Raw genomic sequence first — 57,671 nt, 5'->3', positions numbered from 1 at the left:
GGAAACCGGCAGCCTCGAGCCGATGGACTGGCAGATCTACGAACACGTCTGCCGCGACATCGGTCGGCTCGGCCACCAGCAGGTCTACACCACGCTGAACGTTTCGCCGCGGCACCTGCGCGCGGCCGACTTCGACCAGCGCCTGCTCGAGCTGATGAGCCGCCACCACGTGAAACCCGCGTGCATCCGCCTCGAGGTCACCGAGGGCGCGCTGCTCGAACATCCGGAGCAGGTGCGCGAATGCCTGGTGCGCCTGCGCGAGGCCGGCGTGCTGACCCTGCTCGACGACTTCGGCACCGGCTATTCCTCGCTGAGCTACCTGCACCGCTTCCCGCTGTACGGGCTGAAGATCGACCGCAGCTTCGTCGCCGAACTGCGCAGCGGCGAAAGCGGCGGCAGCACCGCGATCGTGCGGGCGATCCGCCTGCTCGCCGATTCGTTGGGCATGGAAGTGATCGCCGAGGGCATCGAGAACGAGGACCAGCGCTACCAGCTGCGCCTGCTCGGCCTGGCCCTCGGTCAGGGCTATCTGTTCTCGCCGCCGCGGTCCGCGGCCGAGCTGCTGGCCGCCAAGCTCCCCGCCTGAGCCCCCCACCCTGTAGGAGCGCCTTCAGGCGCGATCCGCTACCGCCTGCCGACCGGCCCGCGGTTTGCGCAGGATCGCGCCTGAAGGCGCTTCCACGTGCGGCGATCCTGTTTTGGCCGCGTTAGGGTTTCGCTAACGTTTCTGCTGGTAGGCTCAGCAATACGTTCCAAGTGGTTGGCGAAAATGAATATTTCCGCACTCCTCCCGGATGCCTCCAGCCCCCTGTCGACCCTCTCGTGGCTGACCGGCCTGCGCCGGGTGGCCGACAACACCGCGGTCAGCGTGCGCCGCCTCGGCCGCTTCCACCGGGCCCTGGGCCCGGGCTGGCACTGGACCCTGCCCGCCGTCGAACAGGTCGGCGCGCCGGTCGCGCTGACCGGGCACCGGCTCCACATCGGTGCCGCCGACGCCCGCGCCGAGCTGTACTACCAGATCCTCGACCCGGCCCAGGTCGGCCCCGACCTCGACGTCGTCGACGATTTCGTCGCCGCCGAGGCCGCCGCCGCCCTCGCCAATCTGCCCGCCCACCGGCGCACCGACGAGCTGCTGAAGGAAGCGGTGAACCTGCGGCTCGCCGGGCACGGCGTGCGCGCGATCCGCTGCCGGCTGACCGCCTAGCGCCCCGCGGCGCCTCGCGGCCTCGCGGGGACGTACCCCGTAGGAAGGGGACGTACCCCGTAGGACCTAGAATCGCCGGATGGACCCCATCGCCAGCCAACGCGCCCCGCTCGAGCGCGGCCTCGCCCTGCTCGACCCGGCCGGCGCCCTGCCGGCCGACCTCGCCGACCGCCTGCTCGCCTACCTGGCGCTGCTGCACCGCTGGAACGGCACCTACAACCTGAGCGCGATCCGCGACCCGGCGGCGATGGTGCCGCGGCACCTGCTCGATTCGCTGTCGATGCTGCCGTTCGTGCAGCCCGGCCCGCTCGCCGACCTCGGCACCGGCCCCGGCCTGCCCGGCATCCCGCTCGCGCTCGCCCGCCCGGACCTGCAGGTCACCCTGGTCGAGAGCATCGGCAAGAAGACCCGCTTCCTGCGGGAGGCGGTCCGCCAGCTCGGCCTGGGCAACGTGCGCGTGCTCGAAGCGCGCGCCGAGAACGTCGCCGAAGCCGGCGCCTACGATCAGATCACCGCCCGTGCGATGGACACCCTCGCCGGCATCCTCGCGGTCGGCGGCCACCTGCTGTCGCCGCGCGGTCGCCTGCTGGCGATGAAGGGCCAGCGGCCCGACGAGGAGATCGCCGCGCTGCCCGCCGGCTGGGTCGTCGCGTCCATCACGCCGCTGCGGGTTCCGAGCCTCGATGGCGACCGGCACATGGTGGTCGTAACCCGCGACCCGTCGCAGCCGGCATAATCCCCGGTCCGGATCGACCGGCCGAAGGAGCCTGCATGGGCCGCATCATCGCCATCGCCAACCAGAAGGGCGGCGTCGGCAAGACAACCACGGCGGTGAACCTGGCGGCGGGCCTCGCGCAGACGCCGCGGCGCGTGCTGCTCGTGGACATGGATCCGCAGGGCAACGCGACGATGGCGTCGGGCGTCGACAAGCGCGAGCTGGAGAACTCCAGCTGCGAGGTCCTGCTCGGCGAATGCCCGGCCGACGCGGCGATCGTCACTTCGCCCGAAGGCTACGACCTGCTGCCCGGCAACATCGACCTGACCGCGGCCGAGATCCGGCTGATGGACGAGGCGGCGCGCGAGCAGCGGCTGAAGAATGCGCTGGCGCCGATCCGCGACCGCTACGACTACATCCTGCTGGACTGCCCGCCCTCGCTGTCGCTGCTGACGCTGAACGCGCTCGCGGCCGCCGACGGCGTGATCGTGCCGATGCAGTGCGAGTACTTCGCGCTCGAGGGGCTGAGCGCCCTGATCGACACCATCGAGGCGCTGAAGGGCCGGCTGAACCCGGCGCTGCAGATCGACGGCATCGTCCGCACGATGTTCGACGTCCGCAACAACCTGGCGAACGCGGTGTCGGCGGAACTCACGCGCCACTTCGGCGACAAGGTGTTCCGTTCGATCATCCCGCGCAACGTGCGCCTGGCCGAGGCACCCAGCCACGGCCAGAGCATCGTCGGCTACGACCGCGCCTCGCGCGGCGGCATCGCCTACCTGGGCCTGGCCGGCGAGCTGGTGCGGCGGGAGAAGAAGAAGCTCGAGGAGACGGCATGAGCAGCAAGAAGCGCGGTCTCGGCCGCGGCCTGGAGGCCCTGCTGGGCACCGGCAACAAGGGTGCCGCCGCGGAGGCCGAACCGGCTGCCGCCGCCAGCGAGGGCCTGCGCACGCTGCCGATCGGCGACCTGCAGCCGGGCAAATACCAGCCGCGCACCGGCATGGACGCCGACAAGCTCGCCGAGCTCGCCGAGTCGATCAAGGCCCAGGGCCTGATCCAGCCCATCGTCGTGCGCGAGATCGGCAGGCGCGACGGCCAGCCGCAGTACGAAATCATCGCCGGCGAACGGCGCTGGCGCGCCGCGACCCAGGCCGGCCTGGCCGAGGTGCCGGTGGTGCTTCGCGAGGTAGACGACCGCGCCGTCATCGCGATGGCGCTGATCGAGAACATCCAGCGCGAGGACCTGAATCCGCTCGAGGAAGCCCAGGCCCTGGCCCGCCTGATCGACGAGTTCAGCCTGACCCACCAGCAGGCCGCCGAGGCCGTCGGCCGCTCGCGCGCCGCGGTGTCGAACCTGCTGCGCCTGCTCGAACTGCCCGACGGCATCCGCGAGATGCTCGAGAGCAAGCAGCTCGAGATGGGCCACGCCCGCGCCCTGCTGACCCTGGCCCCGGCCGCGGCGCTGCAGCTGGCGAAGGAAGCGGTGGCCGAGGGCTGGTCGGTGCGCGAGGTCGAACGCCGCGCCCAGCAGCTCGCCCGCGGCCAGCTGCCGACGAAGAAGCCGCTGAAGCCGGTGAAGAAGGCCGACGCCGACATCGCCGCGCTGGAGCGCGAGCTGTCCGAGAAGCTCAGCGCCCGGGTCGCCGTGCAGCACGGCCGCGGCGGCCGCGGCAAGCTGGTGATCGCCTACCACGGCCTCGAGGCCCTCGACGGCATCCTCGAGCGCCTTCGACGCTAAGTCTTTGTCCTTCCAGAGAAACGATGGAAGAAAGAAATGATGTGGGGAAAGAAATGATGGATGAAGGGTGACGGCCGGCCGGTGGGCGCGCCCCTCATTTTTCATTTCTTTCTTCCGATTATTTCTTCTCCGTCGGCCCGCCATTTGTAAGTGCCGGCTCGCAAAGGCATAATGCGCGGCTCGCTCCGCCGTCCACCGGCCCCGGGCGCCGGGAATGCGATCCCGGTGGCCCCTGCCGAGCGTCCGCTGTCTCCCGAATCGCATGCGCCTCCGGTCTCCGCCGGGCCGCGCGGGGCCGCCGCCGTCCGGGCTATGGACGGCCCAACGACCCAGGAGCCACACCATGAGCCGAGTTTGCCAAGTCACCGGCAAGCGCGTGCAGACGGGCAACAACGTCTCGCATGCGAACAACAAGACCCGCCGCCGTTTCCTTCCCAACCTGCACGAGCGCCGCTTCTGGGTCGCCTCGGAGAACCGCTGGGTGAAGCTGCGCCTTTCGATGGCTGCCCTGCGCACGATCGACAAGAACGGCATCGACGCCGTCCTCGCCGAAATGCGCGCCCGCGGCGAAAAGATCTGAGGAGGACTGACCCATGGCTTCCAAGCGCGACAAGATCCGCCTGACCTCGTCGGCCGGCACCGGTCACTTCTACACGACCGACAAGAACAAGAAGACCACCCCGGGCAAGATGGAGATCAAGAAGTACGATCCCGTCGTCCGCAAGCACGTGATCTACAAGGAAGGCAAGATCAAGTAAGCCTCACGGCTCACCTGTAGGAGCGGCTTCAGCCGCGATGCCTCCCCGAAAAACCCGCCCCCGTGGCGGGTTTTTCTTTGCCTCATCCCCGAACCTCCTCCCACCCGGTCGGCCGCCGTCGCAGCAGCCGCTCCAGCGCCGCCTGTGCCTCCGCCGTTGGCGGCGCCTCCAGGGCGGCATGGAAGGCCCGCCAATGGTCCTCGTCAAGTTCGAAGCGAGTGCGATCCGCGAGAATCTGCCGGGCCCGCTGAAGCGAGGCGGTGAGCATGAAAGCCGAGCGAGACTGACCCGCCATGCGTGCGGCGGTGTCGATCAGGTCCATGTCCGAATCAGGAGCGCGCACGCTGATGAGTCTCCTTCTTGGTTCCGGCTCGGCCGAAATCTGGGGGAGCAGATTGTCGCCGGTGCCCGCTGGTACACGCGGGCAAGTGGCGTCTTCCTGTCTACGCAATGCTACGCCATCATGCCCGGCGCCCATGCGATGCCGGCGTCAACTCCCGAGGCCACACTCAAGGAAGAACCATGCCCCTCACCTTGCAGCAGCTTGAACGTCATCTGTTCAAAGCCGCCGACATCCTGCGCGGCAAGATGGACGCCTCCGAGTTCAAGGAATACATCTTCGGGATGCTGTTCCTCAAGCGCTGCTCCGACGTGTTCGACCAGCGGCGCGAGGAGGTGATCCGCCTGGAAACGGAAAGCGGCAGGACCGAGGCCGAGGCGCAGCAGTCCGCCGAGAACCCGCGCTGGTACAAGAAGGAGAATTCATTCTGGGTGCCGCCGCAGTCGCGTTACGCGTTCCTTCTCAATGAGGCTCATCAGAACGTCGGCGACTACCTCAACAAGGCGCTGGCAGGTATCGAGAGTGTCAACGTCAGCCTGGACGGGGTGCTGGAGCATATTGACTTCACCCGCAAGGTCGGCCAGAGCAAGATCCCCGACATCAAGCTGCGCCAGTTGATCTCGCACTTTGGCACCTACCGGCTGCGCAACGAGGACTTCGAGTTCCCCGACCTGCTGGGCGCCGCCTACGAATACCTGATCGGTGAGTTCGCCGACTCGGCCGGCAAGAAGGGTGGCGAGTTCTACACGCCACGTTCGGTGGTGCGGATGATGGTTCAGCTCATCAAGCCGAAGCAACATCACGATATCTATGACCCATGTGTTGGGTCCGGCGGCATGTTGATCCTGTCCAAGGATTACATCGATGAGCACGGAGGTGATGGCCGCAAGGCCAACCTGTTCGGCCAGGAGTTCAACGGCACGGTGTGGTCCATCGCCAAGATGAACATGCTGCTGCACGGCATCAGCACCGCCGACCTGCAGAACGAGGACACCCTCGCCGATCCCAGACATATCGAGAATGGAGAGCTGCGGCGCTTCGACCGCGTGCTCACCAATCCGCCGTTCTCGATCAACTGGGGCAACACCGAGAAGAACGCCGACGGCACGCCCGCCTGGGCGCCGAAGTTCCCCGAGCGCTTCCGCTTCGGCCAGGTGCCGCTGGGTGCCAAGAAGGCCGACCTGATGTTCCTGCAGCACATGATCGCCGTCACCCGCGACGGCGGCATGATCGCCACCGTCATGCCGCACGGCGTGCTGTTCCGCAGCGGCGAGGAAAAGACCATCCGCGCCGGCATCATCAACGAAGACCTGCTCGAAGCGGTGATCGGCCTCGCGCCCAACCTGTTCTACGGCACCGGCATCCCGGCCTGCATTCTGGTGCTGCGCCAGCAGGTACAGAACGGCGCGCAGCGTGTCAGCGGCAAACCCAAGGAACGCCAGGGCAAGGTGCTGTTCATCAACGCCGACCGCGAATACTTCGAAGGCAGGGCGCAGAACTTCCTGCTGCCCGAGCACATCGAGAAGATCGTCACCACCTTCGACGAATTCAAGGAAGTGCCCGGCTTTTCGGCCATCGTCGACAACGCCACGCTCAAGGCCAACGACTACAACCTCAATATCCGCCGCTACGCCGACAACGCCCCGCCGCCCGAGCCGCACGACGTGCGCGCGCATCTGGTCGGTGGCGTGCCCAAGGCCGAAGTGGCCGACAAGGCCGCGCTGTTCCAGGCCCACGGGCTGGACCCGCTGGATCTGTTCGTCGAGCGCGATGCGAAGTACTTCGACTTCAAGCCCGAGCTGACCAGGCGCCAGGACCTCAAGCCCGCCATCGAAGGCAACGCCGGCATCAATGCCAAGGAAGCCGCCATCCGTGAAGCCTTCGAGCAATGGTGGCAGGCGCACAGCGGCCGCATCACGGCACTGGCCGGTCAGATGGACAACCCCGCCAGTCTCGTCGCCCTGCGCAATGACCTGCTGGCCAGCTTCAGCCAGAGCCTGGAGGCCATCGGCCTGCTCGACCCGTTCCAGGTGCGCGGCATCGTCGCCGGCTTCTGGGTCCAGACCAAGTACGACTTCCTCACGCTGATGGCGCGCGGTGCCAAGGGCGTGGCCGACGCCTGGCGCACCAGCATCGTCACCGCGCTGGAAGACAAGGCCAGCAAGGAAAGCCCGCTGGAGCACAAGCTGGTCAAGTTCCTGATGGGCGACTTCGTGGAGGCCATCAACGAACTGGAGGCCAGGAAGGCCGAGCTGGACAGCCAGATCAAGGCGGCCGATCCCAAGTCCGCCAAGGATGCCGACGGCGAGGATGGCGAAGCTGCCGAAGCGGAGGATGAGGCCGACGGAGAGAACGCGGTGGACGAAGTCCAGCTGAAGGCCTGGAAGAAGGAGCTCGCCGCCGTGAAGAAAGCCTTGAAGGCCAAGAAGGACAGCTTTGCGGCGCACATCAACACCGCCGTCGATGGCCTGTCACCCGAGCAGGCCGCCGAGCTGCTGCTGACCATCCTGCACGACAACATGCGCGCCATCGTCGAACGCTACATCGCCGCCCAGCGCAAGACCATCATCGCCGCGTTCGAGAACTGGTGGGACAAGTACCGGGTGACGCTGACCGAGATCGAGGGCAAGCGCGATGCGGCGGCGAAGGCGCTGCAGGGGTTCTTGAAGGGGTTGGGGTATGTCTGAGTTCGTGACCTTCGGCGACCACATCACCGTGCTGAAGGGTAAGGCCCCTCTCGAGACCGGTTTCGTTGGACCGGGAGCAGAGCCTTATCTGAACCCGGAATACCTTCGAGGGCGTGCGGATGTCGATCTAGTCAAAGCCGGGCCGGACGCAGTACGGACCGTCGAGGGCGACACCATTCTTCTATGGGACGGATCAAACGCCGGCGAGTTCTTCAGGGCAAGGCCTGGGCTGCTCGCATCGACGATGGCGAAGATTTCGCCAAGCAAGGCATTCCTGCCGGGGTACTTTTCTCATGTTGCTAAACATGCCGAAAGCTACCTGAAAAGCCAGACAAACGGTACGGGCATCCCGCATGTGGACCGGGAGCTGCTTGAAGCCGTTAGAGTTTTCTGTCCAAGTTCCTCACAGCAGCAGCTAATTACTGCAATCCTCGACACCCTCAACACCGCCATCCACGAAACCGAGGCGATCATCGCCAAGCTCAAGGCTGTCAAGCAGGGCCTGCTACATGACCTGCTGACGCGCGGCATCGATGCCAACGGCGAACTGCGCCCGCCCCAGACCGAGGCACCGCATCTCTACAAGCAATCGCCGCTGGGCTTGGTTCCAAAAGCGTGGGAGGTGAAGGCAGTCTCAGAGGTCGCTGACATCAGATCAGGGGCGACCCCGTCCCGCGAGCAGGCAAATCGCTACTTCGCTGCTCGCGGCATTCCATGGGTCAAGACGCTGGACTTAAACGAAGACTTCATTATTGATACCCACGAATGCATCACCACGACAGCTCTTCGCGAGACGTCATGCAGTCTCTCGCCGGAGGGCACTGTCCTGGTGGCGATGTACGGCGGATGGGAACAGATTGGACGAACGGCACTGTTGGCCGTACCTGCGGCGACAAACCAGGCAATCAGCGCACTTCTCTTCAGGTCCAGTAGCGTCGTGCCAGAGTTCATTCTGCGCGCACTGCAGCATGGTCGGCCCCGCTGGCACCGAGTGGCAGCCAGCACCCGCAAAGATCCCAATATCACCAAGGCGGATGTCCTCGCCTTTGAGATTCCCCTGCCGGCACCTGACGAACAAGCCGAGATCGTTCGCAGGTTAAGGACGTGCGGTGATCGCTTGGAGTCTGAGGGGAGCATGCTGGCCAAACTTCGACACCAAAAGGCTGGCCTCATGGACGACCTCCTCACCGGCCGCGTCCGCGTCACCCCTCTGTTACAGGAGGCGCAGCACGCATGACACCCAGCCTGCCACCTGCTGAATCCCTGACGGTCGAATTCAAGAGCGACCGCAAGCGCCTGTCGGACAACGAGCTGGTCGAGGCCATCGTCTGCCTTGCCAATGCAGAGGGCGGCGAGCTGTGGCTGGGTGTTGAAGACGACGGCACGCCTACGGGACTGCATGCGGAGCACCAAATGCTCGATGGTCTGCCCGGCCTGGTGGCAGCACGGACCTCCCCTTCGGTCAACGTGGCGGTGCAGGCCCTGGAAGTGGATGGCGTATCCGTTGCCCGTATCGCCGTACCCAAGGCGCGGTCTGTGGTCGCGACCTCGGGTGGCGTATATCTGCGGCGCCGGATACGACACGACGGGCAGCCGGAATGCGTGCCCATGCTTCCCCACGAGCGCGAAAGCCGCGCCAGTACCCTGGGGCTGGTCGATGTGTCCGCGCTGCCGGTGGCGGGCGCAACGCTGGCCGATCTGGACCCTCTGGAGCGCGAGCGCCTGCGCCAGGCCGTGCAACAGTACGGGGGCGACCGCGTGCTGCTGGAGCTGGACGATGAGGCACTGGACGGCGCGCTGGGGCTGACCGTGCGCGAGCCGGACGGCAGCCGGGTGCCCACCCTGACCGGCCTGCTGCTGTTGGGGCGGGAAAACACGCTGCGTGAGCGGGTGCCCACCCATGAATTCGCTTTCCAGGTGCTGGCGCAGCAGGCGGTGCGCTTCAACGAATTCCGCCGTTTTCCGCTGCTGAAGGCGCTGGAGTGGCTGGAGACCAATTTCCGGCCCTACAACCCGGAAGAAGAGCTGCAGGTGGGGCTGTTCCGTGTGCCGGTGCCGATGGTGGACATGGCGGCCTTCCGTGAGGCGGTGGCCAACGCGCTGATCCACCGCGACTACCACCGCCTGGGGGCGGTGCATGTGCGACTGGAAGACGACGCCCTGGTGGTCAGTAACCCGGGCGGACTGGTGGAAGGGGTGACGCTGGCCAACCTGCTGGTGACCGAGCCGCGCCCCCGTAACCGCGCGCTGGCCGATGCCATGAAGCGCATCGGGGTGGTCGAACGTTCCGGGCGCGGTGTGGACACCATCTATCGCGGCATGCTCAAGTTCGGCCGGCCGGCGCCGGATTACTCCCGTACCGATACCCACAACGTGGTGGTGCGCCTGCCTACCGAGCCGGCCGACCTGGATTTCCGCCGGCTGGTGGTGGAGGAAGAGCGCCGGCGCGGTGCCGAGTTGCCCATCGACAGCCTGATCACGCTGGCCGCCCTGCGGGAGCTGAAGCGGGTGACGGCCGACGAGCTGGCAGGCCGCATCCAGCGGGACGCGGCGAGTGCGAAGCGCACGCTGGAGGCATTGATCGAAGCGGGTTTGGTGGAGGCGCACGGTGCGGCACGCGGGCGCAGCTATACCCTGTCGGCGGCTGTCTATCAGCGCCGGGGTGAGAAGGCCGCGTACACCCGCCAGGCTGGCTTCACCCCCATCCAGCACGAGCAGATGGTGCTCAACTATGTGCGTCAGCATGGACAAATCCGGCGCGCGGAAGTCATGGAGCTATGCCGACTCAGCGCAGACCAGGGCAAGAAGCTGCTGGCTCGGTTAAGGGACGAAGAAAGGCTTGTGCAGCACGGCAGCCGCCGCGGCGCTTACTACACGCTGGGGCCGAAGGAAGTGGGGTAGGTCTCTGGGGCCATGGAAAGCCCAAAGTTTTGGTTGGATATGGATGGTTATGGGCGCTGGCCGGCCGGTCTTAAGCCGACATTGGCCGCCAAGCCGTTCGCGCGCTTATGGGCTGTTATGGGCCGTTTTGGGGCGGGATGGCACCCTTCAGGCGGCCTAGGGAATGGGCTGTGATCGGATCAATGTGGATGGGGCGGATTGGATCGGGGAAGGACACATCCGGTTCTCGTAAGGGGAACAACGGGTTGGGAGCCAAGAGGAGGGCGGTGACGAGAAGGCCATGCTTGGGTGACTCCTGCAATGGCGGATGGAGAAGGCCCCGACATACCGGAAATCCACCCCAGGCAGGCAAACTTCTCAAGACGCGGCGCTAACCTGTGCCTCTAACTCATGATTTGCCTTCGTGAACTGGACATCAGGGGAATCCATGGGGGAACTCGCAACAGGTGGCGCAATGCCGCACGCCGCAACCCTGCAGTCGCCCGACATTCTGGCCGGGCTGGGGGCGGCACCGCGCGAGATGTTGGCGACGTGCTTGGCTCTGTTTGAAGACAGCACGTTGCAGCAACGCCTCGGTGAGCGTGTCGAAGAGCTGAAGCGGAAGGTGGCGGCTGCCGCTCCCGGTCACGAAGACACGGCGACGGTAAGCTCTCTCCAACGGCGGGTAAAGGATTGGATCAACTCTTCGTCGTCGGACGGAGAGCTTCGGCTGATTCTGTGGATGCACTTGCGAGAGGCGCTAGGGCTCCGCCCAGTGAGCTTTGGTGCCATGCGTTCGACTCGAACAGCGGCGGACGACCTGGTTGCCGAAACACTGGCCCTGATCCAGCCTGGTACCTTGGATAAGGTCAAGCGCTGGTTTGGACTGGATAAGCAGCAAGAAGTGCCTGCGACGTTGGACGCGTTGGCACGCCAGACCATGCAGGAGTTGGTAGACAGCGTTCTGGCGTCAGACAGCGATGGAAGTCCGCAGGCGCGTGAAGCCCTGTTGCGCGGCGCCAGGGAGCAGATCGAACGACTGGAGCCTGAAGCGCGCGATCGGTTGCTTGGCGCCATCAACGCCCGCGAACTCGATGACAGTGCGATCCGGACCCTGCTGCTCACAGGTGGAGGTCTTACTGCATTCGGCGGGGCAGTTAGCGTCGCGGGATTTTCGGCGTACATCCTTGCGGCACAGGCCTCGGCATTCATTCCGCTTGTCAGCGGACCCGCGCTCGTTTCGTTCGTTGCGGTGCTCTCAAACCCGATAACGATTGCGCTCCTCACAGTCGGAGCGGGCTCTTGGGCAGTGAAGAGTGCAAACCAGGAGATTCGTGCCGCGATTGCTGCACGGGTAATTGCCTTGTTGGCCCTGAACGGCATCGCTGCTGGCGATGCCGGGCTCCGGGCAATGACAGGGGTATTCCCCTTGCTCCCCGGCATGCGCACGGCGGGCGCGCTCAAGGGCGACGTGTTGCGGGCCTATAAGGCTGACTGGGCGCAGATTGCGGGGGCACATCGTGCCAGGCAGAGGCTCGCACCCGACCTGGCAAAGGCTGTCGATCAGCCTCCTGCTGGCAAGTCGCTGCCGGACCGCTGGCGGCAACTGGTTGGAAATGAGGCTGTACAGGACATGGGCGCCATGTCTCTGCTGACCGTGGGTGAACTGCTTTATCTCGTTCAGTCGCTCGAATCTGAAGTGATCGCTGCAGCTGACTTCTCGCGCGTTGAGGACTTGAGCGACCCCATCGCCTTCGCGGCTCTTGCACACCGAATCGACGAAATGGGTGCCTCGCCGCATCTGGGCGCGATGAGCAACCTCAAGGGCTATGTCGCCGAGCAGGTGGTGGCAGCCAAGCTGGCCGACCAGGGGCATGTCGTCGAGTTTCCCGCGACGTCGAACGAGGCGGGCTGGGATCTGTCTGTCGACGGGATCAAGTTCCAGGTGAAGAACGCCGGCGACCTCGATCTGCTGGATCGCCATTTCGACAAGGGCTACGACTTCCCTGTAATCGCAAACGCGGAAGTGGCAGAGCTTCTCGAAAAGGCGCGTGCCGCGGGTAACCTGCCCGAGTGGGCCGATCAGGTGCACTTTGTAGAAGGCTACAGCAGCGAGTCCGTTTTGGAGATGACCACCTCGTCGCTCGACCTGGGGGACACCCTCTTGCATCCTCACGTGCCGGTCTTTGCGGTGCTGCTGGGAGCTGCGCGAAACGTCGACCGTTACGCGAAGGGGCAGATCACTGGCTCCCAGGCCGTTCAGGATGCACTGGTGAATGGTTCGATCCGCGCAGGATTGGCTGTGGCGGGCAACTATGCGGGTGTGGGAATTGGACTCCTGGTATTTGGGCCGGCGGGAGCATTGGTGCTGGGAAGCACCCTTCCATTGTTGAGCCGTACCGTTTCTGGACGTGTCAGAGAGGGGTTGGACAGGATTACGCGGGGGGAGCGATACCGAGCCTGGGAACAGCGTGCCCGTGAATCACTTGATGTGCTCTTCGGCGTTCTGAGCGACGGTCTCAAGCGCAAGGCGGAACTCATCAAGTCCAGAAGGCAGCCCGCGGCGGGGGCCGCTGCCGAGTATCTGGAGTGGCGACGCGATGACGATTTGCGTTATTTGCGCGAGGCACGGATGCGGCTGAAGCGGTTATGCAGGGACCCGGCGATGCCCGTGGAGGTCGTGGCGCAACGCCTGCTTGGATGGTTGAGTACGTCGACGCTACATCCTGCGGTCTACCAGACGCAGCTCAAGTCGTGGATTGAGGTATTCGGCGAGAGGCCAGAAATTGCTGAGAACGTGGGGGAAACGCTGGAGACAGTCAAAGAGACGGTGAAAGGGGTTATTGCCGAGGGGTGGCGCGCGGTTGGATCTTTGGTTCAGCGCGACGAGAAGAAGTAAAGGGGGCGCGGATGGATTGGGAGCTTGATGACGTTGAACACCCGCTCGTAGCGCAGCTTGAGGGGCTGGGCTGGTCATACGTTGAGGGCAGCCTGGACGACCCGAAGGTAACGGGACGCGCCAGCTTCTCGGAAGTGATCCAGGAGGGCGTGCTGCGCGAGCGGCTGCGGGCTTTGAACGCCGGCCCGGACGGCCGGCCCTGGCTGGACGATGCACGCCTGTCGGAAGCCGTGGCCGCCATCACCCGGCTCGGTACGCACAAGCTGATGGAGGCCAACCAGAAGGCCACCGAGTTGCTGATCAAGGGCCTGACGGTCGAGGGCCTGCCGGGCTGGGATGGCGGGCGCGGCCAGACGATCCGCTACTTCGACTGGGATACGCCGGCTAGCAACCGCTTCACCGTCGTCAACCAGTACCGCGTCGATTGCCCGCCCGGCTACAACAGCGGCAAGGCCTTCATCGTGCCCGACCTGGTGCTGCTGGTGAACGGCATCCCGCTGGTGGTGGTGGAGTGCAAGAGCCCATCCATCCCCGAGCCGCTGGCCGAGGCCGTGGACCAGCTGCGCCGCTACAGCAATCAGCGCAAGGCCGCCTTCGAGATCGAAGACAACGAGGGCAACGAGGCGATCTTCGCCACCAATCAGCTGCTGATCGCGACGAGTTTCGATGAAGCGCGCGTGGGCAGCATCGGTGCGGCCTTCGAGCACTATGCGCAGTGGAAGACCGTCGTCGGGCCTGATGGCTCAGGCAGCGAGATCGAGGTGGCGCAGAGGCTGGGCAAGTCCAGCCTGTCGGAGCAGGAACGGCTGGTCGCCGGCCTGCTGGCTCCGGCACATCTGCTGGACGTGATCAAGAACTTCCTGCTGTTCATGCAGGTGGGCGGCCAGACCATCAAGTCGGTCTGTCGTTACCAGCAGTACCGGGCGGTCAACCGCGCCATCGCCCGGCTCAAGACCGGCAAGACGCGCCTGCAGCATGGCGAACATGACCAGCGCGGCGGCATCATCTGGCACACTCAGGGCTCGGGCAAGAGCCTGACGATGGTGTTCCTGGTGCGCAAGATGCGCGCAGACGCGCAGCTGCGGCGCTTCAAGGTCATCGTCGTCACCGACCGCAAGGACCTGCAGAACCAGCTCTCCGTGACCGCCACGCTTACCGGCGAGGTGGTGGAGGTGGCCGAAAGCACGGCGGGCGTGAAGGCGCTGGCGCGGCGCAATGGTCCGGGGCTGATCTTCGCCACTATCCAGAAGTACCGCGACGGCGACACGGTGGGCGACGCTCCCCTGACGGCCGACGATCTGCCCAAAGTGAAGGAGCCAAAGGCCGGCTACAAGGCCGGTGAACAGTTCGAAGTGCTGAACGAGGACGACAGCATCCTGGTGCTGGTCGACGAAGCGCACCGCACCCAGTCCGGCGACCTCCACGCCAACCTGCTGGCCGGGCTGCCCAACTGCGCGCGCATCGGGTTTACCGGCACGCCGATCATCATGGGCGAGAAGAAGCGCACCCATGAGATCTTCGGCGAGTTCATCGACCGCTACACGATCAAGGAGGCCGAGGCCGACGGCGCGACGGTGCCCGTGCTCTACGAAGGGCGCACCGCCCAAGGCGCCATCAAGGACGGCGCCAGCCTGGACGAACTGTTCGAGGACCTGTTCCGCCAGCGCACGCCCGAGGAACTGGAGGCGATCAAGCAGAAGTACGCCACCAAGGGCCATATCTTCGACGCTCCGGCGCTGATTGCCGACAAGGCGCGCGACATGCTGCGCCACTACGTGACCAACATCCTGCCCAATGGCTACAAGGCGCAGGTGGTGGCCTACAGCCGGCTGGCGGCGATCCGTTACTTCGCTGCGCTGAAGACCGCTCGCGACGAGCTGCTGGCCGAGGCCGATGCCCTCAGCCCGGAGGATAAGGCGCTGGACGACGAGGCGTTATGCCAGCGCCCTCCCAGGGCCCAGGCCTTGGTGCAGGCCTGGCGCTACCGCGACACGCTGGCGCGCCTCGAGTTCGCGCCCATCATCTCGGGCAGCAACAACGACGATCCGGGATGGAAAGCCTGGACCGACGGCGCTGTGCACGAGCAACTGATCAAGCGCTTCAAGAAGCCGCTGTTCCACGCCGACCCCACGAAGACTGACCCGCTGGCCTTCCTGGTGGTCAAGTCGATGCTTCTCACCGGCTTCGACGCGCCCATCGAAGGCGTGATGTACCTGGATCGGCCGATCCGCGAAGCCGAACTGCTGCAGGCGATCGCACGCGTCAACCGCACCGGCTTCGGCAAGCGATGTGGCATCGTGGTGGACTATTACGGTGTCGCGCAGCACCTGAAGGAAGCCCTCGCTGCCTACGCGGACGAAGACGTGGAAGGCGCGCTGGCCAGCCTGAAGGATGAAATCCCGGTGCTGCGCGACCGGCACCTGCGCGTGGTGGACCTGTTCCGCCAGCGGGGCATCGAGTCGCTGGATGATACCGAGGCCTGCGTCGAGGCGCTGGGCAGCGAGAGGTTGCGGGCCGAGTTCTCGGTCAAGCTCAAAGCCTTTCTGGCATCGCTGGACATCGTGCTGCCGCGCCCTGAGGGCCTGCCGTACTCTGGCGACGCCAAGCGGCTCGCCTACATCTATGCGCGGGCACGCAACCGCTACAAGGACACGCCGGTTCTCGGGAAGGATGTGGGCGCCAAGGTGCGCAAGTTGATAGACGACCACGTGATCTCCCTGGGCATCGACCCGAAGATCCCCCCGATCCAGCTGACCGACGCCGAGTTCGCCAAACACCTCGCGCGCACCGCCAATGACCGCGCGAAAGCCTCGGAGATGGAGCATGCGATCCGCTCGCACATCCGCAAGCATGCTGACGAGGACCCGGTGCTGTACCGCAAGCTCTCCGAGCGGCTGAACGAGATTCTCAAGACCTTGGATGAGCAGTGGAACGAAATCATCGCGCAGCTGCAGAAGATCATCGACGAACTGCGCACCGGCACGGCGGGCGCTGCCGATGCGCCCAGCGACCTGCCGGAACATTGCGCGCCTTTCCTGCGGACGGTGCTGGACGTGGTCTGTGCCGACCAGACCCCGACACCGGAAGAACTCATACGCATCATGGACGTCACCGTCGATCTGGTGGATCTGCTCGTTCAGGAGATCAAGGGGAACCGCGGCGTCTGGAGCCCCAGCAAGCGGGCGGACCAGGACAACTTGAACGGGCAGTTGTTCGAGCACCTGATGCGGCTGCGTCCACCGTTGGTGGACGCCGACAAAGCTGGCGTGCTGGCCGACAAGCTGATGGAGCAGGCCCGCGCGAGCCACGACAAGCTGGTGCAGGTGTGAGCCGATGCTCGCGCGCGTGAAACCTCCCAGCCTCCAGGTGGACGACCTCCACCTCGAACTGCGACGCAGCGCTCGTCGCAGCACGATGCAGATCACCGTAGAGCGCGACGGGAAACTGGTGCTTTCCGCGCCCCTAGGGGTGGACGAAGCCGCGCTGCGTGCATTCGTCATCGAGAAACGCTTCTGGATCTACACCAAACTCGCCGAGAAGCAGCGCCTACAACACCAGGTGCCACGCAAGGAGTTCGTCGGCGGGGAGGGGTTCCTGTATCTCGGGCGCAGCCATCGGCTCAAATTGGTGGACGAGCAGGAAGGGCCGCTGAAGCTGACGGCGGGCCGCTTCTGCTTGCGCCGGGATGCCCTGCCAGCCGCGCGCGAGCACTTCATCCGCTGGTACAGCGAGCGAGCCAAGTCGTGGTTGTCGAACCGCGTGGCCGACTACCGGTCGCGCATGGAGGTGTCCCCGGCCGGCGTGAAGGTGCAGGACCTGGGCTACCGCTGGGGCTCGTGCGGAAAGGGCGACTGGCTGTGGTTCCACTGGAAGACGATCCTGTTGCCGGCGCGCATCGCGGAGTACGTGGTCGTGCACGAGATCGCGCATCTGCACGAGCCCCACCATACGCAAGCCTTCTGGCTGCGCGTGGAGCGGGCCATGCCTGACTACGTACAGCGCAAGGCTTGGCTCGCGGAGCACGGCATGGTTGTGGAAGGCTTGTAGTCGTCGCGATGCTGCGAGTCACCAGACCGCGCTGAACCCCACCTGCCACGTCCGACCCGGCGCCGGCTCGTAAAACCGCCCGTTGCCGTCGTTGACGATCACCGAGCCGACGACGTCGCGGTCGAGCAGGTTGTCGATGCGCGCGAACAGCCGCCAGACGGGCTGGCCGTCGCCGTCGCGTCGGCCGAAGCGGTGCTCGACGCCCATCCCGAACAGCGCATGCCCCGCGGCGAAAGCGCCGGGGTCGCCGTCGCTGGCGGCGATCGCGCTGGTGGCGCGGCCTTCGAGCAGCACGTCGGTGCGCGCGTCCGGCGACCAGCGCAGTTCGGCCCAGCCGGTGTGGCGGGCGAGGCCGGGGATGCGCGCGCCGGCGCGGATCAGCAGGGTGTCGCCGCCCGTGCACGGCGGTGTGGCGCAGGTGGCGAAATCGCGTTGGTGGCGGGCGTCGAGGAAGGTGTACGACGCGGCGAAGCGCCACGCCGGCGCCAGTTCCGCTTCGAAGGCCGCCTCGACGCCGCGGCGGCGCGACAGGCCGGCGTTGTCGAAGTAGCTGCGCCCGCCCTGGTTGGCGACGACCACCAGTTCGTCGCGGGTGCGCGCCTGGAACAGCGCGATCGTCGCGTCGGCGCGCGCGCCGCGCCAGCGCAGGCCGGCCTCGGCGTGCACGCTGCGGGCCGGGCGCAGCGCGATGTTCAGGCCGCTGCCGCCGTCGCGGCGGTAGGCGAGTTCGGCGAACGTCGGCGTCTCGAAGCCGGTGCCGGCGTTCGCGTACACGGCCCAGGCGTCGTCGGCGCGCCACAGCACGCCGAGCACCGGCGTCGCGCGCGTGTAGCCGACGCCGCCGCTGTCGTCGGGATTGCCGGGCGCGACGAAGTGGTCGCGCGAGGCGAAGCGCACGCGGCTGTGGCGCAGGCCGGCGTTGATCCGCCAGCGTTCGCCCGGGCGCCAGTCGGCCTGGGCGTAGACGTCGTCGCTGGTGACGCGATTGTCCTCGTCGCGGCGCAGGCGGCCGACGACGCCGAGGCGGGCGCCGTCGAAGTTCTCGAAGCCGCGGCGGCGTTCGGACGCGACTTCGCGGCTGGCGCCGAGGGTCAGCGTGGCGGCGTCGCCATGCCACTGCCAGCGTGCGTCGGCGCCGTGGTAGTCGCGGTCGAGGTCGATGACGCCGCCGCCGTGCGATGGCGCGCCCTGCGCCGCGGCCGGCACCGTGAGCATCTGCCACGTCGCGCGGCGGCCGCGCCACGCGACGGCCTCGAACGCCTGCGTCTCGCCCACCGGCCATTCGAGGCGCGTCCCGAGCTGTTCCTGCGCCACCGTCTTGCGCGCGTCGAACAGCAGCGAATTCGGACTCGCGGCGCGGCGGTCGAGCGCGAGTTCGGTGGCGGTCAGGCCCTGCGGATCGTCGGCGCGCAGGTCGAGCGTGTTGAGCAGCAGCGTGTAGCGACCGCGGCCGAGCGCGCCGCGCAGCTGCGCCTGGCCGGTGTCGCGGCGCCACGCGCTGTGGTCGCGGAAGCCGTCGCCGGCGGCGCGTGCGGCGTCGACGCGCAGGCCGTGGCGCGGGTCACCGGCGGCCGTGTCGTCATCGCGGATTCCGCCGACTGGCCCACGCCACGACGCCGACAGCCGCCACTGCCCGTCGCTGCCGACCAGCGCGCCGGCCTCGAATTCCGCCGCGGCCGGCGGCGGCGCGCTGAACACCGCGAGCACGCCGCCCGACGCGTTGCCGTACAGCGCCGAGAACGGCCCGCGCAGCACCTCGATCCGCTGCGCCGCTTCGAGCGCGAAATGCGACACCTGCCCCTGCCCGTCCGGCATCGTCGCCGGGATGCCGTCGGCGTACAGGCGCACGCCGCGCACACCGAACGTCGCCCGCGCGCCGAAGCCGCGGATCGACAGCTGCAGGTCCTGCGCCTGGTTCTGGCGGTCGCGCACGACCAGGCCCGGCACGCGCGGCAGCGCTTCGGCGAGGCTGAGCGCGGGACGGGCGAGCGTGAGGTCGGCGGCGTCGACGACGTCGATCGAGGCGGGGACGTCGGCGCGGATGACTTCGTCGCGGGTGGCGGTGACGACGACGGGATCCAGAACGGGTGCGGTTCCGCGGCCGCCCGGCGTTGCGGCCGCCGCGGTCGTGGGCGTTGCGGCGAAGAGCAGCGTCGTGAGCAGCGGCCAGCACGGGCACGCGGCGGGAGCTCGCCGCGGAAGTTTCGCTGTCACTTCGCATCCCCCGGCTGGATCGTTCGGCGAGCCTAGATTTGAGAGTGTGCGCGCGCAGTCAACAACGGATCATGTTGGTCAATAGCGATGCCCGATTCGCATCGAGCCTCCGACCTTTCCCAGGCAGTCGTTCCCGTGATCAAAGGCGGGGTTGGCGTGAACAGGCCTTGGTAACGCTGCCACCTCCCTAGCGCCTGTTGTTCCGAGATAGATAGCAACCTACGAGAAGCACCACGATGAGGGATTGAAGCCGCAGCAACTGAATCATTGTCCTCGTGACATCGGCGACAACCCAGCCGGACTCCGGGTCGGCGGACACCCACGCTCCTCGTGGGGCGATAGCTCCCAACGAGTACACAATCAGCGCCAATCCAAGCAGGGCCAAAATCGCAACCGTCCGTCTGCGAGATTCGCGCGTCGCCATACCAAACACGCCCACAACGACGATCAGTGCGCAGATAGTCCAAAAGGAAGCAGAGGTCATTACTCGCATCCACATCCAATGCTGCGATCGTTCCAAATCTCGGACATTGCCCTTTCCGCTCCATCGTGAATGTCTGCGGCGCTGTCCATGTCCCAGTTCCATTCCGCTCCGTTCTCTGGCCCTACAAGGATCAGATACTCGGCGCCTTGAACGGCCGCGCCGCCTGCATGCATCAATCCAACCGCGACCCAACCAGAACTATGATAGGCCGCACTATACCCTGCAATATAGTTTCCGAACTGCGCCGAGTTGAGCGTATGCCCATCGACGATGAATGTGTCGCCGTCAGGTCCATTCCGACCTTTGAAGTCCAAGATTCCCAACGGAAAGTGATTGATGAGTAGCGCAACAAAGCCGAGAGGAACGCGAGCGCTGACCCTTGCATAAGCAAGGATTTCATTGGTTTCGCATTCGCTGTGAGCTTTCAGTCCAAGTGGATCGACCTTGCTGATCGGATTGCCCAAGGCATAAGCATAGGTATTCGCACCTCCGCCGATGCCGATCGGATCACTTTCTAGATATCGACCCACTCCAGCATCGTAGTCGCGGAAAACGTTGTACCAGCTGCCAGCCTCCGCATCGTACCGCTGCCCCGGGAACCCGATGTCGAGTCCACCGATCGTGTCCACCGTGACACGCCGATCCCACGCGAGGTTGTGCGCGCGCCAGACCACCACCTTCGCCGCATTCGTGACGGCTTCCGGCCGGCCGAGGTGATCGCCATGCACCGAATAGACCTGGCCGCCGCGGATCAGGCCGACCAGCTGCCCTTCGTTCCAGACGTAGATGGTGTCCAGCGTCGTCGAGCCGGGGTTCGTGTCGGCGAGCAGCACGCCGCCGGGGGAATACAGCGACCGCGTGGTCTGCGCCGGCGCGGCGCGGTTCTTCGTGGCGCGGTAGCCGAATGCGTTGTAGCCGTAGTCCCACGTGCCGGCGGGCAACGTGACGGTGGCGCCGTTGGGCTGTGCGTAGGTCTGCGAGGTTCGCCGATTTCGACACTGGCAAGACGACGAGTGCTCATGTTTCCACAGCCCGGCGCCTGACCGCTTTCCACAGTGACCCGAAAAGTAGAATCAAACCGACGCCCGCGAATATCAGAAGCAGATGGAGATCCACAGTTTCCGGAAGCGCCCCGAGCGCGATTGAGTAGGCCTCCGTATTTCCGACCGATGTCGCGTGCATGCCGTACCCCCTCAAGACCTTGTAGATGTACGAGATGCGAACAGCGCTGACTGCGGCGACAGCAATTCCCAACCCACAGCCCAAGCGGCAGATCCACTCGAGAAGCCGAATATTCATCGTCAGGAACGAATTCATGCGATCTCACCTTCTCCACGATCACGGCAGCGCAACGGCATCGGCGACCTACAGATCGGACTTCTTCGCCATTCGGAGAACCCCTCCTGTCGCCGACGAGTCCGCCGTGAACCGGCAGATCAGTGGTTTACCAAGGTGCGCTCGTTCGATGTCGAATGTCGCGAGATTCACCCCCTCCCCAAGACTGTCGAAAATTCTGGTGTCGGTTGAAACAGGGGCGAGCTCCCTGCCGTCGATCGCGCAGACAAGACCACTTGTCTCAGGAACAGGGCCCGCCTCGATGTTCAGGACCACTCCATGCAGCCCCGGATAGATCGGCGTCGCGCTGACGACGACCTCCTCACCGGCTTGCAGGTCCATCCTTCGTTCGAAGATCGGAGCGTAATAGTCCTTCGGCTTGCAGCACAGCACAACCATCGTCCTGCAAGCCGGACAGAAGTCCGTCTCGAGCGCAGCGTCGCGGATGACGAGGAATACCCCGGGGACGACGATCAGCAGGAGGACCGAACCGACCAGGAACGCCCGCTTCGCGCTTCTTTCTTCCGGTCGTCTCGGCATACCGGGGACCAGACTCATTCCTGCAGCCCAGTCGGAAAGCGCGTCAGCGACAACGGATCACCGGCCGCATTGCCGCGCTTGCGCGCCGGTGAGCCGTTCCAGTTCCAGTCGCAAGGGCTCCACCGCTGACCCTTCTTTCCCCGTTGCGAGCCTGCGGCCAGAAGAAACAACGCACCGGGGAAGGCTCGCGCGAACCTGCACATGACTCTATCGCTCCCTCCGGAGCAGAGCGTCTGCCGGTACCCTACGGCGCTACAGCTGCGACCGCAACGGCATCACCACCGACTCCATGAACTTCTCCTTCCACGGCCGCTCGAGCCACATCTGGTGGTCGTACTTCTTGGCGTGGCGGATGTCTTCCTCGAACACCGCGGTCATGTGCGCGGCGAAGGCCTCGTCGTAGACGTTGAGGCTGGCCTCGTCGTTGAGGCTGAAGCTGCGCATGTCGAAGTTGGTCGAGCCGACCGAGACCATGTAGCCGTCGGCGATCATCGACTTCACGTGCATCATCGTCGGCTCGTATTCGTAGATCTCGGCGCCCTCGCGCAGCAGCTCGCCCCACAGGCGCTTGCTGGCGATGCGCACGGTCTCCGAATCGATGTGCTCGCCCGGCACCAGCACGCGCACGCGCACGCCGCGGCGCAGCGCCGAGCGCAGCGCCTGCACCGCGAGCTCGTCGGGAACGAAATACGACGCGTGCATGTCGATGGTGCGGCGGCTGGCGGCGATCGCCATGAGATACATGAGGTGCATGCTCTCGCCGCCGCCGGACGGCGAGCTGATGAACAGGTGCGCGTCCATGTCGCCGGCGCGCTGCAGCGGCGGGAAGTAGTCCTCGCCGTTGAGCACCTCGCCGGTGACCTTGATCCAGTTGTCGTTGAAGGCCGCCTGCATCTGCGCGACCACCGGGCCGCGCACGCGGAAGTGCATGTCGCGCCAGTGGTCGGGGTCCTCGGCATGGCCGCTCCAGACGTCGGCGATGCCGACCCCGCCGGTGAAGCCGACCGCGCCGTCGACGATCAGCAGCTTGCGGTGGGTGCGGTGGTTGAGGCGGCCGAGGTTGTACCAGCGCAGCGGCCGGTACAGCTCGACGTGCGCACCGGCGTCGACCATCTGGTCGAGCAGCGCATTCTCCATCTTCATGCCGCCGACCCAGTCGATGATCACGTTGACGCGCACCCCGGCGCGCGCACGTTCCGACAGCGCATCGGCGAACTGCTGGCCGACGTCGCCGGACCAGTAGATGTAGGTCTCGAAGTTGATCGTCTTTTCGGCGGCGGCGATCGCCTCGAGCATCGGCGGGAAGATCTCGTCGCCATTGTCGTAGGCATCGACGTGGTTGCCGCCGGTGATGCTGGGGCCGAGCATCACCCCCATCTCGCGGCGGAACTGCGGCTCGTGCACCGTGTACTGGTGCGCCAGGGTGTGTTCGACCGCCTTCTCGCTGCGACTGAAATTGGCCAGCAGCGTCACCGCGAGCACGGTGAGCACGACCGTGATCGCGATCATCTTGAGCCTTCGTCGGGTCCGGGGTTCCATGCCGGCGGCAGCCTGCCAGCGGCGGCGTGACGGCCCCGTAAGCCGTCAGGGCGGGCTCAGGTGGCCTTCGCCGCCGCCGGCGCGACCAGCGCGCGCTGCATGTTCTTCAGGCACCGGTGCATCGCCCGCCGCATCAGCACGTGCACGATGATCGACGACAGCGGCGCCAGCCAGCGCTTGTTGAGCGAGAACTCGAACGCCCAGACCACCCGGCAGCCGAGCTCGTGGCCGGCGAAGGTCCACATCGATTCACCCTTGTTGATGAACCAGGACATCGGCGGCCGGAAACCGGTGAGGGTGTAACCATGCCGCACCGGCGGATCGTGTTCGGTGACGCGCTCGGTGAGGATCACGCCGTCGGCGCTGTGCACGCGCCGCTGCGAACCGACCGCCAGTGGCGAATGCAGGCGGATGCCGATGATCCCGGGGATCGGCCCGAAACCGGTGAAGAAGGTCGGGAAACGATCGGGGTCGGTCGCCATGCCGAACGCGACTTCGGGCGTGCACGGGAGGCTGCGTTCGGCGGTCACGGTCAGGTGCATGCGGCGATTTTCGCTGCGCCGCGCGCGCACTGTCCATCGCCGCGAAACCGTACGCCCCCGTCCGGAAAGACCTCAGCGACGCAGCGCCGTGAACTCCGAGAACTCCCACTGCCGCAGCGCCAGCACCGCGCTGCAACCGTCGCGCGCGGCCAGCGGCAGGCGCCCATCGCGCCGCGCCAGTTCCTCGAACTCCTGCACCAGCCGCTGCAGCGATGCGGCCACGTGCTGGCGCGAGGCTTCCGACAGCAGGCCGGCGATGAAGTGGAATCCCTCGCCGGCGCCTTCGAAACCGCCGCCGAGGAATTCCGGCACCACCCGGCGCAGGAAATACTCCTGCACCGGCCCGTCCTTGCGCCAGGCGAAGTTGCGCGCGGTGAGTTTCTGCACCCGGTACGGCGGCCGGTAATCGACGATGCGCAGCTGGTCCAGGCGCAGCAGCAGGTTGACGAGGTCGTTCTCGTCGAAGCGGTAGGTCGCGACGATCTCGGCGAACTTCCAGTCGTTGACCAGCAGGTAGGCGGCCAGCAGCAGCTTCGGGTCGGAGACCAGCGCGGCTTCCTGTTCGGCGCTGAGCTGGGTCAGCACCGGCGGGCCGTCGTGTTCGCCGCTGCATAGGTCCGCCAGGGTGACACCGAGCACGTCGCAGATGCGGTCGAGCCGGCTGAGCGGGAAATCGCCGCGGCTCAGGTCGCGCTTCACGGTCGGTTCGCTGACGCCGAGCTGCGCCGCGAGTTCGCGGTAGGTCATGCCGCGCGCGCGCAGGCGGGCGCGGATCGCTTCCAGGAGCAGTTTCGATTGGGCCATGGCGCCTCCTCCCCGAACGCGCGCAGGGTATCAGCGACTGCTACCGCTCCGGTCGCCGCGCGCAACACCCGCGAACGGGCCTTGCCGCTGCGGCGCCGCTCCGCGCAGGCTTCGCAGCCACGCTTTCCCCCAGGTTCTCCGATGTCTGCACGCCCGCTGCCGCTGCGCATCCTCGGAACCGGCGAGTACCGGCCGGTCCGCATCCTCGACTCGCGCGAATTCGACGCCCGCTGGGGCCGCAGCGAGGGCTGGACCCGGCGCCATGCCGGCGTCGCCAGCCGCCGCGTCGCCGGCCCGGACGAGGCGGCCTCGGCGATGGCCGCCGCCGCCGCGCGGGTGGCGCTGGATCGGGCCGGACTCGCAGCCTCCGAACTGGACGCCGTGCTGTGCGCGAACAGTGTCGGCGAGCAGGCCATTCCCTGCACCGCCGCCCTGGTGCACCGCCGGCTCGGCCTGCAGGACAGCGGCATCACGGCCTATGACGTCAATGCCACCTGCCTCGGCTTCCTGGTCGCGCTGGACCACGCGGCGCTGGCGATCGCCGCCGGGCGCTGGAAGCGCGTGCTGATCGTCGCGGCCGAGGTGGCCTCCGCCGGCCTCGACCCCGACGACCCCGACACCGCACCGCTGTTCGGCGACGGCGCCGCCGCGGTGGTGGTCGACGGCGGCGACGGCGACGGCGCCCCGGCGCTGCTGGCGGCCCGCCTGGAGACGTATTCGGCCGGCGCCGACTTCTGCCAGGTCGAATCCGGCGGCACCCGCATCCGCATCCACGAGGATCCGGAGGCCTATGTCGCCGGCGCCCGCTTCCGCATGCAGGGCAAGGCCACCTACCGGATGGCGGCGCGGCTGCTGCCCGGTTTCCTCGAGCGGCTCTTCGGCGACGCCGGCTGCGCGCTGCAGGATCTCGCCGCCTTCGTGCCGCACCAGGCGAGCGCCAAGGCGCTGGCCCACCTGGAAGTCGCGCTCGGGCTGCCGGCGACGAAGCTGGTGCGGGTGCTCGAGGACCGCGGCAACCAGATGGCGGCCTCGCTGCCGGTGGCGCTGAATGCGGCGGTCGAACAGGGCCGGCTGCAGCGCGGCGACTTGGTCGCCCTGGTCGGTTCCGGCGCCGGCCTGAGCTTCGGCGGCGCGGTGCTGCGCTGGTGACAAGGATCCTCGTCACCGGCGCGAGCGGCCTGATCGGCTGGCATGCAGCGCTGGCGCTGGCGGCGCGTGGGCATGCGGTGCGCGCGAACGGTCGCGATGCGGCGGCGCTGGCGCGGCTGCGTGCGCTCGCGGCGACGGCCTCCGCGGATGGCGGGCGCGGGCGCAGCGGCCGGCTGGACACCGTCGCGGCCGATCTCGCCGAGGCGCCGCTCGATCTGCTGCTCGCCGGAGTCGGCACCGTCGTGCACTGCGCCGCGCGTTCGTCGCCGTGGGGCCCGGCGGCGGCCTTCGAACGCGACAACGTGCACGCGACCCGGCGCCTGCTGGCGGCGGCGCGTGCAGCCGGCGTGCGCCGCTTCGTGCATCTGGGTTCGCCGAGCATCTATTTCCGCTTCGCCGACCAGTTCGACGTCGGCGAGGACTTCCTGCCGCCGCGGCGCTGGATCACCGATTACGCGCGCAGCAAGTGGGAATCGGAACTGGCGGTGCGCGAGGCGGTCGCCGCCGGGCTGCCGGCGCTGGTGCTGCGACCGCGGGCGGTGTTCGGGCCCGGCGACCGCGCGATCCTGCCGCGCATCCTCGCGGTCGCCGCGCGCGGGCGCTTCCCGCTGGTCGGCGGCGGCCGCGCCCGCATCGACGTGAGCTGCGTCGACAACATCGCCGACGCGATCGTCTGCGCGGTCGAGAACGCGGTGCCCACCGACGGCCGCGCCTTCAACCTCAGCAACGGCGCGCCGGTGACGGTGCGCGAACTGCTGGAGATGCTGTTCGCGGCGCTCGCGATGGACGTGCGCCTGCGGCACGTGCCGCGCGCGCTCGCCGTCGCTGCCGCCGGTGTCGCGGAAACCGTCGCGCGCCTGCGCCCGGGCTGCCCGGAGCCGCCGCTGACCCGCTACGGCATCGGCGTGATCGGCTGGTCGCAGACGCTCGACATCTCGCGGGCGCGACGCGAACTCGGCTGGGAACCGCGCATCGACGTGCGCGAAGGCCTGGCCCGTTACGCTGCCGCCTGGCGCGCCGGGGAGACGCCGCGGTGAGCGCGACGCGGCTGCAGTGGAAGATCTACGAAGCCGGTTTCTGCCGGCACCCGGAGCGCGCGACCCGCGCCGGCGCGCCGCTGGCCGCCTGCGAATTCCCGGCCCTGGTGTTCCGGCTGACGCACCCGCGACACGGCCACCTGCTGTTCGACACCGGCTATTCGCGGCACTTCTTCCGCGCCACCGATGGTTTCCCCGAGCGGCTCTACCGTTGGGTGACGCCGGTGCACCTGCGCACCGGCGCGTCCTTCGCCGAACAGCTGCAGCGCGAAGGCATCGCCGCGGGCGACATCGCCTGGGTGCTGCTCTCGCATCTGCACGGCGACCATGTCGGCGGTGTCGGCGATTTCGCGAAGGCGCGCATCGGCCTCGCGCGCGCGGCCTGGGACGAACTGTGCGCGCTCGGGCGGGTCGCGGCGCTGCGCCGCGGGCTGATTCCGCGTCTGCTCGACGAGGATGCGCGGCGCCGGCTGCACTTCTTCGAGGACTGCGCCGCGGCTGCGCTGCCGGCGGCGACGGCCGGCTTCGGGCAGGGACGCGATCTGTTCGGCGACGGCAGCGTCGTGATCGTGCCGCTGCCCGGGCATGCGCGCGGCCACGTCGGCCTGCTGTTCGAGGATGCCGAGGGCCCGGTCCTGCTGGTCGCCGACGCCGCCTGGAGCAGCGCGGCGATCCGCGACAACGTGCCGCCGCCGGCCCTGGTCACCGCCTGGCTCGGCGATACCGCGCGCTATCGCGACACGCTGGCGAAACTGCAGGCGCTGCAGCGCGCACAACCCGCGCTGCGCATCGTGCCCTCGCATTGCCGCGAATGGCGGCCGGCGGCGGCGCCGCGCTGATGCGCACGGTGCTTATCCTCGGCGCGCGCGCGCCGGTCGCGCTCGACCTGGCGCGCCGCTTCGCGGCGGCCGGCTGGCGGGTGATCGCCGCGGACTCGACCGCCTGCGGGCTGAGCGCGCGTTCGCGCGCCGTCGCCGCGACGCTGGCCCTGCCGCCCCCGCGCGAGCAGCCGCTGGCCTGGGCCGCCGCGCTCGCCGCCGGCGTGCGCGAATACGCGGTGGAGCTGGTGATTCCGACCTGCGAGGAAGCCTTCTACCTCGCGCGTTACCGCGAGCGGCTGCCGGACGATGTGCGCGTCGTCGTGGCCGATTTCGCGACGATGCGGCGGCTGCACAGCAAGGTCGACTTCATCGCCACGGCGAGGGAGACCGGCGCCCTGGTCGGCGTCGACGTGCCGGCGACCCGGCGCGTGCACTCGCTCGCCGAGGCGCGCGACTGGGCCGGCGGTGAGCCGCTGGTGCTGAAGCCGGAGTTCTCGCGCTTCGGCGTGCATGTGCGCCTGTATCCGCGCGGCCTGCCGAAGGAGGCACCGGCGCTGCCGGAAGGCGCGTGGGCGGCGCAGCGTTTCCACGCCGGCCGGGAGCTTTGTTCCTACGCGGTCGCCGACCACGGCGTGCTGCGCGCCTGTTCCGCGTATCGGCCGGCCTGGCGACTCGGCGACAGCGCCAGCTTCCATTTCGCGCCGGTGGAGCTGCCGGCGATCCGCGCCTTCACCGCGGCATTCGTCGCGCGCCAGCGCTATACCGGCCAGATCGGCTTCGACTGGATCCAGGCCGCCGACGGCCGGCTGGCGGTGATCGAATGCAATCCGCGTGCGACCAGCGGCCTGCATCTGTTCGCGGCCTGCGATCCGCTGCCGGCGACGCTCGCCGGCGATCACGACGGGCCGGTGCTGGTGCCCGGCCACCGCCGCGCGGCGATGCTCGGCGCGATGATGGCTACGGCCGGGCTGATGCAGGCCTTGCGCTCCGGCCGGGCGCGTGAATGGTGGCGCGACTGGCGGTCGGCCGACGATGTGATCACGCGCGCCGGCGACCGCGGCCCGCTGGCCGGCAGCCTGCACGACCTGCTGGCGTGGCGGCGTCAGGCGAAGGCGCGCGGCGTCGGCCTGCGCGCCGCCGCGACCGGCGACATCGAGTTCAACGGCGAAGCACTGCCCTCGTGAACGACGACGACGCACTCGCCGACTTCGACGCCCGCAGCCGCGCCCTCGTCGCGATCCATGCCGACGGCGTGCGCCCACGCAATCACCACGGCGAACTCGCCCTGCTCGAGGCCGGCGGCGTCGCGCTGCCGGTGGGCGTCGTCGCGGGCGACGGCGGCGAGGCCTGGGTCGCCTCGCCGCGCCGCGCCTACGCCGCTTATGCGCAGGCCGAGACGGAGCGGCATTACCCGCGCGCGGGCCGGCTCTTGGCGCCGGTTTTCGCCGCGCTCGACGCGGCGCTCGCGGCGGCGCGCATCGACACCGCGGTGACGCTGAACCAGTGGCTGCTGTCGACCAACCTGCAGCCACCGCTGCGTCCGCAGCTGCTCGACGCCTGGCTGCAGGCCGCGCGCGAACGCTGGCCGCGGCGGGCGGTGTGGTGGCGCTCGCTCAACGAGGGCGAACACGGCGACTGGATCGCCGCGCTGCGCGAACGCGGCTTCGTCGCACTGGCGAGCCGGCAAGTCTGGCTGGTCGACGATCCCGCGGTCGCGGCGCGTCGCCATGCCGACCTGCGCCGCGACCTGAAGCGGCTGCACGACGGCCGCTACCCGCCGCAGCGCGAGGGTTTCGCCGCCGCCGACTTCGCGCGCGCGGCGGAGCTGTATGCGCTGCTCTATCGCGACAAGTACTCGCGCTTCAATCCCGATTACGACGCGACCTTCCTGCAGCGCTGGCATGCCGCCGGCCTGCTCGAACTGCAGGGCGGCCGCGGCGACGACGGCCGCCTGGCCTGGATCGCCGGCATCTTCCTGCTCGGCGGCGTCGCGACCACGCCGCTGGTCGGCTACGACACCGCGCGGCCGCAGCGCGAGGCGCTGTACCGGCGGCTGACCGCGGCGGTGTTCGCGCGCGCGATCGAGCGCGGCGAGCGGCTGAATCTCAGCGCCGGCGTCGGCCCGTTCAAGCGCACGCGCGGCGGCCGCCCGGCGATCGAGTACAGCCTGGTCGATGCCCGGGCGGCGCCGCGGCGCACGCGGGCGGCGATCGCCGCGCTGGCGGCGGCGACGACGCGGCTGGCGGCGCCGTGGATGCGCCGCGCCGGGCTCTGAGTCGCCGTCCGCCGGGCAAGCGTCGGCTTCGCGGCATCACCACCGCCCGGGCCTAGACTGCCGGCATGGCCCGCTCCGCGAACCGCCGCGAACCCGAGGCGCCGCCAGCCTTGTGCGCCACCGCCCTGGCGCGCCGGCTCGGCGTGGTGCTGCTGATCGCGGCGCCCGGGCCGGCCGCCGCACAAGTCACCGGGGCGGGCGCGCCGGAAGCCACGCGCACCGTCTGGCGCTGCACCGCCGGCGGCACGGTCAGCCTGGCGACCGCGCCGGAGCCCGGTTCGCGCTGCACCGCGATCAGCTTCGACGCCGATGCCGCGAAGCTGCCCGACCTGTGGCAGGTCCCCGGCGCGCAGCGCGGGGTGCTCTACGAATACCGGCGCGAGGACGGCAGCACCTGGCTCAGCACCCGCAAGCTCGACGGCGGTGTGCGGGTGCTGGCCTTCAGCGTGCCCGCGCCGCCGGACTCGCCGGCGCATCGTGGCCGTGCCGATCCGGGACCGCCGCGCTGGGACGTGTTCGCCGGCGAGTTCGCCGCCGCCGCCCGCGCCAGCGGCGTCGACGAGGCCTGGCTGCGCGCGGTCGCCCAGGTCGAGAGCGGCTTCGATGCGCAGGCGGTGTCGCCGAAAGGGGCGATGGGGGTGATGCAGCTGATGCCGGAGACCGCGGCGATGTTCGAGGTCACCGATCCCTTCGACCCGAACCAGTCGATCCTCGCCGGCGCCCTGCACCTGCGCGAACTGCAGCGGCGCTGGCCCGGTGACCTCGCCCGCATCGCCGCCGCCTACAACGCCGGCGCGCCGGCGGTCGAGCAGTACGACGGCGTGCCGCCCTATGCCGAGACCCAGGCCTACGTCGAGACGGTACTGGGCCTGCACGCGCGCTACCGCGAGCGCCGGCGCTGAGCCTTCGCGCAGAACCCGCCGGCTTTCGGCGATAGTGCCCATGGACCGACCTGCGACGACGCGATGACGCAAGCACCCACCGACCCGGACCTGCCGCGACGCCTGCGCCGCCAGCTGATGGGCCTGGCCACGTGGCTGATGTTCCTGCTGCCGCTGGCCTATGCGGTGCTGCAGGGCTGGATGACCTTCGGCTGGCGCGGCACGGCGCTGTTCTTCGGCATCGCCCTGGTCGTGAACCTGGTGTTCTACGTGCTGATCGCCAGTGGTCGCACGCGCGCGCTGCGCGACCCCAGCCTGACCTTCTGGCAGGTGCTGGTCTCGCAGGTGGCGGCGCTGGCGATGCTGCACCACGCGGTCGATCCGAACGCGCGCACGATCCTGCTGATGCTGTTCGTCGCCTCGCTGTTCTTCGGCGTGTTCGCGCTCGACACCCGCCGCTTCCTGGTGCTGGTGGCGACCGCGACCGGCGGCTATCTCGGCCTGGTGCTCTGGGAGAACCCGGGCGTGCCGCCGACCGATCCGATGCTGCGCGGCGAATGGCTGCGGCTGCTGTCGCTGGCGATGATCCTGCTGTGGCTGGCCCTGCTCGGCAGCTACGTCGGCGGCCTGCGCGCGCGCCTGCAGCGGCGCAACGAGGAACTGGCCGCCGCCGGCGAGCGCCTGCGCCGACTGGTCAGCCACGACGAGCTGACCGGCGTCTTCAATCGCCGCCACCTGCTGAACATCCTCGGCCGCGAAAAGGAACGCTCGGAGCGCTTCGGGCACGTGTTCTCGGTGTGCCTGATCGACCTCGACCACTTCAAGCAGATCAACGACGGCTACGGCCATGCCGCCGGCGACGACGTGCTGAAGGGCTTCGCCGCGCGCACGCTCGCCTGCGCCCGCAAGATCGACTGGATCGGCCGCGTCGACGACCCCGGCGAAGCCACCGGCGCGGCCCCGGAAGGCGATCGCGCCGCGGCCGAGGTCGACCACACCTTCGGCCGCTACGGCGGCGAGGAATTCCTGCTGGTGCTGCCGCACACGCCGCTGCCCGGCGCGCAGCGGGCGATCGAACGCCTGCGCGAACTGGTGCTCGCCGTGCCCTTCGAGACGGTCGCCGGCCGCCTCGGCATCACCTTCTCGGCCGGGATCGCCGAACACCGGCCGCAGGAGCCGGTGGCGGAGACGCTCGCCCGGGCCGACATGGCGCTGTACCGGGCGAAGCAGGCGGGGCGGAACCGGACGGAAAGCAGTTCGTAGTTCGTACGAGGTACGAGGTAGGCGCGGCGGCCGGGCGGCGCTTGCCTCAGGAGTGCTGCGGCGCCAGCTCGCAGGCCATGGTGAACCGGCCGTCGGCATCGAGGATCACGCTGCCGCCGCCGGCGGTGTCGATCAGCAGGCGACCGTCGCGCAGTGACCATGAGCGCACCGGCGCACCGGGCAGCACGCGCCAGACGGTGGCTCGCCAGTCCTCGCCTTCACGCACGACCTCGAGCACGCGGCCCTTGCTGACGAACAGATGGGCCAGGCCCGTCGTGACGACGATGCGCTCGCCGAGCCGGTGGATGTCCTCGACATTGCCGTCGTAGAGCTGGCGTGGCTCGCCCTGCGTCGGCAGGAACATCAGTTCGCCGCCCCACTCGCCGCGACTGCCGCCGACGAGCCAGCCGTCCTGGACACGCAGTGCCGCGACCGGAACCTGTCGCACGGGGGTGCGGTGCTCGAGGAGGTTGCCGGCGTCGACGCGGATGATCGGCGTCTCCTCGCCACGGGCGAGCGCTTCGGCGCGCTGTTCGTCCGCGTCGTCGGCGCCGTAGGACAAGACGATGGCGTCGTAGCTCAGCCGCGCCAGCGATGCCGCATGCTCCGGGCGGTCGGCACGCAGTTCGCCGCGCCGCGGCCGCCTGGCCGGCGGCAGCGGGTCGCAGCCGCCCAGGTAGCCGGGCAGGCCGGTGTAGATCTCGAAGGGATTGAGCGACCCGGCGACGGCATCCTGGCCATCCCGATCGGCGACGTCGGAGACGTCGGTGTCCGCTGCGTCGAGACGGGCCAGCGCGGCTGCGGCGCCGGCACGTACCAGCGGGTGGTAGTGGCTGCGCGCGACGGTCTCGACCGCGTCGCGCGCCGACACCGCCCGCAGACGTCCGAGCGACTCCGCGGCCGCGCGCACCACGCGCAGGTCGCGCTCGTCGGCCAGCGCCGCGCGCAGGACCGGAACCACGTGTTCGTCGCCGATCGCGCCGAGCGTGCGGGCGGCGGCGACGCGCAGGTCGTCGGCGTTGTCGAACATGCCCGTCGGGCCGGCGTACGAAGCATCGAGCAGGGCGAGCACCGCCGGCACCGCGGCGCCGCCATCGGCCCCGAACTCGGCCAGATCCTGGAGCAGTCGGCTCGACGGCGAATGCCCGAGCGTACGCGCGACCATCGGTGCCGCTTCCGGCAGGCGCAGGGCGAAGGCGGCGTCCTCGACGGCCGTCGCGAGCACCGGGCGGGACTGCGCCAGCGCAAGCAGCGCCGGGGCGACGTGGCGGGCGCGAGGACCGAGTCCCTCGAGGCTCTGCAGCGCATGCGCGGCTTCCGACGGTGTCACGGTCGGGTCGCCGGCCAGCGCCACCAGGTCCGGCGCCGCGTCCGGCCCGTCGGGGTTCTCGGCGAGCGCCTGGCCGATCAGCCAGCTGCGGCGAACGTCGCAGTTCGCGCCGCAGCGCGCGGCGGCGAGCAGCGGCGCGATCGCCCGCGCTCCCAGCTTGCGCAGCGCGTAGCCGTGCTGGTTCTGCGGCGAACCCGGATCGGCCAGGTAGTGTTCGACGGCGAGCGCCGCCGCTTCCTCGCCGGGCACGGCCGCCAGTGCCGGCGGTAGCCAGCCCAGTCCGCGTTCCAGGCCAACGCGCAGCTGCGGCAGGAACTCGGTCGGAATGTAGGGCGCGCGGGCCAGCGCCATCGACGCCTGTTCAGCGATGGCAGGGTCGGGGCCGACCAGGCGGGCGGCCAGTTCGGGCACGGCCTCAGGCATGCCGGCGAGACGACGGGCGAGCGCCGCCTCATCGCCGCTCATGCCGCCGTCCGGTTCGTCGACAGCGGCCAGCTCGGCCAGCCGTGCCAGGCAGGACGGCAGGTCCGGGCAGGGGTCGATGGACGAGGCGGCGACGGCGGGGCCAGTCGCCAGCGCGAGGCTCAGCATCAGGACGTGTGCACGCACCGAAAGCTCCGGGGTTCGCTGCCATCCGGTGACGATCGTCGCCGTTCGACGCAGGATAGCGACAGGATGACGGCAGAATGAGGTCGATTCGACGGTGGCGGCGCGGCGTTCCCGCCGCCGCCGGCGCGCTGAACGTGCACACGGGTCACACCCGCCGGGGGCGATGCTGACGGCCCCGAATCCCCTGCCGCTGAACCCTGCCGCCGATGCCCCGCCCACCACCCGCGCCCAGTCTCCATGTCGTGCAGTCCTGCGTGGGCGGCGACTGCTTCGCGCATGCGGCCAATTACTGGCGCTTCCTCGCGCTGCTGCGGCGGGCCGCCGAGGCCGAGGGCTGCGCGATCCACGCCTACGTGCTGCTGCCGGACGGCTTCGAACTGCTGCTGAGCGCGGACGACACCCGCGCCGCCGGTCGCCTGCTCGCCCGCGCCGGCGCCGGCTACGTGCCGCATTTCAATGCCAGCACCGGTCGCCGTGGGCGCCTGTGGCGGGGAGCGCGGACCACGCCGGTGCGCGGCGCCGCCGCGCTGGCGACCTGCCGCGAGGCGATCGAGCAGGCCCCGGTGCGCGCCGGCCTGGTGGAGGCCGCGGCGCGCTGGCGCTGGTCCAGTTACCGGCACCACGCACTGGGCATCGACGATCCGCTGGTCAGCAGCGTCGCCGCCGTCCCCGGGCAGCGGGCCGGGCGCAGCAACCACGGATCGGAACTGAAGAAGGAAGGCGAGGCGCCCTGCTGAGCATCGGCGCCCGACGGTTGCCATCGTCAGTGTTCGCGGCGCTTCAGCGCACGCGCCCGTTCACCAGCGCGTCCACGACCGCCGGGTCCGCGAGCGTCGTGGTGTCGCCGAGCGCGGCGCGGTCGACGCCGTCCGGACCGGCCTCGGCGATCTTGCGCAGGATGCGGCGCATGATCTTTCCGCTGCGGGTCTTCGGCAGCGCCGGCGCCCACTGGATCCAGTCCGGCGCCGCGATCGGCCCGATCCCGGTGCGCACATGCTTCACCAGTTCGCCGCGCAGCGCGTCGTCGGCCTCGACGCCACTCTTCAGCGTGACGAATGCATATATGCCCTGGCCCTTGATGTCGTGCGGTGCCCCGACCACCGCAGCCTCGGCGACCGCGTGGTGCGAGACCAGCGCGCTCTCGACTTCGGCGGTGCCCATGCGGTGGCCGCTGACGTTGAGCACGTCGTCGACGCGGCCGGTGATCCACCAGTAGCCGTCGGCATCGCGGCGGGCGCCGTCGCCGGTGCAGTAATAGCCGGGATACAGGCTGAAATAGGTCTCGAGGAAGCGCGCGTGGTCGCCGTGGACGGTGCGCATCATGCCCGGCCAGCCATCGCGGATGACGAGATTGCCTTCGGTGGCGCCCTCCAGTTCGTTGCCTTCGCCGTCGAGCAGGGCGGGAAACACGCCCGGCAGCGGCTTCGTCGCCGAACCGGCCTTCGCCGCCACCGCGCCCGGCACGGGGGCGATCAGGATGCCGCCGGTTTCGGTCTGCCACCAGGTGTCGACGACCGGGCAGCGGCCGTCGCCGACGACGCGGTGGTACCACTCCCAGGCCTCCGGATTGATCGGTTCGCCGACGCTGCCCAGCAGGCGCAGGCTGGCGCGCGACGTGCGCTTCACCGCGTCCTCGCCCTCGCGCATCAGCGCGCGGATCGCGGTCGGCGCGGTGTAGAAGATCGTGACCCGGTGGCGGTCGACGACGTTCCAGAAGCGCGACACGTCCGGCCAGTTCGGCACGCCCTCGAACATCACCGTCGTCGCGCCGTTGGCCAGCGGTCCGTACACCACGTAGCTGTGGCCGGTGACCCAGCCGACGTCGGCGGTGCACCAGAACACGTCGTCGTCCTTCAGGTCGAACACCAGCGCGTGCGTGTACGCCGCCCAGGCCAGGTAACCGCCGGTGGTGTGCAGCACGCCCTTCGGCTTGCCGGTGCTGCCGGAGGTGTAGAGGATGAACAGCGGATCCTCGGCATTCATCGCCGGCGCCGCGTGTTCGGAGGCCTGGCCGTCGACCACCACGTCGTACCAGCGGTCGCGCGGCATCTGCATCTGCACCTGCGCACCGGTGTGGCGCACGACCAGCACCGTCTCGACGCTGGTCGTGCCCGGCTTGCGCAGCGCTTCGTCGACGTTGGCCTTCAGCGGCACGGACTTGCCGCCGCGGCGGCCCTCGTCGGCGGTGATCACCAGCTTGCTGCTGCTGTCGGCGATGCGGTTGGCGATCGACTCCGGCGAAAAGCCGCCGAACACCACCGAGTGCACCGCGCCGATGCGCGCGCAGGCGAGCATCGCCACGGCGGCCTCCGGGATCATCGGCAGGTAGATCGTGATGCGATCGCCCTTGCGCACGCCGAGGTTGGTCAGCGCGTTCGCGAGCCGGCAGACCATGCCGTGCAGTTCGCGATAACTGATGTGGCGCGGCGGCGTCGCCGGGTCGTCGGCCTCCCAGACGATCGCGGTCTTGTCGCCGCGCCCGGCGAGGTGGCGGTCGAGGCAGTTCGCGGCGACGTTGAGTTCGCCGTCGGCATACCAGCGGATGCGGAAATCGTCGCGCGCGAAGTTCACGTCCTTGACGGTGGTGAACGGGCGCATCCAGTCGAGGCGCGCGGCGACGTCGCGCCAGTGCGCGTCGGGATCGTTCTGCGCGCGGGCGACCGCGACGGCGAGGGCGTCGGCGTCGATGGTGGCGGACGCCGCGAATTCGGGCGGGACGGGGTGCAGGTGTTCGTGCATGACGGAATCGGGTCGTGACGGGCCTTCCCGAAGATTACCCGCTTCCGGGGAGGCCGGCGGTCGTACCAAGGAACAGGGTTTCGCCGTGAAAGCGCGACCACCGTCACGCCGCGGCGGCGCCTGGATCCGCAGAGCTGCACCTCTGTAGGAGCGGCTTCAGCCGCGATGCTCTTGTCCGTTTCCTGCGGAAAAAAAGCATCGCGGCTGAAGCCGCTCCTACAACGGGGGTGTCAGGCCATGGAGTAGCCCTTGAGGCGCGCGGAGAACTCTTCCAGCGCACGGATGCCCGAGGCCTCGGCCTCGGCGCACCAGGCACGCAGGGCCTCGAGCTTGGCTTCGGCGGCGGCGCTGCGCAGTTCGTAGATCGCCAGCAGGCGGGTGCGGAACTCGACCAGGCGCTGGGTGTTCGGGCGCTCGGCGATCCACGCGGCGAACGTCGCGCGGTGCGCCTCGTCGAGCCAGCGCCCGTCGCTGCGGAACGCGCGGCGCAGGCGCCCCGGCAGGTCACGCGCTTCCGCCTGCAGATGCGGCTTCAGCACCATCTGGAAGTAGTCGGTCGCGACCTGCCAGCGGTGCGCGATCATCGCCTTCAGCGTTTCCGCATCGGGCGCCGCGATGTTCGGGCGCACGTCGAGCACCGGCGCCACGCGCAGCACCTTCGCCAGACCGAGCAGCTGCAGGCCGCGGATCGCCGCCCAGCCGATGTCGAACTCGTATCGGCGCAGCGCGAATTTCGCCGAGCTGGGGAAAGCGTGGTGGTTGTTGTGCAGTTCCTCGCCGCCGATCCACAGGCCCCAGGGCGCGAGGTTGGTCGCGGTGTCGTGGGTGTCGAAGTTGCGATAGCCCCACCAGTGGCCGAGGCCGTTGATCACGCCGGCGGCCCAGAACGGGATCCACATCATCTGCAGCGCCCACAGCGCGATGCCGGGAATGCCGAACAGGGCGGTGTAGGCGAACAGGGTCAGGGTCGGGCCGAGGCGGTCGTGCGGGGTGTAGAGGTGGCGCTCGATCCAGTCGTCCGGGGTGCCGCGACCGTACTTGTCCATGTCGGCCCGGTTCAGCGCCGCCTTGCGGTAGAGCTCGCTGCCGCGCCAGAGCACGGTGTCGAGGCCTTCGAAGCGCGGGCTGTGCGGATCCTCGGCGGTTTCGCAGTGGGCGTGGTGCTTGCGGTGGATCGCCACCCACTCCTTCGTGACCATGCCGGTGGTCAGCCAGTTCCAGAAACGGAACCAGTGCGCGACCAGCGGATGGAAATCGACGCCGCGGTGGGTCGCGCTGCGGTGCAGGTAGAGCGTGGTCGAGGCCATCGTCAGCTGGCCGACGACGACCAGGACGAGCAGCATCTGCCACCAGGTGGCCTGGGTCAGGCCGCGGGAGAGGAACTCGAGCAGGGCTTCGGGCATGGGGGAACTCCGGGAGACGACGCCAGACTACAGCGGCTCGCCTCCTGGCACGTGAACCGCGGACTTCGTAGTTCGTAGTTCGTACGAGGTACGAGGTAGTGGTCGCCGGCGCGGCATCGCCGTCTGCGACTACCTCGTACCTCCTACGAACTACGAACTAGACTCCGCCCATGCCGGAACTGCCCGAAGTCGAGACCACCCGCCGCGGCCTCGCGCCGCACGTCGAAGGCCGGCACATCACCGGCGTCGTGTTGCGCCGGCCGGACCTGCGCTGGCCGATCCCGCCGGAAGTGGGCGCGAACCTGCCCGGGCAACCGGTGCTGGCCGTGCGCCGGCGCGCGAAATACCTGCTGCTCGACACCGCACCGGGCAGCGCGCTGATGCACCTGGGCATGTCGGGCATGTTGCGCGTGCTGCCGGCGGCGACACCGGTCGGCAGCCACGACCACGTCGACCTCGTGCTGGATTCGGGCCGCGTGCTGCGTTTCACCGATCCACGCCGCTTCGGCTGCCTGCTCTGGCAGCCGGCCGGCGAGACGCATCCGCTGCTCGCCGGGCTCGGCCCCGAGCCGCTCGCCGACGCCTTCGACGGCGACTACCTGTTCGCGCTGAGCCGCGGCCGCAAGGCGCCGGTGAAGGCCTTCCTGATGGACCAGGCCGTGGTCGTCGGGGTCGGCAACATCTACGCCGCCGAAGCCCTGTTCCGTGCCGGCATCCGCCCGGGTCGCGCCGCCGGCGCGGTCAGCCGCGAGCGCTACCGGGCGCTGGCCGCCGCGGTGAAGGAGGTGCTGGCCTACGCGATCACCCGCGGCGGCACCACCTTGCGCGACTTCCTCAGCCCCGACGGCGCGCCGGGTTACTTCGAACAGGAACTGCAGGTCTACGGGCGTGAAGGCCAGCCCTGCCGGCACTGCGGCCGGCCCTTGCGTGGCCGGCAGATGGGCGGGCGGGCGACGGTGTGGTGTTCGGGGTGTCAGCGGTGAAGATGAGAAACGAGGAACGAGGAACGAGAAACGAGTGGGGCGGCCGGGCAGCCACGGCGTGAGCGCCACTAATCACTCGCGCCGAAGGCGCGGGCTTTCACTCGTTTCTCGTTCCTCGTTTCTCGTTTCTCAATCCTCCCGGCGTTATAGTGGCGCATCCCGCGCAGACGGGACCGGGGAGTCATGAACGAAACCGCCGACATCACCCAGTGGCTGGCCGAGGCGCGTGGCGGCGACCGCTCGGCGCTCGACCGCGTGCTCGCCACGCTCTATCGCGAACTGCACGGCATGGCCCGGCGCCAGCTCGGTGGCCAGCAGCACGGCCACACGCTCGACACCACCGCGCTGGTGCACGAGGCCTACCTGAAGCTCGCCGGCCGCGCCGAAGCCGAGTTCGAGGACCGCGCCCACTTCTTCGCCTACGCCGCCAGCGCGATGCGCAGCGTCGTCGTCGACTACGCCCGCCAGCGCCTGGCGGTGAAGCGGGGCGGCGATCTGCACCGCGTCACCGACCTGCCGGAGGACGCCGGCGGCGGCATGCGCCTGGACGAGGACATGCTCGGCCTCGATGTCGCCCTGAACAAGCTGCACGACCTCGACCCGCGGCTCGCCCAGGTGGTCGAGATGCGCTACTTCGCCGGCCTGTCGGAGACCGAGATCGCCGGCCTGATGAAGCGCTCCGAGCGCAGCATCCGCCGCGACTGGCAGAAGGCGCGCATGTTCCTGCTCGCCGCGCTGCAGGGCTGACCCGGGCCGGTCCGCACGGGTGGACACGCGACGCTGGTCCACGCTCTCGGCGCTGCTGGACGAGCTGCTCGAACTGGAACCGGACCGCCGTGCCGCCCGCCTCGCCGCGATCGCCGCGCAGGACCCGGACAGCGCCGCCGAGCTCGAGCGCATGCTCGCGCTCGACGACGAACGCCCCGACTTCCTCTCGCAGTCGGTCGTCGACGCCAATGCCTTCGCGCCGCAGCCCGGCCAGCAGATCGGTCCCTACCGGCTGGAACGCCCGCTCGGCGAAGGCGGCATGGGCCAGGTCTGGCTGGCCAGCCGCGCCGACGGCCTCTACAACCGCCGCGTCGCGCTGAAGCTGCTGCGGCCCGGGCTCGGCGACGCCGGCCTGCGCAACCGTTTCAACCGCGAGCGGCAGATCCTCGCCCGCCTCGGCCACGCGCACATCGCCCGCCTGCTCGACGCCGGCGTCAGCACCGACGGCCAGCCCTTCCTCGCGCTCGACTACGTGCAGGGCGAGCCGATCACCGACTACGCGGCGAAGCTGGCGATCGGCGTTCCCGAGCGGCTCGAACTCTTCCTGCAGGTCTGCGCCGCGGTCAGCCACGCGCACGCGAACCTGGTCGTGCACCGCGACCTGAAGCCCTCGAACATCCTGGTGACGCCGGCCGGCGAGGTGTGCCTGCTCGACTTCGGCATCGCCAAGCTGCTCGACGAGGCCTCACTCGACACCACCGAGATCACCGGCACCGGCACCCGCGCCTTCACCCTGACGTACGCGGCGCCCGAGCAGCTGCGCAACGGCGTGATCACGACGATGACCGACGTGTACTCGCTCGGTGTCGTGCTCTACGAGGTGCTGACCGGGCGCAAGCCCTACGAGCCCGAGCGCGGCACCGACGCGGCCTGGGAGGAGGCGATCCTCACCGCCGATCCGGTGCGGCCCTCGGTGATGGCTGCGCGCGTCGCCCGCGAGAGCGCCCTGCCGCACCAGCGCCGGATCGCCCGCGAACTCGCCGGCGACCTCGACAACATCCTGCTGCGCGCGCTCGCCAAGCTGCCCGAGGACCGCTACGTGTCGGTCGAGGCGCTGGCCCAGGACCTGCGCCGCTACCTCGGCGGCGAGCCGGTGCTGGCGCGGCCGCAGAGCTTCCCGTATCGCGCGCTGAAGTTCCTGCGCCGCAATTCGCTGGCGGTGAGCGTCGGCACGACGGTGACGATCCTGATGGTCGCGTCGCTCGCCTTCGTCACCTGGCAGGCGAAGCGCGCGGTGGACGAGGCCGAACGGGCGCAGGCGATGCAGGCCTTCGTGGTCGCCCTGTTCGAGGACACCGACCAGGCCGGCGGCGGTCCGAGCCTCGACGTGCGCAGCCTGCTCGACGCCGGCGTGCGCCGCGCCGACACCGAGCTGATCCGGCAGCCGCAGCTGCGCGCCGAACTGCTCGGCCTGGTCGCGCGCCTGCGCCAGGGCCTCGGCGACGATCGCGAGGCGCTCGACCTGCTCGATCGCCAGGCGCAGGTGCTGGCCGGGCTCGGCAGCGACGCGGTGGCGCGCATCGGCCTGGAAGCGGCCGCGCTGCGCGGACGCAGCCTGCGCGCACTCGGCCAGCCGGAGGTCTGCATCCGCACGCTGACGCCGTGGATGGCGGTCAGCCAGGACCTGGCCCTGCGGCATCCGCGCGAAGCCGCCGAATACCTGTCCCAGCTCGGCCGCTGCCGGCGCGCGCTCGGTGGCGTCGACGTCGCCCGCGACCTGTTCGGACAGGCCCTGGACCTGCGCCGGCGCGGACTCGCCGATGCACTGACTCTGCAGGCCGAGAGCCAGGCCGACCTCGCCGGCCTGCTCGCCGACGAGGGCCGCTACCCGGAAGCGATCCGGGCGATGCGCGAGGCGCTGGACCTGCTGCGCGAGAGTGGCGGCGACCGCAACGCGCTCGGCGTCGAGATCTGGCGCGAACTCGGCGCCTTCCACCTGCAGATCGGTGACCGCATGGAGGCCGAGGCTTCGCTGCGCCAGTCGCTGGAGATCGCGCTCAGCCGCTTCGGCCCGCAGCATCCACTGACCGCCGGCGTGCAGCAGCCGCTCGGCGCGGTGCTGGTGCAGGGCGGCAAGCTCGACGAGGCCGAGCGCATGCTGACCCAGGCGCACGAGCGCATGCTCGCGCGCTTCGGCCCCGAACACCCCGACGTCGCGGCGTCCTGGCAGCTGCTCGGCCGCCTGGCCTGGGCACGCAACCGCCTCGCCGACGCCGAACGTTCGCTGCAGCAGAGCCTGCAGCTGCGCCGGCGCAGCAACGAGATCGTGCTGCGCCGCTCGGTGCTCTGCGACCTCGCCGAGGTGCGGCTGGCGCTCGGGCAGCCGGAGAGCGGTGAACGGCTGGCGCGCGAATGCCTGCAGCTCGCGCTCGGCGACCAGCCGCGCGTCGCGGCGCGCGCCCACCTGCTGCTCGCCGAAGTCGCGCGGGCGCGAGGCCAGGGCGCCACGGCGGCGGACGCGCTCGCCGCGGCGGTGCGCGAGTTGCAGGCGGCCGGCATCGGCAACGGCGATCCGCTGCATGCGACGACGACGATCGCCTCGCTGCGGCTGGCCCTGGAATCCGGCGACCTCGCCGCGGCGGCCGCGCGGCTCGAGGCGGTCGGCACGGCGCCGCCGGCGGACCCGGACAACGACGTCGGCGTGCACTGGAAACTGCCCGCGCTCACCGCCGACCTCGAATGCCGCCAGGGCCGCTACGCCGACGGCCGCGCCCGCCGCAAGGCCGTGCTCGGCGACGCCGCCGCGGCGATGCCGCAGCGGTTGCGGATGCTGGAGGAGATCCGGGCGCTCGCGTCAGCGTGCGGCTGAGCCCTTACCCCCTGTAGGAGCGGCTTCAGCCGCGATGCCTTTCTCCACTCGCGCAAAGCGCGCGCGAAGCGCGCGCGAAAGACATCGCGGCTGAAGCCGCTCCTACGGCGAGAGCGGGGGTCAGAGCAACGGCGGTTGCTGCGGCTCGATCCGGCCCTCGCCCGCCATGATCTTCTTGAACTCGCCGCGGCTGACGGAAACGTAGCGGTCGTTGCCGCCGATCTCGACCTGCGGGCCGTCGCTGACCGCGCGGCCGTGTTCGTCGACGCGCACCACCATCGTCGCCTTGCGGCCGGTGTGGCAGATCGTCTTGATCTCGACGAGGTTGTCGGCCCAGGCCAGCAGGTACTGGCTGCCTTCGAACAGCTCACCGCGGAAGTCGGTGCGCAGGCCGTAGGCGAGCACCGGGATGTTCATGCGGTCGACGATCTCGCTGAGCTGCCAGACCTGCGCCTTCGACAGGAACTGCGATTCGTCGACCAGCACGCAGTGCAGCGGGCCGTTCGCGGCGACGTCGGCGGCGACGATCGCGTGCAGGTCGTCGGACGCACCGAACACCGTGCCCGCCGCCTTCAGGCCGATGCGCGAGGCGACCACGCCCTCGCCGAAACGGTCGTCCAGCCGCGGCGTCAGGATCAGCGTGCGCATGCCGCGCTCGTGGTAATTGTGCGCGCTCTGCAGCAACGTCGTGGTCTTACCGGCGTTCATCGCCGAGTAGTAGAAGTACAGCTTGGCCAAGGCGGGAACCGGGCGGTGGCGGAGGTGGCATTATCGCCGGCCGGCCGCCGCCGGTGCGCGCCGGCCGCTGCCGGCCGCTCAGTCGCCGCCGCGGAAACGGGCCCACTCCGCGTCCTGCAGCGCGAAGTAGCGCTCCGGTTCCCAGTAGCGCGGATCGTCGAAGTCGACATCGCGGACCTCGCGCACGCCGTCGCCCGACACCAGCTGCACGCGCCGCGGCGCCGAGCCGCCGACGCGGCTGCCGGTGTTCCCGCGGGCGGCGCGGCGCAGATGCGTCGCCAGCCGCGGGCGCGCGACCTCGTCGCCGTATTCGCCCAGCATCTCCGCGAACAGCGCATCGGCGCGCGCGAGCTCGGACGCCGGCACGCGCGCCAGGTAGGCCTCGCGGCGCGCCTCCGCCCAGGCCGGCCCGCGCTCGGCGGCGAGCGCCATCCAGGCCCATGCGAGCGCCGGATCGGCCGGCACGCCGTCGCCATTGGCGTACATCTCCGCGAGCATGCCCTGCGAGGGTTTGTCGGCGTAGCGGGCGGCCTTGCGGAAGGCCTCGACGGCACTGCGGTGGCGGCCGCGGTCGTAGGCCGCGAAGCCCTCGCGGCGGAAGCGCAGGTCGGGATGGCCCGCGAGGAAGGCGGGACTGTCGAGCACTGCCGGATCGATCAGCGCGTCGCTGGCGGCGATCGCCACCGCCGGCAGGGCGCCGGCCAGCAGCATCAGGACCGGCAGGAGCCGGCTGAGCATCACGATGCGCATCGGTGTCACCCCTCTCTGTTTACATCCGTAATTGCCCAACGATTACGGATGTAAAACAAAGAGTCAAGCCCGGCGTTCAGTCGACGACCGCCGGGTCCTCCGCCTCGAGCCGCGGGTCGTTCTCGTCGGTCATCACGGTGCCGACCTCGACCACGCCCATGCCCGGCTTCTTCCAGTCGTAGTCCTGCCAGCGCCAGTAGAGGTTCGGGTTCCAGAACTTGTCGGCGTAGTAGTGCGAGGCATCGACGGTGCGGGTACCGCCCGGCGTCGGGATCATGATCGTCAGCGCACCGACGTGGCCGGTGCGGCTGCCGGTGACGTTGCGCCGCTCGCGGCGCATCACCTGCTCCATGCGCGGCTTGGCGACCTCGTCGCCGTATTCGGCGTAGAGGGCCGTGCCCAGTTCGAGCGCACGCTCACGCTCGGCCTCGCTCAGCGCGTTCCAGTAGGCCTCGCGCTTGGCGAGCAGGAACGGGTAGCCGCGCTCGGCGGCGAGGTCCATCCAGGCATAGGCGAGCGCGCGGTCCTGCTCGACCCCGCGGCCCAGCCAGTAGGCCTCGGCGAGCAGGCCCTGCGAGGGCTTGTCGGCGAAGCGGGCCGCGCGCCGGTAATAGGTGATCGCGTCACCGGCACGGCCGAGCTTTTCGGCCTCGAGGCCGGCGAGCCGCCAGCGCATGTCCGGATGACCACTGAGGAAGGCTTCCGAGCTGATGATCGTCGAGTCGCGCACGGCGTCGGGCCGCTCGGTGGTGCGCGGCGTGCGGCTGGCATCGGCCGGTTCGACACCGGTGGCGAAGGCGGGCGCGGCGGCGGCGCACAGCGCCAGGACGAGCAACGGAACGAGCGGGAACTGGCGCATGGGGGCGATCCGGGTGGGGGAGTGCGGCGCGGACGATAGCAGCCGGAACCTGCACCGCAACCGGCCATCGGTAATGCGGAAACGCTGCGACGGATCGACGTCGTCCGGCATCACTGTCCTTCCTTTCCGCGCGTCCATTGTCACTGTCGGCGCGCGCTCGCGCGAGCGCCGATCTCCACTCACGGCGTAGGAAATCCCAGCAGCTGCGCCGCCCGGTTCCATTCGCCGTCGCCTGGCGCGTGGACATCGACACGGCGGCCGTCGGCGGGATGCGTGAAGCCGAGGTGCTGCGCATGCAGCAGCATCCGGTGCAAGCCGCGCATGCGGAACGCGAGGTTGTGGCGGCCGTCGCCATGGCTGGTGTCGCCGACCAGGTGATGGTGGATGTGCTTGAGGTGGCGGCGGATCTGCCGGAAGCGGCCCGTCAGCGGCGAGCAGCGCAGCAGCGCGTAGCGCGAGGTCGGGTGCTGCGCGCTCGGCCAGTCGACTTCGGCGGTGGCGAGCGTCGTGTAAGCGGTCTGCGCCGGCTTCTTCTGCGGCTTGCCGGGGCCACCGTCGAGCGGATGGTCGATGACGCCGGCCGCGGGCTCCGGCCAGCCGCGGCAGATCGCCAGATAGTCCTTGTCGAAGCCCTGCGCCATCAGCTGGCGGCCGAGCGCCGAGGCGGTGTCGCGGTCGAAGGCCAGCAGCAGGCAGCCGCTGGTGGCGCGGTCGAGCCGGTGCACGAGGTGGATCGGCCGGCCGAACTGCTCGCGCAGGCGATCGGCGGCGAAGTCGGTCTCGCCGCGGGCCAGGGCACTGTCGTGGACCATCAGGCCGGCCGGCTTGTCGACGACCGCGAGGAAGTCGTCGGCGAACAGGACGTCCATCACCCTGCGCCGCCCGTGCCGGATCCGCATCCCGGGGCACCGAAGGAATCGCCGTCGCGGCGCAGGCCACGGAACCACTGCGCGGCGACACACCAGTCGCCGTCGCGCTGGCGCAGCATCACCATCGTCGGCTCCGGCGGCTCGCGCTCGCACCCGGCGCTGCCCGCGAACATCAGCGCGATGCCGCGGTCGGTGGCGATCACCGCCCGGCTCAGCCGCAGGCGCCCACTCAATTCGAGGTCTGCCGGCGGGCAAAGCGATCTCCCCGAGGCATTCGCGAAGGCCTGTTCGCCATCGTCGACGAAGCGCACGCCCTCGACGCCCGGATCCGCCTGATGGAAGCGTTCGCGCGCCGCGGTCAGCAGGTGCCGCTGGAGCAGCGGCGGGCGCTCCGGATCGGCACGGTCCACCAGCCAGTCGTCCGGCTGGTCGCGCAGTACCAGGATGTCCGGGCGCGGGCAGTCCGGATGCGATGGCCCGTCATCGCCGAGACGGAATTCGCAGAGCACCAGTGACGAGGCGTCGAACACGAACGTGTACTTCCGGCCATGATCCGCCTGCTGGAGCCAGCGGAGGTAGGCGCGATTCAGGGCCACCTGCTCGACCGCCGTCGCCATTCGGATCGCGGACTCTTCCACCGCCCGGGCGCGGGCTTCCTGGGCGATGTCCAGCCAGCGCGGCACCAGCGGAAGCGCGACTGCCAGTGCAGCTGCGGCCGCCAGCAACAGGCTGGTTCGCAAGATCACGCCCGGCCGCGGGCCGCTCACCGCCGCGGCCAAGCCGCGAGAAACGCCCCGAACGCACCGATCGCGGCGATGCCCGCGGCGGCCGGGATGCCGAACACCCTCGGCCCGCCCGCCTCCAGCCCGACCAGCACCGCGGCGACGATCATCAGGCCGGTACCGAGGATCGCGTACACCGTCTGCCGCTGGCCGGCTCGCGAGATGCGCGCGAGTTCGGCGAGGTCCTCGCTGCGCATGTTCAGCGTGTGCTCGCCGCGGACCTGCTGGGCGAGGAAGGCGTGCAGCAGGCCCGGCATGTCCGGCGCGTGCGTGATCAGCTCGGGCAGGCGCTTGCGGAACTCGGCGGCCAAGGTGTTCGGGCTGTAGCGCTCGCGCAGGATGCGTTCGAGCACCGGCCGCGCCTCGGCCCAGATGTCGAGTTTCGGATCGAGCAGGCGGCCGATGCCCTCGATGTTCAGCAGCGTCTTCTGCAGCAGGATCAGCTGCGGCTGCAGCGTCAGCTGGTAGCGCTGCGCGACCTTGAACAGCTTCATCAGCACCTCGCCGAGCGCAATCTCGCTCAGCGGGCGGGTGAAATAGGGTTCGCAGACCGAGCGCACCGCCGCCTCGAGATCGTCGATGCGCGTCGTCGCCGGCATCCAGCCGGCCTCGACGTGCAGTTCGGCGATGCGGCGGTAGTCGCGCTGGAAGATCGCCATGAAGTTCTCGGCCAGGTAGTACTGGTCGCGGCGGTCGAGCTGGCCGACGATGCCGAAGTCGATCGCGATGAAGCGCGGGTCCGACGGATTCGCCGGGTCGACCCAGATGTTGCCGGCGTGGGCATCGGCGTGGAAGAAGTTGTCGCGGAAGACCTGCGTGTAGAACACGCGCACGCCGCGCGCGGCCAGGGCCTTGCGGTCGATGCCGGCGGCGTCGAGGCGGTCGATGGCATCGGAGGGAATGCCGCGCACGCGCTCCATCGTCAGCACGGCCTCGGTGCTGTGGGTCCAGAACACTTCCGGCACGTAGAGCTCGGCGCTGCCTTCCCAGGTGCGGCGCATCAGGCTGGCGTTGGCGCCCTCGCGCTGCAGGTCGAGTTCGGCGTACAGCGTGGTCTCGATCTCGCTGACGACGTCCTGCGGGCGGATCTTCTCGGCCGACGGATGATGCTGGGCGGCGAGCGCGGCCAGCGAGCGCAGCAGGGCGATGTCGGCGGAGATGCGGGCGCGGATGCCCGGGCGCAGGACCTTGACCACGACCTCGCGACCGTCGTGCAGGCGCGCCGCGTGCACCTGCGCGATCGAGGCCGAGGCCAGCGGCGTTTCGTCGAATTCGGCGAAGAGTTCGGCGATCGGCCGGCCCAGTTCCTTCTCGATGCGCGCCCGCGCCTTCTCGCCGGGAAAGGGCGCGACGCGGTCCTGCAGCAGCGACAGTTCCTCGGCGATGTCCGGCGGCAGCAGGTCGCGGCGCGTCGACAGGATCTGCCCGAACTTCACGAAGATCGGCCCGAGTTCCTGCAGCGCCAGGCGCACGCGTTCGCCGCGCGGCAGGTCGGTGCTGCCGCCGCCGGTCAGCGGCCGCAACAGCCAGGTCCAGCGCCCGACCGGGCTGCCTTCGAGCAGCGCGTCGAGCCGGTGCCGCAGCAGCACGCGGATGATGTGCAGGGCGCGGAAGCTGCCACGGACGCCGGTCACGGCACCCCGGGTCGCGCCGATCATTGCAGGCGGTCCATGCGCGCGGCCAGGCGTTCGACGCGATCGCGCAGGTCGTCGACGTCGTCGAGGAAGGCGCCGAGCTCGGCCTTGCCGACGACGTCGCGGGTCTCTTCGGTGAGGTATTCGGCAGCGTCCCGGCTGAGCTTCTTCGCGACGGTGGCGCCGGTCTTCAGAGCCTCGCGCAGTGCGCGCGCGAGCTGCGGGCCGAGCAGCGGGCCGAACGCGGCGGCGAAAGGTTCGTCCCAGTCGGGATCGAAACGCTGCGCCAGCTGCTGCAGTCGGCGCGCCAGTTCGGCGTCGCCGTTGATGCGCACCTTGCCGACCGGCGGCGCGCCGGGCGTGCGCAGGAAGGGCAGTTGCGAGAGCACCCCCGACAGCGTCGCGCGGATGCCGAGTTCGGGTTCATCGGTCGGCGGGCCCACGTCGAGGCGGCCGTCGACGACGCGGATGTCGAGCGCCAGCGGCGGCGCCTCCAGCGCCAGGCCGATACGCTGCCCTTCCAGCCCGCGCAGCGCCGAAACCGTGTCCGGATCGAGCGCGACCAGGCGGTTGAGGGCGGCGCCGAGGGCGCGCCCGGCGAGCGGCTTGAGGGAGTCGAGGGGCGTGGGGGTGGCCATGCCGGCATTCTAGCCGGCTGCCGGGCACACGACGGGGAAACGAGGAACGAAGAACGAGGAACGAGTGGCGGCGCGAGCTGCGCACGAGCAGCGAGTGTCGCGGCCCGCAATGCCGGGCCGCTTCCCACTCGTTACTCGTTACTCTCGGCTCGTTACTCGCTTCACGTCGCGCGCCGGAAGAAGCTGATGATCGCGAGGATCAGGAAGACGACGAACAGCAACTGCGCCAGCCAGGCGAAGGTGCCGGCGAGGCCGCCGAAACCGAGCACGGCGGCGATGATCGCGACGACGAGGAAGATCAGGGCGTAATGCAGCATGGCGGCTCTCCTTGGACTCGCCGCGGAAACCGCGGCGAGCGCCACTTTCCGGGAGGGCGCGTGGCGCCGGCGTGTTGGAGATGCGCAGTGCGCGTGAAAACACCGCCCGCCATTCGGCAACCGCCACTGTAGGAGCGGCTTCAGCCGCGATGCATCTGTAGGAGCGGCTTCAGCCGCGATGCGTTCGACAGCAGGGAGCAAGGAAAGAGCATCGCGGCTGAAGCCGCTCCTACGGGGTCGGGTTGCGGTGCCGCCACCAGGCGGCCAGCCGCTGCAGCCCCTCGTCCATGCTCACCTTCGGTGCATAGCCGAAGTCGCGCTGCGCCGCCGAGATGTCGTACCAGTGCGGCGTCGACAGCTGCTCGGCGAGGAAACGCGTCATCGGCGGCTCGCCCTGCAGGCGCAGCAGCTTCCACACCGGTTCCAGCACGGCGCCGGCGGCGTAGGCGACCCGATACGGGACGTTCTTCGTCACCGGCGGCACGCCGGCGGCGGCGAGCAGGTCGTTGACGATGCGACGCACCTCGCGCGGCTCGCCATTGGAGATGAAGTAGACCTTGCCGGCGCAGGCAGCGCCCGGCTGCAGCGCCGCGAACGCGTCGAGATGTGCCTGCGCGGCGTTGTCGATGTAGGTCGTGTCCATGCGGTTGTGGCCGCCGTCGATGAAACGCAGGCGGCCGGCGCGCGCACGCTCGGCCAGGCGCGGCAGCAGCTGGGTGTCGCCGGGGCCCCAGATCAGGCGCGGGCGCAGCGCGACGGTGAGCAGCTCGGGGCCGTTCGCGGCCAGCACTTCGTTCTCGGCGATCAGCTTGGTGGCCGGATACGGCGCCTTGAACCGGCTGCCGAGCGGCGTCGTGCGCTCGTCGGTGCCTTCGACCGGATTGCGGCCACTGTGGGTCACGCTCGGCGTCGAGGTGTAGACGAGCCGGCCGATGCCGTGCGCGCGCATCGCCGCCAGGACGTTGCGGGTGCCGGTGACGTTCGCGCTGAAGTACTCGTCGTAGCTGCCCCAGGCGCCGGCCTTCGCGGCGTTGTGGAAGATCGCATCCTGACCGGCGAAGGCCTTGCGCACCGCTTCGGCGTCGGCGAGGTCGCCGCGGATCTGGCGCACACCGATCGCCTCGAGCTCCGGCGAATGGCTGCGCTGGAAACTGCTGACCTCGTGCCCGTCGCGCAGCAGTGCCGCGCACAGCCCGCGCCCGAGGAAACCCGCGCCGCCCGTGACCAGAACCTTCATTGCGGAATCTCCTTGCTCGTACGGTTCACGACCGGCCTCACCGGTGGTCGCGGTCTTCCCACGTGCCCGCTTCCCGCGCCGCCACCGCCGGCACGCGTTTCGCCGCCCACGCCGCGAGTTTTTCGCGGCCGATCTTGGCGTTGTGGCGGATGTCGACCGGAAAGCGCGGGTGGATCAGCACCTGTTCGATGCCGCCGGTGTGCACGTGGCCGGAGGCCATCTTCAGCAGTTCCTGCACGATGCGCCCGTGCTGGTCCTTGCCGACGCCCGGGCGCAGTTCGACGCAGAGCACCGGCCGCTGCGCGCCCGCGGCGCCGACGCCGACGAGGGCGCTGCGGGCGACGTCCGGATGCGTGTTGAAGATCGGTTCGGCCTGCTCGGTGTAGAGGTCGCCGCCGGCGGCGCGCACGCGCTGCGACTTGCGACCGCAGAACCACAGCCGGCCCTGTTCGTCGAACCAGCCGAGGTCGCCCATGCGGTGGACGATGCGCTCGCTGCCGTCGGCCAGGCGTTCGCGGATCTTCGCGGCGGCGGTGGCCTGCGGGCGGTTGAAGTAGGCGTCGGTGACGGTGGGGCCGGCGACGGTGATTTCGCCGACGATGGGGGGGAGGGCGTGGCTGCTCGGAGAAAGCATCGCGCCTGAAGGCGCTCCCACAACGAGGGAATCGGACCAGTCGGGGAGGGGGGCGTCGGTGATGGCGATCAGGCGGACGAGGTTCGGCGACACCGGGCGGCCGACGCAGGTGCCGGCGCCGGTCTCGGTCATCGCCCGCGTGGCCTCGAGTTCGCGGCCTTCGATCACCGCGACCGGCAGGCATTCGGTGGCCCCGTAGGGCGTCCAGAACGAGGCGTCTTCCGGCAGCAGCCGGCGCATCGTCGCGACCACGTCGGCCGGCACCGGCGCGCCCGCCGATGTCACCCGCTTCAGCGTCGGCAGCGGCCGGCCGGCGTTCGCCAGCACGCGCATCAGCGCCGGCGAGCCGAAGAGCTGGTCGACGCCGAAACGCGCGATCGCGTCGTGCAGCCTGTCCGGGTTCGCGCGCGCCGGCCGCGTCGGATCCATGTCGGGGATGACCGACTCCAGCCCGAGCGCCGGGTCGAACAGCGCGAACGGCGGGAACGTCGGCAGGTCGACGCCGCCGGCGCCGATGCCGAAGGCCTCGCGCAGCAGTTCGATCTGGGCGACGAAGTGACGATGCCGGTAGACCACGCCCTTCGGCACGCCGGTGGAGCCGGAGGTGAACAGGATCGCGGCGACGTCGTCGGGCGCGGTATCGGCGAGTTGCGGCCCGGCGTCGCGGCCGGCGGCCTCGACCTCGGCGAGCGTGTGCCCGCCCCAGAACCAGCGCTTTCCGGCGGTGACGACGATCTTCGCCGACCGCGCCCAGCGCAGCAGCAGGCGCGCGGCCTGGGCCAGCGGAATGCCGATGAAAGCCTGCGGCTCGGCCTCGCGCAGGCACTGCTTGAGCGCCTTTTTCTCGATGCCCGGGTCGACCAGCACCGGTACCGCGCCGGCCTTGAACAGGGCGAACATCAGCAGGAAGAACTCCGGCGACGGCCGCACCATCACCACGGTGCGGGTGCCGCGGACGATGCCGGTGCGCGCGAGGCCGGCGGCGATCGCGTCGGAGCGGCGGTCGAGTTCGCGATAGCTCAGGCTGACGTCGTAGGCGGCGAAGCCGCCGCGGCCGCGGCCGCCCGGGCAGCGCATCGCGATGCGGTCCGGCGCCTCGGCGGCCAGCCGCGGCAGCGCCGCGGCGATGTTGCAGACGCTCATTTCGCCAGCGACAGCGCCGCCGCCACCGCCACGGTCGCCGGACCGGTCGTGCTCACCCCGCCCGGCCCTTCCGGCGCCGAGAGCGCGGCACGCAGGGCCGGCAGGATGCGCAGCGCGCTCAGCGGCGCCACCGGCACCTCGTAGGGCGGCAGCGGGTCGAGCCAGCGGATCTCCTCGATCTCGGCACCGGCGACCGGTTCGCCGTCGATGCGCACCAGATAGGCATCGGCGCGCACGCGGCGGTCGCGTTCATTCACGGCCTCTTCCTCGTAGCTGCCGAGGAAGCGCAGCGCCGCCGGCTCGAGACGGACGCCGAGTTCCTCGGCGAGTTCGCGTTCCAGGGTCGCGCGCGCGTGTTCGCCGGCCTCGCGCTTGCCGCCCGGCTGGATGAAGGTGTCGGAGCCACGCTTGCGCACCAGCAGCGTGCGGCCTTCGTCGTCGGCGATCGCGGCGGCGACGATGCGGATGGGTTCGTCGTTCACAGCAGGTTCCTGTCCAGGAAGTCGCGGATGCGCGGCACCAGATGCGCGTGCTTGTCCTCCAGCACGTAGTGGCCGGCGTCGTCGTAGACCTGTTTCTCGGCGCGCGGCAGCGCGTCGGTGAAACCCTTCAGGAAGTGCTCGTCGAACACGAAGTCGCGCAGGCCCCAGCCGATGTAGGTCGGGCGGTCGGCGAACTCCGGCAGGCGGCGCGCGGCCTCCTCGAGCAGGTCCCAGGCGTGGTCGCCGGGCTTCAGCGGAATGTCCTGCACGAAGCGCACCGTCGAGATGCGGTTGGCCCAGCTGTCGTAGGGCGCGAGGAAGGCCTGCTTCACGGGCTCCGGCATCGGCGTGACCACGCCCTGCTTCGCGGCGCCGGCGGCGAAGGCGTTGGCGCCGCGGATCAGCCACTCGCCGAAGAAGAAGTCGCGGCCCAGGCGCAGCTGCCACGGCATTTTCCTGGCGGCCGGCAGCGGGAACGCCGCGGTATTCGTAATGACCAGCCGCTTGATGCGGTGCGCGTGCTTGAGCGCCCAGCCGAAACCGATCATGCCGCCCCAGTCGTGCACCGCCAGGGTGATGTCGTCGCCGAGATCGAGCGACTCGACCAGGCGGTCGAGGTCGGCGATGCGGCTGCGCAGCGTGTACTGGTAGTCGGCGTCGGCCGGCTTGTCGCTCAGGCCCATGCCGATGTGGTCCGGCACGATGCAGCGGTAGTCGTCGCGCAGGCCGAGCACCAGGTGCCGCCACAGGTAGGACCACGAGGGGTTCCCGTGCAGCATCAGCACGACATCCCCCTCGCCCTCGTCCAGGTAGGACTGGGCGAGCCCGTTCGGGTGCACGAAGGTCTTCGGATTGAAGGGGTAGTCGGGCCAGGGGCCCTTCTCGAGCAGGCGGACCTGCTCGGCGCTCAGGGTGGTCTCGGTCATGGGCCGGGATTCTAGCCCGGCCCGTGCGCTGCGCGGATTTCCGGAACCCGTGCGCCGGCTGGCAAAATCCCCGGTCGACGACCGGGGAGGCAGGGGAATGACCGAGGTAGCGATCGTACTGGTGATGTTGCTGGCGGTGGTGGCCAGCAGCTTCCTGTCGCGCCTGCTGCACGGGCGGCTGCCCTTGCCGCTGCTGCAGATCGCGATCGGCGCCGGGCTGTCGACCTTCGGTTTCGAGGTCGCCTTCGAACCGCACCTGTTCCTGCTGCTGTTCATTCCGCCGCTGCTGTTCCTCGACGGCTGGCGTATCCCGAAGGGCGCCTTCTTCCACGACTGGAAGCCGATCCTGACCCTGGCGATCGGCCTGGTGGTCTTCACCGTCGTCGGCATGGGCTGGTTCATCCACTGGCTGGTGCCGATCTTCCCGGTGGCGGTGGCCTTCGCGCTGGCGGCGATCCTGTCGCCGACCGACCCGGTCGCGGTCGGGGCGATGACCGCGAACGCGCCGATGCCGTCGCGCCTACTGCACATCCTGGAAGGCGAGTCGCTGCTCAACGACGCCACCGGCCTGGTCTGCTTCACCTTCGCGGTCGCCGCGGCGATGACCGGGGTGTTCTCGGTCGCCGACGCCTCGGTCAGCTTCGTGCTGGTCGGCGGCGGCGGCGTGCTGATCGGCGTCGCGGTCACCTGGCTGATCGGTCTCGCCAACCGCTTCCTGATCCGCAAGACCGGCGAGGATCCGTCGACGCAGATCCTGATCAGCCTGCTGATGCCGTTCGCGGCCTACCTCGCGGCCGAACACCTGCACGTGTCGGGCATCCTCGCCGCTGCGGTCGCCGGCATCGCGATGCACTACCGCGAACTGAGCGGCCGCCCGCAGGCGGCGACGCGCATGCAGCGCACGGCGGTGTGGGACACCGTGCAGACGGCACTCAACGGCATCATCTTCGTGCTGCTCGGCGAACAGCTGCCGCCGATGCTGCGGCAACTGCCGCGAGTCGCGAACGAGGCCGGCCTGGAGCAGGCCTGGCACCTGATCGCGATCGCGCTGGTGATCACGCTGGTGCTGGGCCTGCTGCGCTTCGCGTGGGTGTGGACGGCGCTGCGGGTCGTCGTCTTCGGTGCCCGCCTGCGCGGCGAGACCCGGCAGATGCCGCGCACCCGCCTGCTCGCGGTCACCGCGACCGCCGGCGTGCGCGGCGCGATCACCCTGGCCGGCATCCTGACCCTGCCGCTGGCCCTGCCCGACGGCAGCGCCTTCCCGGGCCGGGATGCGGCGATCTTCATCGCGATGGGCGTGATCCTGATCTCGCTGGTGATCGCCAGCCTGCTGATGCCCTGGCTGACCCGCGGCCTCGGCGGCGACCTGCCGGAGATGTCGGGCCATGCGGTCAGCGAGGACCGCGTGCGCATCGCCACCGCCGAAGCGGCGATCCGCCGCATCGAGGCGATGCTCGCCGAACCCACCGACGAGAAGCGCAAGGCCCTGCGTTCGGAAGCTGCCGCGCACGTGCTCGACGTCTACCGCCGCCGCATCGAGTACGGCGACCCCAGCGGCGAACACGGCAGCGACATGCGCAAGGTCCGCAAGATCGAGCGCGGCATGCGCCTGGAAGCGATCCAGGCCGAACGCGACGAGCTCTACCAGCTGCACCTGAGCGGCACGATCGACGATGTGCTGCACCAGTCGCTGCTCCGCGAGATCGACCTGCGCGAGGCGAGCCTGGCGGTGAAGCCCGCCGGCGCCCACTGACGACCTTACGGAACCCACGCTGTAGGAGCGGCTTCAGCCGCGATGCTTTTCCATCCGGGACGTCCATGAGCGCATCGCGGCTGAAGCCGCTCCTACGGTCGGGGCGCCATCAGGTTCGGTAGGAGTGCAGGTGCACCGAGGTCTCGCTGGCGCTGACCCCGGGGATCGCCCGCACCCGCTCCAGCACCTTCGACAGCTCGGCCAGCGAGCCCACGCGCAGTTCGGCCAGCAGGTCCCAGCGGCCGTTGGTGTCGTGCAGCGCGGCGATGCCGGCTTCGCCGAGCAGGGCCTGGACGACGCGCTGCTGGTGGCCCTCCACCGCGATCGCGGTCCAGGCGCGGATCCCGTCCGGGTCCGCCTCGGCGCCGAGCCGCACCGTGTAGCCGGCGATGACCCCGTCGCGCTGCAGTTTCGCCATCCGGTTGGTGACCGTGCCGCGCGACACCCCCAGCGCGATCGCGAGGTCGGCGACGGCGGCGCGGGCGTCGTGGCGGAGGAGGGCGAGGAGGCGGCGGTCGATGGTGTCCATGCGTGGTTCGTAGTTCGTATGAGGTAGTGCGTAGGCGGCGTGGGTGGGGTGGCGTGGGCCGGCGGCGGCCGGTTCGTCGCGGGGGGTATTCTCTGCCGCTCTTGTTCATTTCGTCAAAATGCGTTGGCGTTTTGGCAGGGATATGCGGTTTGGGGCACGGTATTGGCATTTCGCGCTGGCGGGCGGGTCCGGACAATGGCGGCCATGGACAAGATCGCCGCTCCCCGCTTCATCCAGCTCGGCGTCGAGGACGTCGCCGCGATCGTCGCCCGCAGCGGACTGCCGGCGCTCACCGGGCGCCTGGTCGACTACCTGGCCGCGGATTTCCGCCGCTGGCCGGAGTTCGACAAGACCCCGCGCGCGGCCGCCCACTCCGAACTCGGGGTGATCGAGCTGATGCCGATCGCCGACGCCCGCGAGTACAGCTTCAAGTACGTCAACGGCCATCCCGGCAACACGAAGCACGGGCTGTCGACGGTGGTCGCGTTCGGCGTGCTCGCCGATGTCGCCACCGGCATGCCGAAGCTGATCAGCGAGCTGACCCTGACCACCGCGATCCGCACCGCCGCGACCTCGGTGCTCGCCGCGAAGGTGCTGGCGCGGCCGGAGTCGCGGGTGATGGCGCTGATCGGCAACGGCGCCCAGAGCGAATTCCAGGCGATCGCCTTCCACCACCTGCTCGGCATCGCCGAAGTGCGCGTGTTCGACGTCGACCCGGCGGCGACCGCGAAGCTGGTGCGCAACCTCGCGGTCGCGGCGCCGGCGCTGAAGGTCGTACGCGCGGCCTCGACCGCCGCGGCGGTGCGCGGCGCCGACATCGTGACCACGGTCACCGCCGACAAGACCAATGCGACCATCCTGACGCCCGACATGATCGCGCCCGGCATGCACCTCAACGGCGTCGGCGGCGATTGCCCCGGCAAGACCGAGATGCACCGCGACGTGGTCGCGGGCGCGAACGTGTTCGTCGAGTTCGAGCCGCAGTCGCGCATCGAAGGCGAGCTGCAGCAGATGCCGGCCGACTTCGCGGTGACCGAGCTGTGGCAGGTGCTGACCGGTGCCGCGCCGGGTCGCCGCAGCAGGGACGAAGTGACGCTGTTCGACAGCGTGGGCTTCGCGCTCGAGGACTATTCCGCGCTGCGCCTGCTGCGCGACGTCGCCGCCGAGATGCGCCTGGGCCGCGAGGCCGGGCTGATCCCGGCGCTGCGCGATCCGAAGGACCTGTTCGGTGGGCTGGCGGTTCCGGCAGTTCGTCCTGTAGGAGCGGCTTCAGCCGCGATGCCCTCGCGTAGGAGCGGCTTCAGCCGCGATGCCCTGGTGTAGGAGCGGCTTCAGCCGCGATGCCCTGGTGTAGGAGCGGCTTCAGCCGCGATGCCCTGGTGTAGGAGCGGCTTCAGCCGCGATGTTTTTTTGAAGAGCATCGCGGCTGAAGCCGCTCCTACAGAGGGTGGGGGTCGGGCCTTCACCGGGCGGCGATGTTGGTGAACCGCGGCCCGCGCGCGCGCGCGGCCGCGACGGCGCGGACACATCGCAGCCGCGAGCATCCTGCAACTTCTGCTGGAGTTGCCGATGTCGTCGATGCCTGTC

50 protein-coding genes (1 of these 50 running past the window's edge) are annotated in these 57,671 nt (G+C 69.6%); 26 read left to right on the top strand and 24 right to left on the bottom strand.

The genetic code is table 11. From position 1 onward, the window contains the following. The 7 genes from K311_RS16750 to rpmG all read left to right on the top strand — a co-directional run. Positions 1-586 carry the 3' portion of a bifunctional diguanylate cyclase/phosphodiesterase gene (locus tag K311_RS16750; protein ID WP_051240074.1) on the top strand. The gene continues 2,024 nt to the left of window position 1, outside the view, so only the last 586 of its 2,610 coding nucleotides appear in the window; the start codon falls outside the window, past its left edge; its stop codon occupies positions 584-586. A 183-nt stretch (positions 587-769) separates the two neighbouring features. Then, positions 770-1,204, top strand: a complete 435-nt coding sequence (locus tag K311_RS0111920; protein ID WP_026817504.1) for an SPFH domain-containing protein — start codon at positions 770-772, stop codon at positions 1,202-1,204. 79 nt (positions 1,205-1,283) lie between these two features. Then, positions 1,284-1,940: a 16S rRNA (guanine(527)-N(7))-methyltransferase RsmG gene (gene rsmG, locus K311_RS0111915; RefSeq protein WP_026817503.1), complete on the top strand. Its 657-nt coding sequence runs from the start codon at positions 1,284-1,286 to the stop codon at positions 1,938-1,940. Between the two features lie 35 nt (positions 1,941-1,975). Beyond that, positions 1,976-2,758: a ParA family protein gene (locus K311_RS0111910; protein ID WP_026817502.1), complete on the top strand. Its 783-nt coding sequence runs from the start codon at positions 1,976-1,978 to the stop codon at positions 2,756-2,758. Continuing rightward, on the top strand, positions 2,755-3,657 hold the full coding sequence (locus K311_RS0111905) for a ParB/RepB/Spo0J family partition protein (protein WP_026817501.1): 903 nt from the start codon (positions 2,755-2,757) through the stop codon (positions 3,655-3,657). The genes K311_RS0111910 and K311_RS0111905 overlap by 4 nt, the downstream gene beginning before the upstream one ends. Before the next feature lie 343 nt (positions 3,658-4,000). Continuing rightward, positions 4,001-4,237, top strand: a complete 237-nt coding sequence (gene rpmB / locus K311_RS0111900) for a 50S ribosomal protein L28 (protein WP_026817500.1) — start codon at positions 4,001-4,003, stop codon at positions 4,235-4,237. Positions 4,238-4,250: 13 nt separating this feature from the next. Further along, entirely contained in the window at positions 4,251-4,415 is a 165-nt protein-coding gene (gene rpmG, locus K311_RS0111895) for a 50S ribosomal protein L33 (protein WP_026817499.1), read from the top strand. Positions 4,416-4,497: 82 nt separating this feature from the next. Here the strand turns inward: rpmG and K311_RS18925 are convergent, their stop codons facing one another. Then, on the bottom strand, positions 4,498-4,893 hold the full coding sequence (locus K311_RS18925) for a type II toxin-antitoxin system TacA family antitoxin (RefSeq protein WP_081683436.1): 396 nt from the start codon (positions 4,891-4,893) through the stop codon (positions 4,498-4,500). Between the two features lie 44 nt (positions 4,894-4,937). On the opposite strand from K311_RS18925, the gene K311_RS0111885 reads away from it, so the two are divergent. From K311_RS0111885 to K311_RS0111860, 6 genes are all read left to right on the top strand, one after another. Then, positions 4,938-7,442: a type I restriction-modification system subunit M gene (locus tag K311_RS0111885; RefSeq protein ID WP_026817497.1), complete on the top strand. Its 2,505-nt coding sequence runs from the start codon at positions 4,938-4,940 to the stop codon at positions 7,440-7,442. Next, the gene (locus tag K311_RS17830) at positions 7,435-8,679 is read left to right on the top strand and encodes a restriction endonuclease subunit S (protein ID WP_081683435.1); all 1,245 of its coding nucleotides are present in this window, start codon (positions 7,435-7,437) and stop codon (positions 8,677-8,679) included. Before K311_RS0111885 ends, K311_RS17830 begins: the two co-directional genes overlap by 8 nt. After that, a complete protein-coding gene (locus K311_RS0111875; RefSeq protein WP_026817496.1) occupies positions 8,676-10,343 on the top strand; it encodes an ATP-binding protein in 1,668 nt (555 codons plus the stop codon). The genes K311_RS17830 and K311_RS0111875 overlap by 4 nt, the downstream gene beginning before the upstream one ends. 454 nt (positions 10,344-10,797) lie before the next feature. Further along, entirely contained in the window at positions 10,798-13,221 is a 2,424-nt protein-coding gene (locus K311_RS0111870; protein WP_026817495.1) for a hypothetical protein, read from the top strand. An 11-nt stretch (positions 13,222-13,232) separates the two neighbouring features. Next, complete coding sequence (locus K311_RS0111865; protein ID WP_026817494.1) at positions 13,233-16,550, top strand: type I restriction endonuclease subunit R; 3,318 nt, start codon at positions 13,233-13,235, stop codon at positions 16,548-16,550. 4 nt (positions 16,551-16,554) lie between these two features. After that, positions 16,555-17,268, top strand: a complete 714-nt coding sequence (locus tag K311_RS0111860) for a M48 family metallopeptidase (RefSeq protein ID WP_026817493.1) — start codon at positions 16,555-16,557, stop codon at positions 17,266-17,268. 18 nt (positions 17,269-17,286) lie between these two features. Here K311_RS0111860 and K311_RS16740 read toward each other — a convergent pair whose 3' ends face one another. The 7 genes from K311_RS16740 to K311_RS0111825 form a co-directional block, all read right to left on the bottom strand. Beyond that, positions 17,287-19,482 carry a TonB-dependent receptor family protein gene (locus K311_RS16740; RefSeq protein WP_051240067.1) on the bottom strand — a complete coding sequence of 732 codons (2,196 nt, stop codon included), beginning with the start codon at positions 19,480-19,482 and terminating at the stop codon, positions 17,287-17,289. 483 nt (positions 19,483-19,965) lie between these two features. Beyond that, positions 19,966-20,907, bottom strand: a complete 942-nt coding sequence (locus K311_RS18180) for an RHS repeat-associated core domain-containing protein (protein WP_245570661.1) — start codon at positions 20,905-20,907, stop codon at positions 19,966-19,968. A gap of 76 nt (positions 20,908-20,983) precedes the next feature. Then, on the bottom strand, positions 20,984-21,283 hold the full coding sequence (locus K311_RS0111845) for a hypothetical protein (protein ID WP_026817492.1): 300 nt from the start codon (positions 21,281-21,283) through the stop codon (positions 20,984-20,986). Positions 21,284-21,331: 48 nt separating this feature from the next. Beyond that, entirely contained in the window at positions 21,332-21,859 is a 528-nt protein-coding gene (locus K311_RS0111840; RefSeq protein ID WP_026817491.1) for a hypothetical protein, read from the bottom strand. Positions 21,860-22,093: 234 nt separating this feature from the next. Further along, the gene (locus tag K311_RS0111835; protein WP_043797223.1) at positions 22,094-23,350 is read right to left on the bottom strand and encodes a phospholipase D-like domain-containing protein; all 1,257 of its coding nucleotides are present in this window, start codon (positions 23,348-23,350) and stop codon (positions 22,094-22,096) included. A gap of 86 nt (positions 23,351-23,436) precedes the next feature. Beyond that, complete coding sequence (locus tag K311_RS0111830) at positions 23,437-23,922, bottom strand: SRPBCC family protein (protein WP_026817489.1); 486 nt, start codon at positions 23,920-23,922, stop codon at positions 23,437-23,439. 72 nt (positions 23,923-23,994) lie between these two features. Then, complete coding sequence (locus tag K311_RS0111825; RefSeq protein ID WP_026817488.1) at positions 23,995-24,726, bottom strand: helix-turn-helix domain-containing protein; 732 nt, start codon at positions 24,724-24,726, stop codon at positions 23,995-23,997. Between the two features lie 141 nt (positions 24,727-24,867). Between K311_RS0111825 and K311_RS0111820 the strand changes: the two genes are divergently transcribed. The 7 genes from K311_RS0111820 to K311_RS0111790 all read left to right on the top strand — a co-directional run bounded on the left by K311_RS0111820 (position 24,868) and on the right by K311_RS0111790 (position 32,152). Next, a complete protein-coding gene (locus tag K311_RS0111820; RefSeq protein WP_026817487.1) occupies positions 24,868-25,875 on the top strand; it encodes a beta-ketoacyl-ACP synthase 3 in 1,008 nt (335 codons plus the stop codon). Continuing rightward, positions 25,872-26,912, top strand: a complete 1,041-nt coding sequence (locus tag K311_RS0111815; RefSeq protein WP_026817486.1) for an NAD-dependent epimerase/dehydratase family protein — start codon at positions 25,872-25,874, stop codon at positions 26,910-26,912. Before K311_RS0111820 ends, K311_RS0111815 begins: the two co-directional genes overlap by 4 nt. Beyond that, complete coding sequence (locus K311_RS0111810) at positions 26,909-27,751, top strand: MBL fold metallo-hydrolase (protein WP_026817485.1); 843 nt, start codon at positions 26,909-26,911, stop codon at positions 27,749-27,751. The genes K311_RS0111815 and K311_RS0111810 overlap by 4 nt, the downstream gene beginning before the upstream one ends. Further along, positions 27,751-28,917: an ATP-grasp domain-containing protein gene (locus K311_RS0111805; RefSeq protein WP_026817484.1), complete on the top strand. Its 1,167-nt coding sequence runs from the start codon at positions 27,751-27,753 to the stop codon at positions 28,915-28,917. The genes K311_RS0111810 and K311_RS0111805 overlap by 1 nt, the downstream gene beginning before the upstream one ends. Then, positions 28,914-30,008, top strand: a complete 1,095-nt coding sequence (locus K311_RS0111800) for a hypothetical protein (protein ID WP_026817483.1) — start codon at positions 28,914-28,916, stop codon at positions 30,006-30,008. The genes K311_RS0111805 and K311_RS0111800 overlap by 4 nt, the downstream gene beginning before the upstream one ends. Positions 30,009-30,073: 65 nt before the next feature. Beyond that, complete coding sequence (locus K311_RS0111795) at positions 30,074-30,910, top strand: lytic transglycosylase domain-containing protein (RefSeq protein ID WP_425476586.1); 837 nt, start codon at positions 30,074-30,076, stop codon at positions 30,908-30,910. 63 nt (positions 30,911-30,973) lie between these two features. After that, positions 30,974-32,152, top strand: coding sequence for a GGDEF domain-containing protein (locus K311_RS0111790; RefSeq protein ID WP_026817481.1), 1,179 nt, complete (start codon positions 30,974-30,976; stop codon positions 32,150-32,152). Between the two features lie 46 nt (positions 32,153-32,198). Here the strand turns inward: K311_RS0111790 and K311_RS0111785 are convergent, their stop codons facing one another. Beyond that, entirely contained in the window at positions 32,199-34,091 is a 1,893-nt protein-coding gene (locus tag K311_RS0111785; RefSeq protein ID WP_026817480.1) for a HEAT repeat domain-containing protein, read from the bottom strand. 242 nt (positions 34,092-34,333) lie between these two features. Between K311_RS0111785 and K311_RS18720 the strand changes: the two genes are divergently transcribed. Continuing rightward, positions 34,334-34,828 carry a hypothetical protein gene (locus K311_RS18720; RefSeq protein ID WP_154659548.1) on the top strand — a complete coding sequence of 165 codons (495 nt, stop codon included), beginning with the start codon at positions 34,334-34,336 and terminating at the stop codon, positions 34,826-34,828. 43 nt (positions 34,829-34,871) lie between these two features. Here the strand turns inward: K311_RS18720 and acs are convergent, their stop codons facing one another. Both acs and K311_RS0111770 read right to left on the bottom strand, forming a co-directional pair. Beyond that, positions 34,872-36,830 carry an acetate--CoA ligase gene (acs, locus tag K311_RS0111775; RefSeq protein ID WP_026817479.1) on the bottom strand — a complete coding sequence of 653 codons (1,959 nt, stop codon included), beginning with the start codon at positions 36,828-36,830 and terminating at the stop codon, positions 34,872-34,874. Positions 36,831-37,060: 230 nt separating this feature from the next. After that, positions 37,061-38,233, bottom strand: coding sequence for a DesA family fatty acid desaturase (locus K311_RS0111770; protein WP_026817478.1), 1,173 nt, complete (start codon positions 38,231-38,233; stop codon positions 37,061-37,063). A gap of 170 nt (positions 38,234-38,403) precedes the next feature. Here K311_RS0111770 and mutM point away from each other — a divergent pair, with 170 nt between their 5' ends. From mutM to K311_RS0111755, 3 genes are all read left to right on the top strand, one after another. Beyond that, positions 38,404-39,216 (top strand): bifunctional DNA-formamidopyrimidine glycosylase/DNA-(apurinic or apyrimidinic site) lyase, encoded by an 813-nt coding sequence (gene mutM, locus K311_RS0111765; RefSeq protein WP_026817477.1) that lies wholly within the window; start codon positions 38,404-38,406, stop codon positions 39,214-39,216. Between the two features lie 183 nt (positions 39,217-39,399). After that, complete coding sequence (locus K311_RS0111760) at positions 39,400-39,963, top strand: ECF-type sigma factor (RefSeq protein ID WP_026817476.1); 564 nt, start codon at positions 39,400-39,402, stop codon at positions 39,961-39,963. Between the two features lie 19 nt (positions 39,964-39,982). After that, positions 39,983-42,793, top strand: coding sequence for a serine/threonine-protein kinase (locus tag K311_RS0111755; protein WP_026817475.1), 2,811 nt, complete (start codon positions 39,983-39,985; stop codon positions 42,791-42,793). 120 nt (positions 42,794-42,913) lie between these two features. On the opposite strand, the gene K311_RS0111750 is transcribed toward K311_RS0111755, so the two are convergent. From K311_RS0111750 to K311_RS0111695, 12 genes are all read right to left on the bottom strand, one after another. Continuing rightward, positions 42,914-43,531 carry a thymidine kinase gene (locus tag K311_RS0111750; protein ID WP_026817474.1) on the bottom strand — a complete coding sequence of 206 codons (618 nt, stop codon included), beginning with the start codon at positions 43,529-43,531 and terminating at the stop codon, positions 42,914-42,916. A gap of 78 nt (positions 43,532-43,609) precedes the next feature. Next, complete coding sequence (locus K311_RS16730) at positions 43,610-44,269, bottom strand: hypothetical protein (RefSeq protein WP_156106864.1); 660 nt, start codon at positions 44,267-44,269, stop codon at positions 43,610-43,612. An 88-nt stretch (positions 44,270-44,357) separates the two neighbouring features. Beyond that, on the bottom strand, positions 44,358-45,140 hold the full coding sequence (locus tag K311_RS16725) for a tetratricopeptide repeat protein (RefSeq protein WP_051240061.1): 783 nt from the start codon (positions 45,138-45,140) through the stop codon (positions 44,358-44,360). Between the two features lie 179 nt (positions 45,141-45,319). After that, complete coding sequence (locus K311_RS0111735) at positions 45,320-46,039, bottom strand: pseudouridine synthase (protein WP_026817473.1); 720 nt, start codon at positions 46,037-46,039, stop codon at positions 45,320-45,322. Continuing rightward, the gene (locus K311_RS0111730) at positions 46,009-46,755 is read right to left on the bottom strand and encodes a hypothetical protein (protein WP_154659546.1); all 747 of its coding nucleotides are present in this window, start codon (positions 46,753-46,755) and stop codon (positions 46,009-46,011) included. The genes K311_RS0111735 and K311_RS0111730 overlap by 31 nt, the downstream gene beginning before the upstream one ends. A 17-nt stretch (positions 46,756-46,772) precedes the next feature. Further along, positions 46,773-48,449, bottom strand: coding sequence for a ubiquinone biosynthesis regulatory protein kinase UbiB (ubiB, locus tag K311_RS0111725; protein WP_043797225.1), 1,677 nt, complete (start codon positions 48,447-48,449; stop codon positions 46,773-46,775). Continuing rightward, positions 48,446-49,063 (bottom strand): ubiquinone biosynthesis accessory factor UbiJ, encoded by a 618-nt coding sequence (locus tag K311_RS0111720; RefSeq protein WP_026817470.1) that lies wholly within the window; start codon positions 49,061-49,063, stop codon positions 48,446-48,448. The genes ubiB and K311_RS0111720 overlap by 4 nt, the downstream gene beginning before the upstream one ends. 161 nt (positions 49,064-49,224) lie before the next feature. After that, positions 49,225-49,380, bottom strand: a complete 156-nt coding sequence (locus tag K311_RS18175; RefSeq protein ID WP_026817469.1) for a DUF1328 domain-containing protein — start codon at positions 49,378-49,380, stop codon at positions 49,225-49,227. A 229-nt stretch (positions 49,381-49,609) separates the two neighbouring features. Further along, the gene (gene oleD, locus K311_RS0111710) at positions 49,610-50,617 is read right to left on the bottom strand and encodes a 2-alkyl-3-oxoalkanoate reductase (protein WP_026817468.1); all 1,008 of its coding nucleotides are present in this window, start codon (positions 50,615-50,617) and stop codon (positions 49,610-49,612) included. 37 nt (positions 50,618-50,654) lie between these two features. Beyond that, positions 50,655-52,394, bottom strand: a complete 1,740-nt coding sequence (gene oleC, locus K311_RS16720) for an olefin beta-lactone synthetase (protein WP_051240059.1) — start codon at positions 52,392-52,394, stop codon at positions 50,655-50,657. Continuing rightward, positions 52,391-52,876 carry an NUDIX hydrolase gene (locus K311_RS16715; protein WP_081683433.1) on the bottom strand — a complete coding sequence of 162 codons (486 nt, stop codon included), beginning with the start codon at positions 52,874-52,876 and terminating at the stop codon, positions 52,391-52,393. The genes oleC and K311_RS16715 overlap by 4 nt, the downstream gene beginning before the upstream one ends. After that, the gene (locus K311_RS0111695; protein ID WP_051240057.1) at positions 52,873-53,802 is read right to left on the bottom strand and encodes an alpha/beta fold hydrolase; all 930 of its coding nucleotides are present in this window, start codon (positions 53,800-53,802) and stop codon (positions 52,873-52,875) included. Before K311_RS0111695 ends, K311_RS16715 begins: the two co-directional genes overlap by 4 nt. Positions 53,803-53,899: 97 nt before the next feature. Here K311_RS0111695 and K311_RS0111690 point away from each other — a divergent pair, with 97 nt between their 5' ends. After that, a complete protein-coding gene (locus K311_RS0111690) occupies positions 53,900-55,555 on the top strand; it encodes a Na+/H+ antiporter (RefSeq protein ID WP_026817466.1) in 1,656 nt (551 codons plus the stop codon). Positions 55,556-55,664: 109 nt separating this feature from the next. Here the strand turns inward: K311_RS0111690 and K311_RS18945 are convergent, their stop codons facing one another. Next, entirely contained in the window at positions 55,665-56,084 is a 420-nt protein-coding gene (locus K311_RS18945; RefSeq protein WP_026817465.1) for an Lrp/AsnC family transcriptional regulator, read from the bottom strand. A 204-nt stretch (positions 56,085-56,288) separates the two neighbouring features. Between K311_RS18945 and K311_RS16710 the strand changes: the two genes are divergently transcribed. Beyond that, entirely contained in the window at positions 56,289-57,407 is a 1,119-nt protein-coding gene (locus tag K311_RS16710; RefSeq protein ID WP_081683432.1) for an ornithine cyclodeaminase, read from the top strand. Positions 57,408-57,671: the final 264 nt, after the last annotated feature.

The organism is Arenimonas composti TR7-09 = DSM 18010 (assembly GCF_000426365.1).
Classification (GTDB): Bacteria; Pseudomonadota; Gammaproteobacteria; order Xanthomonadales; family Xanthomonadaceae; genus Arenimonas; species Arenimonas composti.
This window is presented reverse-complemented; position numbering and strand designations above follow the sequence as displayed.

Bases quoted from the DNA above. Each gene is read 5' to 3' on its own strand.
- K311_RS0111920 (WP_026817504.1), top strand. From the start codon at position 770: ATGAATATTTCCGCACTCCTCCCGGATGCCTCCAGCCCCCTGTCGACC.
- rsmG (WP_026817503.1), top strand. From the start codon at position 1,284: ATGGACCCCATCGCCAGCCAACGCGCCCCGCTCGAGCGCGGCCTCGCC.
- K311_RS0111910 (WP_026817502.1), top strand. From the start codon at position 1,976: ATGGGCCGCATCATCGCCATCGCCAACCAGAAGGGCGGCGTCGGCAAG.
- K311_RS0111905 (WP_026817501.1), top strand. From the start codon at position 2,755: ATGAGCAGCAAGAAGCGCGGTCTCGGCCGCGGCCTGGAGGCCCTGCTG.
- rpmB (WP_026817500.1), top strand. From the start codon at position 4,001: ATGAGCCGAGTTTGCCAAGTCACCGGCAAGCGCGTGCAGACGGGCAAC.
- rpmG (WP_026817499.1), top strand. From the start codon at position 4,251: ATGGCTTCCAAGCGCGACAAGATCCGCCTGACCTCGTCGGCCGGCACC.
- K311_RS18925 (WP_081683436.1), bottom strand. From the start codon at position 4,893: ATGGGCGCCGGGCATGATGGCGTAGCATTGCGTAGACAGGAAGACGCC.
- K311_RS0111885 (WP_026817497.1), top strand. From the start codon at position 4,938: ATGCCCCTCACCTTGCAGCAGCTTGAACGTCATCTGTTCAAAGCCGCC.
- K311_RS17830 (WP_081683435.1), top strand. From the start codon at position 7,435: ATGTCTGAGTTCGTGACCTTCGGCGACCACATCACCGTGCTGAAGGGT.
- K311_RS0111875 (WP_026817496.1), top strand. From the start codon at position 8,676: ATGACACCCAGCCTGCCACCTGCTGAATCCCTGACGGTCGAATTCAAG.
- K311_RS0111870 (WP_026817495.1), top strand. From the start codon at position 10,798: ATGCCGCACGCCGCAACCCTGCAGTCGCCCGACATTCTGGCCGGGCTG.
- K311_RS0111865 (WP_026817494.1), top strand. From the start codon at position 13,233: ATGGATTGGGAGCTTGATGACGTTGAACACCCGCTCGTAGCGCAGCTT.
- K311_RS0111860 (WP_026817493.1), top strand. From the start codon at position 16,555: ATGCTCGCGCGCGTGAAACCTCCCAGCCTCCAGGTGGACGACCTCCAC.
- K311_RS0111845 (WP_026817492.1), bottom strand. From the start codon at position 21,283: ATGAATTCGTTCCTGACGATGAATATTCGGCTTCTCGAGTGGATCTGC.
- K311_RS0111840 (WP_026817491.1), bottom strand. From the start codon at position 21,859: ATGAGTCTGGTCCCCGGTATGCCGAGACGACCGGAAGAAAGAAGCGCG.
- K311_RS0111835 (WP_043797223.1), bottom strand. From the start codon at position 23,350: ATGATCGCGATCACGGTCGTGCTCACCGTGCTCGCGGTGACGCTGCTG.
- K311_RS0111830 (WP_026817489.1), bottom strand. From the start codon at position 23,922: ATGCACCTGACCGTGACCGCCGAACGCAGCCTCCCGTGCACGCCCGAA.
- K311_RS0111825 (WP_026817488.1), bottom strand. From the start codon at position 24,726: ATGGCCCAATCGAAACTGCTCCTGGAAGCGATCCGCGCCCGCCTGCGC.
- K311_RS0111820 (WP_026817487.1), top strand. From the start codon at position 24,868: ATGTCTGCACGCCCGCTGCCGCTGCGCATCCTCGGAACCGGCGAGTAC.
- K311_RS0111805 (WP_026817484.1), top strand. From the start codon at position 27,751: ATGCGCACGGTGCTTATCCTCGGCGCGCGCGCGCCGGTCGCGCTCGAC.
- K311_RS0111795 (WP_425476586.1), top strand. From the start codon at position 30,074: ATGGCCCGCTCCGCGAACCGCCGCGAACCCGAGGCGCCGCCAGCCTTG.
- K311_RS0111790 (WP_026817481.1), top strand. From the start codon at position 30,974: ATGACGCAAGCACCCACCGACCCGGACCTGCCGCGACGCCTGCGCCGC.
- acs (WP_026817479.1), bottom strand. From the start codon at position 36,830: ATGCACGAACACCTGCACCCCGTCCCGCCCGAATTCGCGGCGTCCGCC.
- K311_RS0111770 (WP_026817478.1), bottom strand. From the start codon at position 38,233: ATGCCCGAAGCCCTGCTCGAGTTCCTCTCCCGCGGCCTGACCCAGGCC.
- mutM (WP_026817477.1), top strand. From the start codon at position 38,404: ATGCCGGAACTGCCCGAAGTCGAGACCACCCGCCGCGGCCTCGCGCCG.
- K311_RS0111760 (WP_026817476.1), top strand. From the start codon at position 39,400: ATGAACGAAACCGCCGACATCACCCAGTGGCTGGCCGAGGCGCGTGGC.
- K311_RS16730 (WP_156106864.1), bottom strand. From the start codon at position 44,269: ATGCTCAGCCGGCTCCTGCCGGTCCTGATGCTGCTGGCCGGCGCCCTG.
- K311_RS16725 (WP_051240061.1), bottom strand. From the start codon at position 45,140: ATGCGCCAGTTCCCGCTCGTTCCGTTGCTCGTCCTGGCGCTGTGCGCC.
- K311_RS0111735 (WP_026817473.1), bottom strand. From the start codon at position 46,039: ATGCGGATCCGGCACGGGCGGCGCAGGGTGATGGACGTCCTGTTCGCC.
- ubiB (WP_043797225.1), bottom strand. From the start codon at position 48,449: ATGATCGGCGCGACCCGGGGTGCCGTGACCGGCGTCCGTGGCAGCTTC.
- K311_RS0111720 (WP_026817470.1), bottom strand. From the start codon at position 49,063: ATGGCCACCCCCACGCCCCTCGACTCCCTCAAGCCGCTCGCCGGGCGC.
- K311_RS18175 (WP_026817469.1), bottom strand. From the start codon at position 49,380: ATGCTGCATTACGCCCTGATCTTCCTCGTCGTCGCGATCATCGCCGCC.
- oleD (WP_026817468.1), bottom strand. From the start codon at position 50,617: ATGAAGGTTCTGGTCACGGGCGGCGCGGGTTTCCTCGGGCGCGGGCTG.
- oleC (WP_051240059.1), bottom strand. From the start codon at position 52,394: ATGAGCGTCTGCAACATCGCCGCGGCGCTGCCGCGGCTGGCCGCCGAG.
- K311_RS0111695 (WP_051240057.1), bottom strand. From the start codon at position 53,802: ATGACCGAGACCACCCTGAGCGCCGAGCAGGTCCGCCTGCTCGAGAAG.
- K311_RS0111690 (WP_026817466.1), top strand. From the start codon at position 53,900: ATGACCGAGGTAGCGATCGTACTGGTGATGTTGCTGGCGGTGGTGGCC.
- K311_RS18945 (WP_026817465.1), bottom strand. From the start codon at position 56,084: ATGGACACCATCGACCGCCGCCTCCTCGCCCTCCTCCGCCACGACGCC.
- K311_RS16710 (WP_081683432.1), top strand. From the start codon at position 56,289: ATGGACAAGATCGCCGCTCCCCGCTTCATCCAGCTCGGCGTCGAGGAC.